The sequence below is a fragment of the Mesorhizobium sp. M0496 genome (assembly GCF_040321205.1).
Lineage (GTDB): Bacteria > Pseudomonadota > Alphaproteobacteria > Rhizobiales > Rhizobiaceae > Mesorhizobium.
Genome location: NZ_JAMYRC010000019.1, coordinates 1 through 47,500 on the forward strand (window position 1 = coordinate 1; position 47,500 = coordinate 47,500).

General features: G+C 62.9%; 43 protein-coding genes, 1 tRNA gene and 2 pseudogenes (1 of these 46 cut by a window edge). 26 read left to right on the forward strand and 20 right to left on the reverse strand.

The annotated features are described in order from the left end of the window. Nucleotides 1-280: 280 nt before the first annotated feature. The gene (locus NKI73_RS17250) at nt 281-799 is read right to left on the reverse strand and encodes a disulfide bond formation protein B (protein WP_352631695.1); all 519 of its coding nucleotides are present in this window, start codon (nt 797-799) and stop codon (nt 281-283) included. A gap of 35 nt (nt 800-834) precedes the next feature. Next, nucleotides 835-1,422, reverse strand: coding sequence for a YqaA family protein (locus tag NKI73_RS17255; protein WP_352631697.1), 588 nt, complete (start codon nt 1,420-1,422; stop codon nt 835-837). A 223-nt stretch (nt 1,423-1,645) separates the two neighbouring features. On the opposite strand from NKI73_RS17255, the gene NKI73_RS17260 reads away from it, so the two are divergent. Continuing rightward, nucleotides 1,646-1,730 (forward strand) — tRNA-Leu (locus NKI73_RS17260). Nucleotides 1,731-1,780: 50 nt separating this feature from the next. On the opposite strand, the gene NKI73_RS17265 is transcribed toward NKI73_RS17260, so the two are convergent. The 3 genes from NKI73_RS17265 to NKI73_RS17275 all read right to left on the reverse strand — a co-directional run bounded on the left by NKI73_RS17265 (nt 1,781) and on the right by NKI73_RS17275 (nt 6,036). Next, nucleotides 1,781-3,130, reverse strand: coding sequence for a coiled-coil domain-containing protein (locus NKI73_RS17265; protein ID WP_352631699.1), 1,350 nt, complete (start codon nt 3,128-3,130; stop codon nt 1,781-1,783). A gap of 225 nt (nt 3,131-3,355) precedes the next feature. After that, on the reverse strand, nt 3,356-4,636 hold the full coding sequence (locus tag NKI73_RS17270; protein ID WP_352631701.1) for a GNAT family N-acetyltransferase: 1,281 nt from the start codon (nt 4,634-4,636) through the stop codon (nt 3,356-3,358). Beyond that, the gene (locus tag NKI73_RS17275; protein ID WP_352631703.1) at nt 4,636-6,036 is read right to left on the reverse strand and encodes a lipopolysaccharide biosynthesis protein; all 1,401 of its coding nucleotides are present in this window, start codon (nt 6,034-6,036) and stop codon (nt 4,636-4,638) included. The genes NKI73_RS17270 and NKI73_RS17275 overlap by 1 nt, the downstream gene beginning before the upstream one ends. A gap of 264 nt (nt 6,037-6,300) precedes the next feature. On the opposite strand from NKI73_RS17275, the pseudogene NKI73_RS17280 reads away from it, so the two are divergent. Beyond that, a pseudogene (locus tag NKI73_RS17280) lies at nt 6,301-6,763 on the forward strand (IS1595 family transposase); the annotation flags it as partial. A 38-nt stretch (nt 6,764-6,801) separates the two neighbouring features. Here NKI73_RS17280 and NKI73_RS17285 read toward each other — a convergent pair. The 6 genes and pseudogenes from NKI73_RS17285 to secA form a co-directional block, all read right to left on the reverse strand. Further along, nucleotides 6,802-7,263 (reverse strand): hypothetical protein, encoded by a 462-nt coding sequence (locus NKI73_RS17285; protein WP_352631705.1) that lies wholly within the window; start codon nt 7,261-7,263, stop codon nt 6,802-6,804. A gap of 31 nt (nt 7,264-7,294) precedes the next feature. Further along, on the reverse strand, nt 7,295-8,230 hold the full coding sequence (locus NKI73_RS17290; protein ID WP_352631706.1) for a hypothetical protein: 936 nt from the start codon (nt 8,228-8,230) through the stop codon (nt 7,295-7,297). Nucleotides 8,231-8,418: 188 nt separating this feature from the next. Next, the gene (locus NKI73_RS17295; RefSeq protein WP_352631708.1) at nt 8,419-9,192 is read right to left on the reverse strand and encodes a DUF1828 domain-containing protein; all 774 of its coding nucleotides are present in this window, start codon (nt 9,190-9,192) and stop codon (nt 8,419-8,421) included. After that, nucleotides 9,189-9,683: a hypothetical protein gene (locus NKI73_RS17300; protein ID WP_352631710.1), complete on the reverse strand. Its 495-nt coding sequence runs from the start codon at nt 9,681-9,683 to the stop codon at nt 9,189-9,191. The genes NKI73_RS17295 and NKI73_RS17300 overlap by 4 nt, the downstream gene beginning before the upstream one ends. Before the next feature lie 185 nt (nt 9,684-9,868). Further along, nucleotides 9,869-10,013: pseudogene (locus tag NKI73_RS33670) on the reverse strand (IS1595 family transposase); the annotation flags it as partial. Between the two features lie 149 nt (nt 10,014-10,162). Then, a complete protein-coding gene (gene secA / locus NKI73_RS17305) occupies nt 10,163-12,895 on the reverse strand; it encodes a preprotein translocase subunit SecA (RefSeq protein WP_352631712.1) in 2,733 nt (910 codons plus the stop codon). 247 nt (nt 12,896-13,142) lie between these two features. Between secA and NKI73_RS17310 the strand changes: the two genes are divergently transcribed. Continuing rightward, nucleotides 13,143-14,060 (forward strand): peptidylprolyl isomerase, encoded by a 918-nt coding sequence (locus tag NKI73_RS17310; RefSeq protein ID WP_352631714.1) that lies wholly within the window; start codon nt 13,143-13,145, stop codon nt 14,058-14,060. A gap of 54 nt (nt 14,061-14,114) precedes the next feature. Here NKI73_RS17310 and NKI73_RS17315 read toward each other — a convergent pair whose 3' ends face one another. Next, on the reverse strand, nt 14,115-14,714 hold the full coding sequence (locus tag NKI73_RS17315; protein ID WP_352631715.1) for a TetR/AcrR family transcriptional regulator: 600 nt from the start codon (nt 14,712-14,714) through the stop codon (nt 14,115-14,117). Nucleotides 14,715-15,030: 316 nt separating this feature from the next. Next, nucleotides 15,031-16,314, reverse strand: coding sequence for a caspase family protein (locus NKI73_RS17320; protein WP_352631716.1), 1,284 nt, complete (start codon nt 16,312-16,314; stop codon nt 15,031-15,033). A gap of 115 nt (nt 16,315-16,429) precedes the next feature. Between NKI73_RS17320 and argJ the strand changes: the two genes are divergently transcribed. From argJ to NKI73_RS17345, 5 genes are all read left to right on the forward strand, one after another. Beyond that, on the forward strand, nt 16,430-17,671 hold the full coding sequence (argJ, locus tag NKI73_RS17325; RefSeq protein WP_352631718.1) for a bifunctional glutamate N-acetyltransferase/amino-acid acetyltransferase ArgJ: 1,242 nt from the start codon (nt 16,430-16,432) through the stop codon (nt 17,669-17,671). A gap of 29 nt (nt 17,672-17,700) precedes the next feature. Further along, complete coding sequence (locus NKI73_RS17330; protein WP_352631720.1) at nt 17,701-18,453, forward strand: GNAT family N-acetyltransferase; 753 nt, start codon at nt 17,701-17,703, stop codon at nt 18,451-18,453. Nucleotides 18,454-18,461: 8 nt separating this feature from the next. Next, entirely contained in the window at nt 18,462-18,884 is a 423-nt protein-coding gene (locus NKI73_RS17335) for a (deoxy)nucleoside triphosphate pyrophosphohydrolase (RefSeq protein ID WP_352631722.1), read from the forward strand. A 128-nt stretch (nt 18,885-19,012) separates the two neighbouring features. Beyond that, the gene (locus NKI73_RS17340) at nt 19,013-19,330 is read left to right on the forward strand and encodes a hypothetical protein (RefSeq protein ID WP_352631726.1); all 318 of its coding nucleotides are present in this window, start codon (nt 19,013-19,015) and stop codon (nt 19,328-19,330) included. Nucleotides 19,331-19,439: 109 nt separating this feature from the next. Continuing rightward, complete coding sequence (locus NKI73_RS17345) at nt 19,440-19,625, forward strand: Flp family type IVb pilin (RefSeq protein ID WP_352631728.1); 186 nt, start codon at nt 19,440-19,442, stop codon at nt 19,623-19,625. Between the two features lie 28 nt (nt 19,626-19,653). On the opposite strand, the gene NKI73_RS17350 is transcribed toward NKI73_RS17345, so the two are convergent. Beyond that, nucleotides 19,654-20,529, reverse strand: a complete 876-nt coding sequence (locus tag NKI73_RS17350; RefSeq protein ID WP_352631729.1) for a methyltransferase domain-containing protein — start codon at nt 20,527-20,529, stop codon at nt 19,654-19,656. 65 nt (nt 20,530-20,594) lie between these two features. Here NKI73_RS17350 and NKI73_RS17355 point away from each other — a divergent pair, with 65 nt between their 5' ends. Genes NKI73_RS17355 through NKI73_RS17370 form a run of 4 tightly spaced genes read left to right on the forward strand, consistent with a single transcriptional unit; the run spans nt 20,595 to nt 22,988 of the window. Then, nucleotides 20,595-21,395 carry a ComF family protein gene (locus NKI73_RS17355; RefSeq protein ID WP_352631731.1) on the forward strand — a complete coding sequence of 267 codons (801 nt, stop codon included), beginning with the start codon at nt 20,595-20,597 and terminating at the stop codon, nt 21,393-21,395. A gap of 27 nt (nt 21,396-21,422) precedes the next feature. Next, nucleotides 21,423-21,692: a glutaredoxin 3 gene (gene grxC / locus NKI73_RS17360; RefSeq protein ID WP_352631733.1), complete on the forward strand. Its 270-nt coding sequence runs from the start codon at nt 21,423-21,425 to the stop codon at nt 21,690-21,692. 10 nt (nt 21,693-21,702) lie between these two features. Then, nucleotides 21,703-22,566: a carbon-nitrogen hydrolase family protein gene (locus tag NKI73_RS17365; RefSeq protein ID WP_352631735.1), complete on the forward strand. Its 864-nt coding sequence runs from the start codon at nt 21,703-21,705 to the stop codon at nt 22,564-22,566. After that, nucleotides 22,563-22,988: a DUF1178 family protein gene (locus NKI73_RS17370; protein WP_352631737.1), complete on the forward strand. Its 426-nt coding sequence runs from the start codon at nt 22,563-22,565 to the stop codon at nt 22,986-22,988. Before NKI73_RS17365 ends, NKI73_RS17370 begins: the two co-directional genes overlap by 4 nt. Before the next feature lie 4 nt (nt 22,989-22,992). Here NKI73_RS17370 and NKI73_RS17375 read toward each other — a convergent pair whose 3' ends face one another. Further along, nucleotides 22,993-23,478: a MarR family winged helix-turn-helix transcriptional regulator gene (locus tag NKI73_RS17375; protein ID WP_352631739.1), complete on the reverse strand. Its 486-nt coding sequence runs from the start codon at nt 23,476-23,478 to the stop codon at nt 22,993-22,995. A 97-nt stretch (nt 23,479-23,575) separates the two neighbouring features. Between NKI73_RS17375 and NKI73_RS17380 the strand changes: the two genes are divergently transcribed. Continuing rightward, nucleotides 23,576-24,490, forward strand: a complete 915-nt coding sequence (locus NKI73_RS17380) for a DMT family transporter (RefSeq protein WP_352631854.1) — start codon at nt 23,576-23,578, stop codon at nt 24,488-24,490. Nucleotides 24,491-24,502: 12 nt separating this feature from the next. On the opposite strand, the gene NKI73_RS17385 is transcribed toward NKI73_RS17380, so the two are convergent. Next, nucleotides 24,503-25,099 carry a winged helix DNA-binding protein gene (locus tag NKI73_RS17385; RefSeq protein WP_352631741.1) on the reverse strand — a complete coding sequence of 199 codons (597 nt, stop codon included), beginning with the start codon at nt 25,097-25,099 and terminating at the stop codon, nt 24,503-24,505. 110 nt (nt 25,100-25,209) lie between these two features. Between NKI73_RS17385 and NKI73_RS17390 the strand changes: the two genes are divergently transcribed. Together NKI73_RS17390 and NKI73_RS17395 are read left to right on the forward strand one after the other, a co-directional pair. Continuing rightward, on the forward strand, nt 25,210-26,334 hold the full coding sequence (locus NKI73_RS17390) for an LLM class flavin-dependent oxidoreductase (RefSeq protein ID WP_352631743.1): 1,125 nt from the start codon (nt 25,210-25,212) through the stop codon (nt 26,332-26,334). A gap of 72 nt (nt 26,335-26,406) precedes the next feature. Next, the gene (locus NKI73_RS17395) at nt 26,407-26,922 is read left to right on the forward strand and encodes a flavin reductase family protein (protein WP_352631745.1); all 516 of its coding nucleotides are present in this window, start codon (nt 26,407-26,409) and stop codon (nt 26,920-26,922) included. 34 nt (nt 26,923-26,956) lie between these two features. On the opposite strand, the gene ubiG is transcribed toward NKI73_RS17395, so the two are convergent. Further along, the gene (gene ubiG, locus NKI73_RS17400; RefSeq protein WP_352631747.1) at nt 26,957-27,706 is read right to left on the reverse strand and encodes a bifunctional 2-polyprenyl-6-hydroxyphenol methylase/3-demethylubiquinol 3-O-methyltransferase UbiG; all 750 of its coding nucleotides are present in this window, start codon (nt 27,704-27,706) and stop codon (nt 26,957-26,959) included. Between the two features lie 281 nt (nt 27,707-27,987). On the opposite strand from ubiG, the gene NKI73_RS17405 reads away from it, so the two are divergent. Further along, nucleotides 27,988-28,551, forward strand: coding sequence for a putative glycolipid-binding domain-containing protein (locus NKI73_RS17405; RefSeq protein WP_352631749.1), 564 nt, complete (start codon nt 27,988-27,990; stop codon nt 28,549-28,551). A gap of 140 nt (nt 28,552-28,691) precedes the next feature. After that, nucleotides 28,692-30,923 (forward strand): diguanylate cyclase, encoded by a 2,232-nt coding sequence (locus tag NKI73_RS17410; RefSeq protein ID WP_352631751.1) that lies wholly within the window; start codon nt 28,692-28,694, stop codon nt 30,921-30,923. 32 nt (nt 30,924-30,955) lie between these two features. Here NKI73_RS17410 and NKI73_RS17415 read toward each other — a convergent pair whose 3' ends face one another. After that, complete coding sequence (locus NKI73_RS17415; protein ID WP_352631753.1) at nt 30,956-32,812, reverse strand: CHASE3 domain-containing protein; 1,857 nt, start codon at nt 32,810-32,812, stop codon at nt 30,956-30,958. Nucleotides 32,813-33,070: 258 nt separating this feature from the next. Between NKI73_RS17415 and NKI73_RS17420 the strand changes: the two genes are divergently transcribed. The 8 genes from NKI73_RS17420 (at nt 33,071) to NKI73_RS17455 (ending at nt 44,818) form a co-directional block, all read left to right on the forward strand. Next, the gene (locus NKI73_RS17420) at nt 33,071-34,324 is read left to right on the forward strand and encodes an aspartate kinase (RefSeq protein ID WP_352631755.1); all 1,254 of its coding nucleotides are present in this window, start codon (nt 33,071-33,073) and stop codon (nt 34,322-34,324) included. Between the two features lie 83 nt (nt 34,325-34,407). After that, nucleotides 34,408-36,678, forward strand: coding sequence for a phosphoenolpyruvate--protein phosphotransferase (gene ptsP / locus NKI73_RS17425; RefSeq protein WP_352631757.1), 2,271 nt, complete (start codon nt 34,408-34,410; stop codon nt 36,676-36,678). A 10-nt stretch (nt 36,679-36,688) separates the two neighbouring features. Beyond that, nucleotides 36,689-37,768, forward strand: a complete 1,080-nt coding sequence (gene prfA / locus NKI73_RS17430; RefSeq protein WP_352631759.1) for a peptide chain release factor 1 — start codon at nt 36,689-36,691, stop codon at nt 37,766-37,768. Beyond that, a complete protein-coding gene (gene prmC, locus NKI73_RS17435; protein WP_352631761.1) occupies nt 37,761-38,639 on the forward strand; it encodes a peptide chain release factor N(5)-glutamine methyltransferase in 879 nt (292 codons plus the stop codon). The genes prfA and prmC overlap by 8 nt, the downstream gene beginning before the upstream one ends. Nucleotides 38,640-38,941: 302 nt before the next feature. Continuing rightward, entirely contained in the window at nt 38,942-39,895 is a 954-nt protein-coding gene (locus tag NKI73_RS17440) for a DUF4167 domain-containing protein (RefSeq protein WP_352631763.1), read from the forward strand. Between the two features lie 220 nt (nt 39,896-40,115). Further along, nucleotides 40,116-42,722 (forward strand): ATP-dependent chaperone ClpB, encoded by a 2,607-nt coding sequence (gene clpB / locus NKI73_RS17445; protein WP_352631765.1) that lies wholly within the window; start codon nt 40,116-40,118, stop codon nt 42,720-42,722. Between the two features lie 58 nt (nt 42,723-42,780). Beyond that, complete coding sequence (locus tag NKI73_RS17450) at nt 42,781-43,146, forward strand: MmcQ/YjbR family DNA-binding protein (protein ID WP_352631767.1); 366 nt, start codon at nt 42,781-42,783, stop codon at nt 43,144-43,146. Between the two features lie 151 nt (nt 43,147-43,297). After that, on the forward strand, nt 43,298-44,818 hold the full coding sequence (locus NKI73_RS17455; RefSeq protein ID WP_352631856.1) for a L,D-transpeptidase family protein: 1,521 nt from the start codon (nt 43,298-43,300) through the stop codon (nt 44,816-44,818). On the opposite strand, the gene NKI73_RS17460 is transcribed toward NKI73_RS17455, so the two are convergent. Beyond that, entirely contained in the window at nt 44,792-45,424 is a 633-nt protein-coding gene (locus tag NKI73_RS17460; protein ID WP_352631769.1) for a TMEM175 family protein, read from the reverse strand. The genes NKI73_RS17455 and NKI73_RS17460 overlap by 27 nt on opposite strands. A gap of 155 nt (nt 45,425-45,579) precedes the next feature. Here NKI73_RS17460 and NKI73_RS17465 point away from each other — a divergent pair, with 155 nt between their 5' ends. Continuing rightward, nucleotides 45,580-47,139 carry an MFS transporter gene (locus NKI73_RS17465; RefSeq protein ID WP_352631771.1) on the forward strand — a complete coding sequence of 520 codons (1,560 nt, stop codon included), beginning with the start codon at nt 45,580-45,582 and terminating at the stop codon, nt 47,137-47,139. Between the two features lie 29 nt (nt 47,140-47,168). Here the strand turns inward: NKI73_RS17465 and NKI73_RS17470 are convergent, their stop codons facing one another. Then, nucleotides 47,169-47,500, reverse strand: partial view of a M23 family metallopeptidase gene (locus tag NKI73_RS17470; protein WP_352631773.1) — the final stretch only. 1,636 nt of this gene lie beyond the right edge of the window; 332 of the gene's 1,968 nt are visible here — the last part of the coding sequence; its start codon lies beyond the right edge, outside the window; the stop codon is at nt 47,169-47,171.

The window sequence follows — 47,500 nt, forward strand, 5'->3', positions numbered from 1 at the left end:
CAAAAGCACGCGATGCGCGCAACGAGTTCGCAATTGCAACTTGACACCCCAGATAGTCGCTCTCCCCCCTCCGGAGGGAGAGGAAGGGAGCCTACTGGAAGAGCGCTGGCTACAATAGGCTCGCGCCCTTCCTCTACCCCGTCGATCGGGGGAGAGGTGGCTCGGCGAAGCCGAGACGGAGTGGGGGGTCGATCTGGCTCGGACGTCGAACGCCGCGCCATCCGACTCAGCCTGGCGAATTTTTGCTCGAACTCTGCGTTGCGCCAGTTATCGAATTGACTCAGTCGCGCGTGAAAGCACCGCGGAAGGCGACGGCGGCGAGGACAAGGCTGGCGATGGCGTTCCAGCCGGCCAGCGACAGGCCAAGGATGCGCAGTGCGGCCTTGTCGCAGGAGGGCGGCACGAATTTGTCGAGCGCGTCGAGCACGCCCTTGCCGCCGGTGTCCACCGGTCCCGCACCTGCGGTGCAATCGGTCGGGCCGGCCCACCACTGCCATTCGACGCCGGAGTGGTAGACGCCGAGATAAAGGCCGTAGAGCATCAGCAGGCCGCCGACGGCCAGCAAGCCGCGCGTCAGCCATGCCGGCGCGTGAAGCATCGATGCAATCGCCGCCAGCACCATCAGCGGCACGCCGATGTAGTAGGGCGTGCGCTGCTCGAGGCAGAGGTGGCAAGGGATGTAGCCGCCCAGATACTGGAAGCCGAGTGCCGAGCCGACGGTGGCGCCCATGGCGACGGCGAGGAACAAGGCCGTGCGTGTCCGCTGGCGTCCGGGATCGGCATTCATCGTCGCGGTCATTTCAATCGGCTCCGTCCGGCTCGCAATGGCTGTGTTCAGAGGGCGTATTTGACTGTTATATAGAGCAAAATCAGGGCAGCCGCGGCCGCGCCCGCGATCAGGCCAAGGCGCTTTTCGATGAACTCGCGGATCGGCTCGCCATAGCGGCGCAAAAGCCAGGCCAGCAGCAGGAAACGGCCGCCGCGTGCCACGATGGCCAGCACGATGAACAGCAGCAGATTGACGCCGATGACGCCCGACAGGATCGTCACCACCTTGATCGGCGGCAGATGGGCGGCGCCAGAGGTGACCAGCATCAGGACGATGAAGCCGACGCCCGCGCCTGCGCGCAGCGTCTCGAACTCGTCGTACTTGCCGTAGAATTCGAGGATCGGCCTCGCCACCGCGTCATAGGCGTAATGGCCGATAAACCAGCCGGCGATGCCGCCCAGCACCGAGGCGACGGTGGCGATCAGCGCGTAGCGGTAGGCGCGATCCGGCCGCGACAGCGCCATCGGCAGATAGAGCACGTCGGCCGGCACCAGGAACACCGAGCTTTCGACGAAGGCAATGAAGGCCAGCCACCATTCGGCGGATTTGCGGGCCGCCAGCGACAAGGTCCAGTCGTAAAGTCCGCGAAGCATCGGCACTCCTAACGCATGTCGCCCCAAAGGTGCGCGGCGATCTTCTCAGACATGCCGCTTTGACGCGCCGCCTGTCTAGAAAGATTTTCCGCACTGCACAATGGCAGCCCTGTCACGAAATCGAAAGGCGCAGTTTGGTCGCATCCGGCACCGGAGAAATTGGCCAGTTGACGAACGGGCCTCCAACCGTATAGTCCCGCGCCATCCAGGCCGCCCGGCCTGAGCCCCTATGGCGGAATTGGTAGACGCGCTCGACTCAAAATCGAGTTCCGCAAGGAGTGCTGGTTCGATCCCGGCTAGGGGCACCAATTCCTTTTGAAGAACCGGCGTTGCAATCCGAAAAATTGACCTTCCGCTATCAAGACGCTTTGCGCGCTCCGGCGGGATCGCCGTCATTGGCCGCGCTAAGCTCGCCGGTCGCCAGCAGGTCCAATCCGTCGAATGCCCGTTCGAGATCGGCACTCACATCCGCTGCCGGTCCGCTGTGCCGGTCCTGGCGCGTCAGCGTTTCCAGCCTGTGTTGAAGCTCACGGTTCTCATCGCGGCAACGGGCATGGGCGAGCTCGTCGGTCATGCCGCGCAAGCGCAGGTCCGCGAGTTGGACCTTCACCGCGGCACAATCTTTGCGTGCCGCATCGCGCTCCTCGCGTAACTTCGCGATCTCGGTTTGCGAAGCGCGGTGCCAATGCTCGGCCGCTTCCCCGGCACCGTCTCCGACATGGCTCGGCGGTGCGCGCACCACGGCCTGATCGACAAGCAGAGCCGTGGTCCGGCGCTGGAGCGAGCGCAATTCTCTCTCGAGTCCCGCGGCCCGCTCTTGCGCGGCGGCGGCGCAATCGTTGAGAACGCCGCGCTCATGCTCGGCCGTGGACAGCCGCGCTTGCAGGTCTTGCTGAACCGCCAACTGCCGCGACAGTTTGCCGGTCAGTTGCTCGTTGAGGAACTGGTAATCCGCGACCTTGGCATGAAGCAGCATGGCTGCCTGTTCCAGGCTGGCAAGCCGCGATGCAACGTCCTCACGCGCCCGCTCGGCGGCTTGCCTGGCCATGATCTCATCGGCAAGCTGCTCCGAGATCCGCGCCAGGTTGTGTCCCAGGCGCTCGACCTCGACATTCGCCTTGAGGAACCGCGCTTCGCGCTGGTCGGCGTGCCTGTCGGCCTCCACAATGGCCTGCCGGGTCCTGTCGAGTTCGACCTTCAGGTCGGCGATGGTCGCGCTCGCGATCGACAGCTCGCGCGATTTTCGCTCAAGTTCTTTCGACGCGCGATCATGCAGATGTTCGAGCCTGGCCGTCGCCTCTTGCAATTCCCATGTCTCGGTATCGAGCGCGTCGGCATGGCGCGTTTGCGCATCGAGCCTGACCAGATAGTCCTGCAAGGAGGACCATGCCTGACGCGACAATTCCAGCCCTTCCGCCACGCCTTTCAAATGGGCGGCCAAATCGTCACCGGAACACAGCATCGACTGATGGCTGGACAAGGGGGAGGAAAGGCGCCTGCCTTGGCCTGTCTGAATTGAAGCGGGAGAAGCAGCCAGCGGGTCCGACTGGGCCAATCTGTTGGGCTTCTCTTCGAAGGAAGGCGAAGCCGTGCCGGCTTGGATGCTTCGGATCAGCTCCTCCAGCGCGTCATCGTCGCCTCTTCGGACAACGGCATTGGCCTCTGCACTGATGTGCCGGGCGCCGTTGGCCTCATGATTCAGCGACATTTTTCTCTCATCGCTACCGAATCACTAAAGTATCGCGGATCAAGAACAAGATTGCGAGTAGATTTTATTGCTGAAAAGTGCTGTCGAAAAATCTCGTTTTTTTATGAACAGACGTCAATATTGGCATCGACTGGTGGGGAATCGAAGTAAGTTCTCGGCCACCTCTGTCAATTATCCAGGGCTTGCGGCGAAATATGCCGTTCTCTCGGACCGCGCCTGGCTGCCTTACCGCCGTCCCAGCAGGCTCTTCATGCGGTTGCGCAGCAGGCGGGCCATGTTGCGGGTTTCGCGGTAGAGGTGCAGCTGCGAGGCGGCCTGGCGGGTCAGGCGGTCGGCGTCCGGCGTCAGGCCGATCACCAGCGTGCCCATTGGCTTGCGCTCGGCCCACAGCCGGCTCATCACCGGGTGGTCGGGCACCGCGCAGGAATCGGTCATCATGATGTTGGGATCGTCGAGATGCTGCCTGGTCACCTCGATCATCAGCAGCGTGCCCGGCGAATAGCTGGCCAGCGTCTCGTCATAGGCCGTCTTCCAGGTGTAGGCGACGCCGATTTCGACGAAGACGATCAGGCAGGCGATGGTGCGGCCGTCGAGCGTCAGCGAATGGATGCGGCACATGTCCTGTTCGGCCAGCCGGTGCACCGCCTCGCGGGCGAAGGCGGCGCGGTAGCGGTCGATCGCCATGGCGGTGCGTTCGCGGCCCTTCCAGCCCGCCGCTTCCAGGGTCAGGAAGCTTTCGATGGCGTGGCGGATGTCCTCGGGCCCGCGCGCCACGACATGCTCGAGCTTGCCGAGGTCGCCAAGGCGCCGCTTCAGGCGGCGGAACTCGCGATAATGGTGCGAACGCAGCGAAGCCTTCAGATACTCGTCGCCATCGGTTTCGCTCTCCAGCGCCGGACGCTGGGTCTGGCCGGTGGTGACCAGCATCAGGCCGCGCGTCTCGGCCACGGTGGCAAACAGGCTCGCCACCGGGCCGTCGAGCCGGATATCGGGCAGGACGAACACTTTCGGCAGCTTGAGGTGTGGACGCGACAGCATCGAGAAGAAATCCTCGACGACGCCGACCGGATCGTCGCGATCGACCAGCGGGGTGCCGAGCGGACCGAACGGGCTCGACCATGTGCGCATGACCGGCACGCCGAGCGGCACCACCGGCCGTTCGACCGAGATCGGCACAAGAAGGCGCAGCCGGTTGCGGTATTCGTCGCCGTCGCGGATGACCGCCAGCCGCACTTCGCGATCCTCCAGCCGCGGCATGGCCGGCGCCAGGAAACGCGGGTTGAAGAAGACGTTGGGCTCGACCGCGCGGGCGCAGAGGTAATCCAGCTCCTCGACCAGGTCGAAGCCGGCCGATGCCGGGTAGATGGCGAGTTTGCGCTCGGGCCGGTTGTTGGCGAGGATTTCAATGTGGGCAGGGTCGGGGTCGCGGGCCAGTCCGGCAAGGCCGGACACCATAGCGCCGGCGCTGCCGCCGCTGGTTTCCTCAAGCAACGGGATGGCGGCCATCACGCGGCTCCTTTCGCAGGCACGAAGATGAGCATGACGATGCCGAGCTTGCGCCACACCGTGAACGACAGCGCGCTGGCTTCGAAGATCATGGCAAAGGCGGTGGCCATGGCCGCGCCCCACAGGCCGAACATCGGGATCAGCACCACGTTGAGGGCGATGTTGAAGGCCAGCGTCATGGCATAGACGGCGGCGCAGATGTTCTGGTTGCCGCTCATCGTCAGCAGGCTTTCGCAAGGACCGACGGCGGCGCGCGCCACGACGCCGAAGACGAGCAGGAACAGCAAGGGATAGCCGCTGCTGAATTCAGGGCCGAACAGCACCAGCATCGGTTCGCCCAGCGCCAGCACCAGCAGCGCCATCAACAGCGACGGCCAGAACGTCCATGACACTGTCTCGCGGGCAAAGGCGGCGAGCCTTTGCGGGTCGCCATGAGTGAACTGCGCATAGCGCTGGGCAACGCCGGCCTTGACGGCGAAATAAACGAAATGCACCAGCGCCAGCGTCTTCACCGTGGCGAAATAGACGGCGACGTCGTTGGGATCCATATAGGCGCCGACCATCAGCACATCGGCATTGGTGAGCAGGAAGAAGAAGCTTTCGACCAGGAAGATCGGCAGCGACACGATGAACCATTGTGCGAAATGCACCTTCATCGGCCCGGCCGGGATCTGCCGTTCCATGCGCTGGGTGACGCCGATCAGCTGGCCAAGCGTGGTGGCGTAGGTGGCGGCGATCGAGGCGAAGATGGCGGTCTTTGCGTCAGGGGCGTAGCCCGCCAGCAGCATCAGCGCCATGAACAGCAGGATCAGGATGGGCCGCACCAGATAGGTCGGCGACAGGGCAAACAGCGCCCAGCTGTTGGCGCGTGCCAGTCCCGACAGAAGGTCGGACATGGCGATCATCGGCAGGCAGATGACGCCGAGGATGAACGGGATCACATAGTAGTTTTCGATCCAGGGTGCCGCCAGCCAGACGCCGAGCGCGCCGAGCCCGGCGATGAGCGTGGAGGCGATCAGCACGAACAGGCGGCTGGCCAGCACGATGCCGCGCAGTTCGTCCATCAGGCCGCGCTCGCGGTATTCGGGAATGAAGCGGATAACCGAGGTGTGGAAGCCGAGGCAGGCGAGGTTGCCGACGATGACCATCGTCACCCAGACGAGGACGAAGATGCCGTATTCGAACGAGCCCATCCAGCGCGCCATCAGCACCTGGCTGATGAAGGCGATGACGGCGCTGACGATGCGGATGGAGAAGGCGATGACCGACATGCGGCCGGCCTCGCCGCGCTCGTCGGCGGTGAACAGCACGGCGTCGATGCGGCCAAGCAACGGCTCCATGCGCAGCGCCAAACGCTGCGGCAGGAACCGCCCGGCTGTCGTGGCCGCGGAAAAGCGCACCCCGATTTCTCTCCGTTTTCCGCTTCTTTTCAGGCTTTGGTGTAGCGGAGACACATTAAGAAACGGTTGGGTGAGGAGTGGTCCGCGCAGCGGACGAAAAGCCAACGATTTGGCTTTTCGAGCGACGAACGCCCGGAGCCATAGCGGAGGGCCGGCAGGGGCGGTGCGCGGCACGAGCATTCGTTATGGCGGTGGCATCGCCATCACGATCCGCAGTCGTGCGCGCTGAGTACAAAGCCGCGCTTGAAGCGCAAGATGAAGCCGAAGCGCACCGTTATCGGCCTTGTTAAGCGTGGAGGCAAAGCCAGCCTGGTTCACGTCCAGCACGCCATCAAGGCAGTTGTGCGCGATATCCTGGTGCGCAATGCCGACCGCAATTCGACGCTCTACACGGACCAATCCAAGCTCTACACGGTGATCGGCGAGGAATACGCCTCGCACAAGACGACCAATCATTCCGCTGGCGAATACGTCCGCTATGAGGACGGCGTGTCGATCCATTCGAACACGATTGAAAACGTGTTCTCAGTCTTCAAGCGCGGCATGGTCGGCGTCTATCAGCATTGCGGCGAAGCCCATCTTCACCGCTACTTGTCGGAATTCGATTTCCGCTAGTCGCCGCACCGCTCTTGGCGTCACCGACACCGAGCGCCACGACCAGTTGCTCGCGATGATCGAAGGCAAGCGCCTTACCTATCGGCGGATTGGTGAAACCGGTCTCGCCTAAGCAGAAGGCGCGAAAGCTGATGCGTATGCGACGAAAGCCTAACTATCGTCCTTGATGCCAGCTTCCGAGCGGCGACGGTCGATTTCGGCATCAACGCGCTTCCGCTGTACATCCATGAGCATTTTAGGCATCCCCAGCGTGAGTATGAACGCCGTCACTCCTAATGCTAAATGAATATGGGCAATGATGGACTTTGTGTCGCTAGATACTACGGCTTCAGGCGCCTTGCTGAGAAGCGTTCCGACAAAAATTACGCCTATTGTCAATAGATATAGCACGAACAACCAAGTATGGCGTATTAGTCTATCCTCTATCGCCTGCCTGTGACCTTCCGCTGACTTCCAAGAACCGGACGGCAATAGCGATGGGTCGCCCAAGACTGTTATCACCGCAACCAAAAATCCCGCGAGTACAGTATATACAGTTACAAAAATTCCTATCGCGGCCTCATTGTCTACGACATACTCTCCCCAATGGCGAGACACCAAAAATCCGGCCAAGAAAGCGAACCCAATAAATAGAGCTCGCATCTTATTGCGTCACTATGCCAGACGCTTGCAAGTCGCTTTCGAACTTGCGAAGCGCTTTCCAAGCGCTGTCCCGCAATACCGATTTTCCGTGACGCTCGATCGTCACCTTTTGACGGATGAAGACCTCTTTCTGGCTTATCCTCTGGTTGTCACCAGTGACGATTACATAATCGTCGTCCTCGTCCTCGATAACGTCGCGGGCGACGCTATCCATTAGTTTCCTACCGACCACGCGCCCTTCCTTCCTCCGGGTGTCAAAAGAGAGCGACAGGGATACGTTCACATTCTCTAGATCCATAGGAACGCCATTTCCGAATAGCGCTTTCAAATGCTTGAATGCTGCTCCCATAGCACCTGCCGTATCGCCCTTCCGGTCGACGTAATTTATACTGGCTTCATAAAGCGTAGTGCGCATTTCGACCGCCTTTACGCCTTGTGCTTTGATAAGTTTCACTTTGTCGATATTCCCGACATTTTGAAGCTCGAATTGATCGGCCTCGTCATCGATATCGGCTTTCTTGAGAAGCTGGTGGCAGTATGTCGAGAACGAACCGTCTTTGAGCACTGTAGAGCATAGGAATGCGTCATTCCCGCGCACTAGGGCAAAGACATCACCGTCCATGTAATCCCTTTTTGCGGGAGCCGGAGCAGTGCCAACTTCAAATTCTTCTAGATCGTCATCTGCGGCAGGCACCGTGCTCGCATGGTCGCCTGGAGTTCCTGCAACCAAATGAAGTAATAGGCCACCACCCGCATTGCGATTTGCTTTGTTGCCTTTGATTATTTGCCCGTCTGCGCGCGGAAATTTACGCTGGCCAATCTTAGGCAACTTCTTATGTGCCTCACGCAGATAATGTTCTAGCGTCTTCGCTGGGTCGTGGCCGTCGAGCCACATGGCCCGCCTGTATACAACAGTCTTCAGCCGTGTGTTGGCCATGCTAATCCCCCCATTTTAGGAAGAATTAACATGCTCAACGATTGTTTGACAGTGGCTTGCTATCGTCGGGCGATGCTTTTTTCTTAGTCTCTGTTTTGGCTGCCTTGGACGGCGGGGGCGGCGTCTTCAGCATCCGCTTAACGTCTCGTTGAAGCGCTTTTCGTCGGTTTTTGCGTCGGCCTTGTCATTCATGCCGCCTTACCCAGTGCCTCGCGAGCAATACGAGCTATCGCTGCGTCTTCGTCATCCTTGTAAACGGGTACGGTCGCAAGGCGGTTACTTGCCCTGCGGCGTAGTTCATTCGAGATGGCATGGTCATCCTCCAATAGAGCGATAACCGACAAATCTTGCTTCACCTCATGCAGCGCAGCAAAGTGAAGGAAGATCGCGTCGTTCACTCGCGCAGGACTATTCCCAAAAAATATGGCGACGGGCGGGCGACCGCTCACCTCCAAAACCATGTCAGGAGTCACCTCAGAAAGGCGAGAACTGACCGCCTCATTTTCTCTGATCTTGGCACGGTCGCCTACCACGGACCTTATTCGCTCCGCTGCGTCTTCCTTGAATGAGGAGGCGATCTTCTCTTGCGTAAGCAGGAGAAAATCGTTCATTCGGATCATAACGCCGACAAACTCTAGCGCCCTAGCCGGCAATTCCTTTTCAGGAAACGCCACGGTCTTGATCGTCCCGTCTGCCTGATCGAAATGAGCGTCCACTGAGGACAGTAGGCTTTCCAGCCCGCGACGGCGGGTATCGGTCTCAAAATCGACGCCGGCCGCCTCTAGCTGCTGAATCGTAGCGCCGTCGTCCTCAAGCCTGAAAGCACCACCCTCTGTTTGCGTAACGTAGAATGACACGCGGTCACCGTCATCGCGCCTGAATGCCGTAGACACAGCAAGGCCTGCGGGCACCTCGGTGACCGTTATGTCGTTGCAGAACGCGTGGCAGAGTTCGGTCTTCATACCATCCCTTCCGCCTTATCGATCTTGAAGATCGATATTGCGCAATTAAAGGCGGTTTGAGCAGAAAGAGGCTGCTTTAGATGCCTGAATTCTGTTCGGCGATGGAACGAACCCGCCTTAGGCAGGCGAACGCTGCCGAACCGGTTGTGAGCGACATTGACGTTGGCCAAATCGCTGCAACGGGCATGGCAGTGCCACCCAGGTTCGCTGGCATGATACTCATAGTCACAGATGACAAGAGTTTCGCCGCCTTTCGTTACGCCTAGGGTAGCACGGAAAATCCGCTTGGATTCGTTGAACAGCAGAAGAACGCGACAATCTTCGCCGACTGCTTCAAAGGTGAGGATTCGCCACTGATAAAGCGGGCCATACTTATATGCCTTGGCCTTGGCTCGACGTGACGGCCACTTGGAGCGCGGTATCTCACCTCGCTTCCAATCCCCCGTATCAACGGCGGATTTCTCCGCCGCGATGATCCCCCTCAGATTCATGATGATCCTCATAGTGCAAAATCGCTAAGGAATCACCTATACTTTGTCATTGAGGCCGCCCGAAATGCGCTGCTTCAATCTGCCTATGTCGATTGCGATCCAGGCGAGCCGCTAGATCAGATGATCACTGCCATTTTGCAGGCCGCCCTTGCGGCCTCATCTTATTGAGGAGCGTCTCAATCTCATCAGTCGCTTGGCTTGACGCCATCCATAATGGCGTCAACGCGCATCTGGTCCGTAAAGCCGAGCTTAGAGCGGCGATTGTAGCGGAAGTCGAACTGCCAAGTAGCGGTGCAAATGAGCCTCACCGCAATGCTGATAGACGCCAATGCCGGCGCCGCCCCTCATCCGCCTGCCGGCACCCAGCCCTTCGCTATCGCTCAGGGCGTTCGTCGTTCGAAAAGCCAAGCAATTGGCTTTTCGTCCGCTGCGCGGACCACGCCTCACCCCCGTGAACGGGGAGAAGGGAAGCATTCCCCTTAGGCGAACGCCCCATGGCAGTGCTTGTATTTCTTGCCGGAGCCGCAGGGGCAGGCTTCGTTGCGGCCGACCTTGCCCCAGGTAGCCTGGTTGTTGGGGTCGCGGTCTTCGGGAGCGACGACAGCGGTTGTCTCCGGGCGGACCAGGAGGGCGGTCTCGCCGCCTTCGAAATCATTCTCGCCGGTGGTGCCGTCGAGATGCGTGCCGAACATATCGGGTGCCTCGGGCGGCGGCGCGTCGGCGGCCTGGCGGACCAACTCGACGCGCATCAGCTGCGCGGTGACGGCCTGGCGCAGATTGCCCAGCATCGCCTGGAACAGCTCGAACGCCTCGCCCTTGTATTCCTGCAGCGGATCGCGCTGGGCGTAGCCGCGGAAGCCGACGACCGAACGCAGATGGTCGAGATTGACGATGTGCTCGCGCCACAGATGGTCGAGCGTCTGCAGCACCACCGAACGTTCGACATAGTTCATCACCTCGGGGCCGAAGCGCTCGGAGCGCTCCCTGGCGGCGGCGTCGGCGGCCTGCGTGATGCGCTCGCGGATGTCGTCCTCGGCGATGCCCTCTTCCTTGACCCACTCTTCGATCGGCAGGTCGAGGTTGAGGAATTCGGCGGCCTCGGCCTTGAGGCCGGCAACATCCCACTGCTCGGCATAGGCGTTTTCGGGAATGGCCTTGGCGACGATCTCGTCGATGACGCCCTCGCGCATCTCGCCAATGGTTTCGCTCAGGCCTTCGCCGTCCATCAGCTCGATGCGCTGCTCGAACACCACCTTGCGCTGGTCGTTGGAGACGTCGTCATATTTCAACAGGTTCTTGCGGATGTCGAAGTTGCGCGCCTCGACCTTCTTCTGCGCCTTTTCCAGCGCCTTGTTGATCCACGGATGGATGATCGCCTCGTCTTCCTTGAGGCCGAGCTTCTGCAGCATGCCGTCCATGCGCTCGGAGCCGAAGATGCGCATCAGGTCATCCTGCAGCGACAGGAAGAATTTCGAGCGGCCGGGGTCGCCCTGGCGACCGGAGCGGCCGCGCAGCTGGTTGTCGATGCGGCGCGATTCGTGGCGCTCGGTGGCGAGCACATAGAGGCCGCCGGCGGCCAGCGCCTTTTCCTTCAGGCGCTCGACGTCGGCATTGATTTCCTTTTCACGTGCTTCGCGTTCTGGACCGGCCGGCATGTCGCCGAGTTCCTCTTCGATGCGCATCTCGGCGTTACCGCCAAGCTTGATGTCGGTGCCGCGGCCGGCCATGTTGGTGGCGATGGTGATGGCGCCGGGCTTGCCGGCCTGGGCGACGATCGCGGCCTCGCGCTCGTGATGGCGGGCGTTCAGCACCTCGAAGTCCTTGAAGCCTTCCTTGCGCAGGCGCTCGGCCAGCTGCTCGGACTTTTCAATGGAGGTGGTGCCGACCAGCGTCGGCTGCCCCTTGGTGCTGGCTTCGCGGATCTCCCTGACGATCGCCTTGTATTTCTCCTCGACCGTCCGGTAGACCTCGTCGTCCTCGTCGATGCGGACGACCGGCAGATTGGTCGGGATCTCGGTGACGTCGAGGCCGTAGATGTTGCCGAATTCCTCGGCCTCGGTCAGCGCCGTGCCGGTCATGCCGGAAAGCTTCTTGTAGAGGCGGAAGTAGTTCTGGAAGGTGACGGAGGCGAGCGTCTGGTTCTCCGGCTGGATCGCCACATGCTCCTTGGCTTCGAGCGCCTGGTGCAGGCCTTCCGAATAGCGGCGGCCCGGCATCATGCGGCCGGTGAATTCGTCGATGATGACGATCTCGCCGTTGCGCACGATATAGTCCTTGTCCTTCTGGAACAGCCGGTGCGCCTTCAGCGCGTTGTTGACGTGGTGGACGATGGCGACGTTCTCGACGTCGTAGAGCGACTCGCCCTTGAGCAGGTCGGCGTCGCGCAAAAGGTTTTCGAGCTTCTCGGTGCCTTCCTCGGTGAAGATCGAGGTCTTCTGCTTCTCGTCGATTTCATAATCCTGCGGCTGCAGCTGGATGATGAAGGTGTCGATGGTGTTGTACATTTCCGAACGGTCCTCGAGCGGACCGGAAATGATCAGCGGCGTGCGCGCCTCGTCAACCAGGATGGAATCGACTTCGTCGACGATCGCGTAGTTGTGACCGCGCTGCACCATCTGGGCGCGCTCGTATTTCATGTTGTCGCGCAGGTAGTCGAAGCCGAGCTCGTTGTTGGTGGCGTAGGTGACGTCGGATGCGTAAGCGGCGCTGCGCTCCTCGTCGGACAGGCCATGGACGATAACGCCGACCGAGAGGCCGAGGAACTTGTAGACGCGGCCCATCCATTCGGAGTCGCGGGTGGCCAGATAATCGTTGACGGTGACGACGTGAACGCCCTTGCCGGCGAGCGCGTTGAGGTAGACCGGCAGCGTCGCGACCAGGGTCTTGCCTTCGCCGGTGCGCATCTCGGCAATGCCGCCATTGTGCAGCACCATGCCGCCGATCAGCTGGACATCGAAGGGCCGCATGCCGAGCACGCGGCGGGCCGCCTCGCGGACGGTGGCAAAGGCAGGCACCAGAAGGTCGTCGAGCGTGGCGCCGTTGGCGATGTCCTGGCGGAATTTCGCGGTGCGGCCGACCAGCTCCTCATCGGAGAGCGCCCGCATCTCGTTTTCCATGGCGTTGATCGCCTCGACACGGGGCCGGGTCGATTTGACCCGACGGTCGTTGGAGGAACCGAAAACCTTACGGGCGAGACCGCCGAGACTGACCATCCAATGGTCCTTTCGATAGAATTCTCAATCTTGAGATGGGCGCCGGCTGGCCCCATCAATTCCACGTGAACGTGGACAAACACAAAAAGCGCCCGGAAAACGGTTCTGGACGCAAAGTCGTTGGACAGATAAGAGGGGGCTCAACTGATGTCAACGCCGCGCTGGCCCTGCCGGGCGCGCCAAATTCCGCCACAATCTGGCTGATCTGGAAGCCACCCGTCCTTACAATCCCCACCGGAGTCGTCTTATGTCCTTGTTGTTCCGCCGTGCGTCGCTTGCCAGCCTTGGTCTGGCCTTCGGCCTGTCGGCCCTTTCGCTGTCGCCGCTGATGGCACAGCAGACCGCTCCCGCTCCGGCGGGTGCAGCAGCGCCGGCCGCAGCACCGGTCGATCCGAATACGGTGATCGCCACGGTCAACGGCCAGCCCCTGACCGAGGCCGATCTCGTGCTCGCCGAAGGAGAATTGTCGCAGCAGTTCGCACAGCTGCCGCCCGAGCAGCGCCGCGCCGCCGCGCTTTCGGCCGCCATCGAAATCCGCGTCATGGCCGCCCAGGCGGTCACGACAGGGCTCGACAAGAATCCCGACTTCCAGCGCCGCATGGCCTTCCTGCAGCAGCGTGCGCTGCATGGCGAGATGGTCGAGAAGGGCGTTGTCGACAAGGTCACCGACGCCGAGGTTCGCGCCCGCTACGACCAGGAAATCGCCAACACGCCGCCCGCCAACGAGGTGCATGCCCGTCACATCCTCGTGAAGACGAAGGAAGAGGCCGAGGCCATCATCAAGCAGCTCGACGGCGGCGCCGACTTCCAGAAGCTCGCCAACGAGCACACCAGCGATCCCTCAGGCAAGACCAGTGGTGGCGATCTCGGCTGGTTCGGACCTGGCCAGATGGTGCCGGAGTTCGACAAGGCGGCCTTCGCGCTCGAGGTCGGCAAATACACCAAGCAGCCGGTGCAGTCGCAGTTCGGCTGGCATGTCATCAAGCTCGAGGACAAGCGCACCAAGCAGCCGCCGGCCTTCGACGACGTCAAGGACCAGGCCAAGCAGGCGGTCATCCGCGATAAGTATTTCGCGCTGGTCAAGTCGCTGCGCGCCGGCGCCAAGGTCGAGATCCCCGACGCGAACCTGAAGCAGGCGGTCGATACGCTGGAAAGCGCCAAGTAAGCCTGAAAGAATTTTTTGCAAAGGGGCGCGGCAGCCAAGGGTTGCCGCGCCTTTTTACCTTCCGGGCGCCGCTATGCCTCGCATGACGTAACCGACCACCTTGCGGATCGTCGCTTCGTCCTCGTCGAGCCGGTTGGTCAACAGATGCTTCCAGGCGAAGGAGGCGATCAGGTCGGCGACAACAGCCGGATCGATTTCGGCCGGGATTTCGCCCCTTGCCTTGGCGCGTTCGATGATCTGACCGGTGTGGGACCGTCGGCCCAGCGCATAGTCGGCAAGGGCAGCCGCCGCCGTATCATCCGACTGCGCCTCGGCGATCAGCGACCTGAACACGCTGCCCGACGATGTCTCGCGCCAGTGAGCGAACAGGTTTTTCAGGAAGCCGACGAGATCCTCCTCCAGTCGCCCGGTATCGGGAACATCGACGCGTTTCTGGCGCTGGTAGACTTCGAGCAGCAATGCCGCCTTGCTCGGCCACCAGCGATAGATGGTGGGTTTGCCGGCGCGGGCCCGCCGCGCCACCGCCTCGATCGAGAACCCGGCATAGCCGGCCTCGACCAGCACGGCCTCGGCGGCGTCGAGAATGGCATCGGCGCTGTCGGGGTTGCGCCGCGCACCGATCGATCTGCGCGCCGGATCGGCATCCTCGGCCATGTCTGTCGTCCTCGCCACTAGGTTTGCCGGCAGCATAGGTGACCTGGCGTTCAAACGAAACGCCGCGTTTTCAAACTTCTGGACGGCGATGATGGTCGCGCCAGGCAACAAGTCAAGGATAACATATTCCTTTGGAGCCTCTACCAGCACTGGTTGACGAAGCCCCTAACGCAAAAACCCGCCTGTGCGGCGGGTCACTGGCGCAATCAGCACCATGGCCGAAAATCTAGCATAGCTGCCCTCATGGGTCAAGGAAAAAATTCCTATCGGCATAAACGCGACCGGCACAGAACTATTCGACAACGCCGGATGATGCCTACTGCATCGCTTGCGATGTCTCGGACTCGATGCGCCAGCCGCCGTCGGCCTTGACCAGTCCAAGCGTGACGCGTGCCTTGCCGGTCAGGCGAGCCGCCGACTTGTCCTTCGGCACATAGTCGTAGCGCATGGCAAAGATGGCCTCGGAGCGATCCTCGCCATGCGGGGTGACCTCCAGGCTGCCTGATACCAGGCCAAGCGACCAGGAGGACCATTGCGCGAACCAGTCGGTCTTCACCTTGACGATGGCATCGGCGTCGTAGCGCGCGCCGAAAATGGTCGCGGACGGGCCGTAGAGCCGCTTGACGGTCTCGCTCATCGCCTTGGTGTCCGGCGTCAGATAATCCTGGCGGAGGAATTTCTCGATCGATCCCTTGTCGTCGCCCACCGAGCGCTCGAGTACGGCAACTTCCGTCGAGGGCGCCGGCGCGGCGGCCGACTTCCGCGGCTGGGCGGGCTGTCCGTCCGAGACGAATTCGAAGCGTTCGAGCAGCGAGCCCTGCTCCCAGGGGCGCTGGGCTTCGCGGGTTTGCGAAACCACGTCGCGGCGCACCGCGATCATCATGTCGTTGATGCTCTGGCCGGGTTCGGCGATATGCCGCAGCAGGGCCTCGGCGAAGGGCGAGTTGCGCCCGCTTCCGTCCATGGCGACAGCACCGGGTGCCGTCGAGAAGGCAATAAACGAACCGCGTGTCGAATCGAATTGCGCCAGTCCCGCCAGCGCCGTCGCCGAGCGCGTGGTGGCCGTGCGGCTGAGACTGCGGGCAAACGGGTTGTTGCGGCAGGCGTCGAGAAACACCAGGCTGACTTTGGTCTGCTGTTCCATGATGTCGAGCACTTCGTCGATCGGCACCGCCTCGAGCTGCAGCTTTACCGGAACGTCCAACCTGGCGTCGACCGGCACGATGTAGTTGCGCCCGTCGACCTGCAGTCCGTGACCGGCATAGTAGAAAAGCCCGACGCCGGCGCCTTCGAGCGCATCGGAGAACTCGCCGATGCTGCGTTCAAGCTCGCGCTTGCCGAGATCATTGCCCTCGATGACCTCGAAGCCGATGGAGTGCAGCTTGTCGGCGATGTCGAGCGCGTCGTTCACCGGATTGGCCAACGTGCCGGCTTCGGCATAAGTGCCGTTGCCGATGACCAGCGCCACGCGCCGCTGCGGCTGTGCATCCGCGCTCAGCAGCAAAAGTCCCAGAAATGCCCATGCGAGGATCGCAAGCCTGCCCATGGGCAGGATCATAACGCCATCGGCCCCGGCGACGCCAACGGATTTGAAATGCAAGCTTGATCCCAAATGGGGTTCCCGCCCCTGGCAAGAGCGGCGAAAACGCCCTTGCGCCCGCGCGGCGTATCGGGCAAACCGGCCTTCCCTTGCGATTTTCCCGCCCGAGGCCGCCATGTCCACTACGATTTCGCCGCTTGCGCCGAAGAAATACCCCAAGATGCCGGCCATTGAGGGGGTGCGCATCGCCACTGCCGAGGCGGGGATAAAGTACAAGAACCGCACCGACCTTTTGACCATGGTCTTCGATGAAGGCACCGCGGTCGCCGGCGTGTTCACGAAATCGAAGTGCCCCTCGGCGCCGGTCGATTTCTGCCGGCAGAATCTCGGCTCAGGCAAGGCGCGGGTGCTGGTCGTCAATTCCGGCAACGCCAACGCCTTCACCGGCAAGAAGGGCCGCGAATCGACCGCATTGACGGGCGAGGCGGCGGCGAAGGCGGCCGGCTGCCGGGCAGCAGAGGTTTTCCTGGCATCGACCGGCGTCATCGGCGAGCCGCTCGACACCAGCAAATTCAGCCACCTGCTCGCGGGACTGGTCAGCAACGGCAAGCCTGAGCTGTGGACCGAGGCGGCAAAGGCGATCATGACCACGGATACCTATCCGAAAGTGGCGACCGCGACCGTCAAGCTCGGCGATACCGACGTCACCATCAACGGCATCTCCAAGGGCGCCGGCATGATCGCGCCCGACATGGCAACGATGCTCTCCTTCATCGCCACCGACGCGTCGATCGCCGCCCCTGTTTTGCAGGACCTGTTGTCGCGCGGCACGGCCAAGACCTTCAACGCGGTCACCGTCGACAGCGACACCTCGACCAGCGATACGCTGCTGATCTTCGCCACCGGCAAGGCCGCCAAGCGCGGCGCGCCAGCGATCTCTGATGCAAAGGATGCCCGCCTTGGCCCATTCCGGCGGGCGCTCGGCAAGGTGCTGAAATCGCTGGCGCTGCAAGTGGTGCGCGACGGCGAGGGCGCCCGCAAGCAGGTCGAAGTCACCGTCACCGGCGCCAAATCGGCGCGCTCGGCCAAGCGCATCGCGCTGTCGATCGCCAATTCGCCGCTGGTCAAGACCGCGGTCGCCGGCGAGGACGCCAATTGGGGCCGCGTCGTCATGGCCGTCGGCAAGGCCGGCGAGCCCGCCGATCGCGACCGGCTGTCGATCTGGTTCGGCGACAACAGGCTGGCGCATGAAGGCGAGCGCGATCCCTCCTATTCCGAGGCAGCGACGTCGGCCTATATGAAGCGCGACGACATCCGCATCCGTGCCGATATCGGCATCGGCCGCGGCAAGGCGACGGTGTGGACTTGCGATCTCACCAAGGAATATGTCGCCATCAATGGCGATTACCGGAGCTGATGGTTTTGGGCTCCAGGCACCCGGCAAGCATGCTCGCGATCGTGCGTCGCTACGAGGCGGCCGGCTTTCGCGCGTGGCCGGCAGCCGCCGTCCACTATGACGGCACCTGGGTGGTGCGGCTGACCGCCGGCCATCCGGCCAAGCGGCTGAACTCGGTCAATCCGCTCGATCCCGGCGATATCATGCACATTGCCGACCGTATCGGCCGGGCCAGCCGCCGTTTCGATGCCTATGGCAGGCCGCTGACGTTCCGCATGTCGCCGCTGTCGGGTCCCGATCTCGCCAACCATCTCGACCGCGAGGGCTGGAGCCGGTTCGACGAGTCGCTGGTCATGCGGCTGCCGCTGGCCGACGCGCAACTCGATGCCGCCATGGACCAGATTCCGCTGAAGGACATCAGCCGCTTCATCGGCGCGTCGCTCAAGGTCAGCGGTTCGGATGTTTCGCTGCGGCCTGGCCTGTCGGAGATCATCGGTGCCATCCAGCCCGAGGCCGGCCTGTTCGCGCTCGAAGATGGAGCCGAGCCGCTGGCAACGCTTATCTGCGTGCACGACGGCGATCTCGCCGGCCTCTTCGAGGTCGCCACCGACAAGTCGGCGCGCAACAAGGGCCACGGCCGCAACCTGATCCTGTCGGCGCTGAAATGGGCGCGGTTGCGAGGTGCGCGGGAAGCCTGGCTGCAGGTCGAGGCCGGCAACATCCCGGCGCTGGCGCTCTACCATTCGCTGGGCTTCGACGAAGTCTATCGCTACCACTACCGCCGGCCGCCCGGGCATGAGTGAAGTTGGGCATGAGTGATATGACGATCGCCGGCAAGCGCCTGCTCCTGGTCGCCGCCTGTGCGCTGGTCGATGCCGACGGCCGGGTGCTGCTGGCGCAACGGCCCGAGGGCAAGCAACTTGCCGGGCTGTGGGAATTTCCCGGTGGCAAGGTCGAGCCCGGCGAGACGCCCGAACAATGCATCATTCGCGAACTGCACGAGGAAATCGGCATCGAAACCGACATTCCGTGCCTGGCGCCGCTCACCTTCGCCAGCCATTCCTATGACGACTTCCATCTGCTGATGCCGCTGTTCATCTGCCGCCGCTTTCGCGGCATCGCCCACCCAAGGGAAGGGCAGGCGCTGAAATGGGTGCGGCCGAAGCAGATGCGCGACTACCCGATGCCGCCGGCCGACGCGCCGCTGATCCCGTTCCTCATCGATCTTCTTTGAGGGCGCTCCCGTCCGATTGCCGGTCGAGGCGTCGTATCAGCCAGCGTTAATGGAAGATTTATCTCGTCATGAAAAATTGAAGCAAGGCCGTTCGCGGCCGCGCCGCCGATTCGCTGGGGAGCGATAGCATGAGCCTAGACAGGGATTGGGACTCGATCCGGCCCGAGCGCGGCTTTCGCGCCGCCGACGCGGGCATGGGCATATTGCGCATCACGCTGCTGTTCGGTTCGGCCGCGGTGGCGCTGGCGCTGATCGCAACCCCTTTCCTAGACAGCCAGACACGCTCGCTGTCGGCCCGCGATGGTCTTGCCGGCGGGCTCGACATGACGGCCACCGGCTCGGTCAGCCATCGCGAAACCTACACGCTGCGCCGCAGCGTGCTGCAGCCGCAGCCCAGTTCGGTCTGCATCATCAGGTCCAATGGCAGAAGCAGCGGCGATTGCTGACATGGTTAAGAGTTTTCGCAAAGGCGGCCGTTTCACCGCCTGTTAAGGCTTTGCCGTTAACCTTTCTTAACAGATCGGCAGTAAGGTCCCGGCGAGAGGGGTTCAGGCCATGAAAGCAGTGCTGCTGCGTTTTCTGAAAGACGAGACCGGCGCCACGGCCGTCGAATATGGCGTGATCATCGCCGTGCTGTCACTGGCCATCGTCGGCGGTATCGGTGAGGTCCGTGACGGGATCGTCTGGCTGTTCAGCGACAACAACAGCAAGCTTGCGAACGCTTTCACACCCACACCCTGATCCAACTTTTCCGCGATTGCGGGCAGGATCATTGCCCGTCGGGCGCCTCCAGGATTGCCTTCAGCGAGATCTTGGCCGAACCCGGCTTCAGCGGTTTTTGCTGCGATGCATCGGGCGCCCAGCCGGACATCCAGACAATCGAGAAACTTGCCCTCACGCGGCCGTCGGGATCGGAAAACCGCTCGGCGTAGATTTCCGCCGCGCGGGCAAACAGCGTGCGCGAGCCCGGCCGCCGGCTGCGATCGGTGAGTGCATTGGTCTCGCCCATGGCCCGCAGATCCGCCATCAGGTCAAACAGACTGTCATAGCGCACCGTCACCGTCTCGACGTCGGCGACCGGCAGAGCGAGACCGGCGCGCTGCAGAAGCGCACCGGCATCGCGCACGTCGGTGAACGGGATGACACGTGGGCTGGCGCCGCCATAAAGCTCGGTCTCGGCCGCAAGCAGGCTTTCTCGCAACTCGAAAAGCGTGCCGGCGCCGGCAAAGGCGCCGAGGAAAAGCCCGTCCGGCCGCAGCGCGCGGCGGATCTGGACCAGCATGCCGGGAATGTCGTTCATCGCCTGCAGCGACAGAAGCGAGACCGCCAGATCGAGGCTCTCTGGCTCGAACGGCACGGTTTCGAGCGGTGCGGTCAAGCCGGCGCCGCCACCGTTCAGGAAAGCCATGTCCGTCTCGACGCGGACAATGTCGGCGACCTTGCCGCTTTCGGCGAGCATTTCGGCTGCCGCCGGTGTCTGGCAAAACAGCACGGCCGCCTTGCCGAACCGGCGCTCGACGGCACCAAGCCGGTCGGCAAGGTCCTCGGCCGCGCGGCGCATGAGGAAGTCCGCGCCGTCAACCGGATGGGCAAGCGCGCGCCGCTTGTGCGCCAGCCACAGAGAGGTATCCATTATCGGCTGCAACAGGCAGATCCTTGTTTGTCCACGCCCTGATATAGTTGGTATACCTGGCACGGAGAACCAACCACGTGGCCGATCCGATGTCCAAGATCAAGCCCAGCGAGATCAAGCGTTTCGCCCGGTCAGCCCTCGGCTTGCCGGCGCGCATCCTGTTTCCGCCTGTCTGCGCCGGTTGCCGCCGGCATGTCTCGCAGCCCGGCGTGCTGTGTGGCGCCTGCTGGCCGAAGCTCAGGCTGCTGGAACGGCCATGGTGCCCGGTGATGGGCACGCCGTTCACCCACCATATGGGCGAAGGCTTTCTGTCCGCCGAGGCCATTGCCGATCCACCACCGTTCGAGCGGGCGCGGGCGGCGGTGGCCTATTCCGGTGTCGCTCGCCAGATGGTGCAGGGGCTGAAATACCAGGATCGCACGGATCTCGCGCCGTGGATGGCGCGCTGGATGGTGCGCGCGGGCGCCGATCTCATCGCCGAAGCGGATGTGGTGGTGCCGGTGCCGCTGCACTGGCGGCGCTTTTTCAGGCGGCGGTTCAACCAGTCGGCGGAACTGGCAAGGGCGGTCTCGGCGCTCAGTGAATTGCCCTTCGCTCCTTCGGCGGTGCGGCGCGTGAAACTCACCCGCCAGCAGGTCGGGCTGGAGCGTAGCGAGCGCGAAGAGAATGTGCGGGCCGCCTTTCGCGTGCCCGCCGAGGCGGAAATCGAGATCGCCGGCCGCAGGGTGCTTTTGATCGACGATGTCTACACCACCGGCGCCACTGTCCGTTCCGCCACCAAAGCGCTGAAGAGGGGAGGTGCGGCCGCCGTCGATGTGCTGACCTTTGCCCGTGTGTTGCCGGGGGACTTCCGGGCGGACGAGTCCGCGACTATATAAGTCGGCAACGAACAGTGGAAATTCGTCATGGTCGATGTCACCATCTACACCCGCATGATGTGCGGCTATTGCACGGCGGCCAAGCGGCTGCTGGAGCGCAAGGGCGTTGCCTTTACCGAGCACGATGCCTCCTTCTCGCCGGAACTGCGCCAGGAGATGATCTCCCGCGCCCACGGCCGCTCGACCTTTCCGCAGATTTTCATCGGCGATACGCATGTCGGCGGTTGCGACGACCTGCACGACCTGGAGGCCGAAGGCCGGCTGGACAGGTTGCTCGCCAACAGCGCGACGATTTGAGGATATGACGATGGGTGTTTTCAAGGCCGCTGCGATCCAGATGCGTTCAGGCGAGAGCCCGGAGCGCAACGCGGTTGATCTCGAACGGCTGGTGCGTGAGGCTGCTGGCCAAGGTGCGACCTACATCCAGACGCCGGAGATGACCGGCGCGCTGATCCGCGACAGGCAAGCCCGCGCCGCATCCTTCACGTCGGAGGACAAGGATGTCGTCGTCGCGACCGCGCGCAGACTTGCCAAGGAGCTCGGCGTCTTCCTGCATATCGGCTCGACCGCCATCGCGCGCACTGATGGCAAGCTCGCCAACCGGGCGCTGCTGTTCGGGCCGGATGGCGCGACGCTCGCTACCTACGACAAGATCCACATGTTCGATGTCGATCTCGACAATGGCGAGAGCTGGCGCGAATCCGCCGCCTATGAACCAGGAACTGAGGCCGTCGTGGCCGAGATCGAGGACGCGAAACTGGGCTTCGCGGTTTGCTACGATTTGCGCTTCCCGCAATTGTTCCGCGCCGAGGCGCTGGCCGGCGCGGACCTGCTTTCCGTACCTGCCGCCTTCACCCGCCAGACGGGCGAGGCGCACTGGCATGTGCTGCTCAGGGCGCGCGCCATCGAGAACGGCGCCTATGTCGTCGCCGCCGCGCAAGGTGGCCTGCATGAAGACGGCCGCGAGACCTATGGCCATTCGCTGATCGTCGATCCGTGGGGCCGTATCATCGCGGAAGCCGCACATGACGAGCCGGCAGTGATCGTCGCCGAGATCGACCCGGCGCAGTCGCTTGCCGCGCGCAAGAAGATCCCCAATTTGAAAAATGCGCGGGATTTTGCCGTCAACGGCTCGGGCGAGGCGCCGCGTCTCAGGGGTGCAGCCTCTTGATCCGTTTTGCCCTGATCTGCGAGCATGAACACGAATTCGAAGGCTGGTTTCGCAGCAACGAAGATTTCGATACCCAGAAGAAGCGCGGCTTTGTCGATTGCCCGACCTGCGGCTCGCACAAGGTGCAGAAAGCGCTGATGGCGCCGGCCGTCTCCACGGCGCGCAAGCAGGAAACGATCGCGCTCGCCATGGGCGAGGCGCAAAAGCAGGCTTTGGCGCAGCTCAAGGCGATGGCCGAGAAGGTGCGCGAGAATGCCGACTATGTCGGTGACAAGTTCGCCGAAGAGGCGCGAAAAATCCATTTTGGCGAAAGCGACCCGCGCGGCATCTATGGCGAGGCGACGCTGGACGAGGCCAGGAGCCTGGCCGAGGACGGCGTCGAGTTCATGCCGATTCCGGTGTTTCCGGACGACCGCAACTGAGCGGCTAGCTGACGCTGCCGATCAGCTTTTCAAGCAGCCGAGAGAGCGCTTCCTTCTCTGCCTGCGTCAGGCTCGCCAGAATCTTGTGCTCGTTGGCAACGTGGGCGGTAACTGCCTCGTCGATCAAAGCGAGTCCCTTTTCGGTCAACCGTACCACAATGCCGCGCCGATCGTTGGGGTGCGGACCGCGCAGGATCAATCCGGACGTTTCTAGCCGGTCGAGCCGGTTGGTCATGGCGCCGGACGTCACCATCGTCGCTTCGTAGAGAGCGGTCGGCGTCAGCGCGTAAGGTGAGCCCGAGCGGCGCAGCGTTGCCAGCACATCGAACTCTCCCGACTGCAATCCATAACGGGCAAACAGCGGCGCGAGCCGCTCGCGGGCGATCAGCGAGGCGGCCTCGTTCAGCCGCCCGAGCACGGCCATCGGCGAGACATCCAGGTCGGGCCGCTCCCGCTTCCATTGTTCGATCGCTCTTGCTGCCCTGTCCAACTGTCTCACCATCATATATCTTGACGTTAAGAATCTTTCCATTATCTTACTGCAAGATGCAATGCTGGCCAAGGGCCGCTCGCGACAGGGTTCGATGATGAAATTTCTCTGGGATTCGGCACTCGGACTGCTGGTCGTCACCGGCGGCCTGCTCGGCCTGACACTGCCCTTCGGCAAGCTCGCTACGGCTGCCGGCGTGCCGGCCATGGTCTGGGCTTTCGTCATCTCGCTCGGCGCCGGCGGCGTCTTGCTGTGCGTGCTCTTGGCTCGCGGCCAGCGTGTCCGGCTCACGGCGCACAAATTGCGCTATTTCTTCGTCACCGCGGCGGTGTCCTATGCCGTGCCCAATCTCCTGATGTTCTCGGCCATTCCGCATCTTGGCGCCGGCTACACCGGCATCATGTTCACGCTGTCGCCGGTGATCACGCTGGTGTTCTCGATCCTGCTGCGTGTCCGGCGCCCGAACATGCTGGGCATTGTCGGCATCGCCATCGGCTTTGTCGGCGCCGTCATGGTGGCGGTGACGCGCGGCGAGGCCGGTCAGCCGGCCGACTTGTTCTGGGTGGTGATGGGGCTGCTGATCCCGGTCAGCCTTGCCGCCGGCAACATCTACCGCACGGTCGATTGGCCCCAGGGCACCGGCCCGATCGAGCTTGCCGTCGGCAGCCATTTGGCATCGGCAGCGATGCTGTTTGTCGGCATTCTCGCTCTGTTCGGCGTCAAGGCCTTCGCTCCCCTCGGCGGCGTGCCGTTGGTCGTCGTCGCGCAGGCTGCGTCGGCGTCGGCGATGTTCGCCTTCTTCTTCCGGCTGCAGGCGGTCGGCGGTCCGGTCTATCTCAGCCAGATCGGTTATGTGGCGGCGGCTGTCGGCTTGTTTGCCGGCACGATCTTCCTCGGCGAGCACTATCAGCTGCTGACCTGGGCGGGTGCGGTCATCATCACCGCCGGCGTGTTCATCACCACCAGGGCGCAAGGCCAGACCAGCATGAAGGCGCAAAGCCAGGCGGCGTGAGGCCTTGGCGCCTCAACTGGCGCCGGTTTCGTTCTCTTCACCGCCGGGTTCCGGCCTTGGATGCCGGCGTCGGTGAGTGGCCGCGGCACGGGCCGCCTGCTCATAGATGCCGGTCATCAGTTCGAGCGTGCGCGTCGCTTCCTCGAGCTTCGCCGCCATCTCCGGAACGCGCGTCACCGCTTCGATGAGCAGGACGGAACGGATGTCGGCATAGCGTTCGGTCACGCGAAACCCAAGCGGCGTGACCTCGTAGGTGACGCCGGCCCTGCCGCTGCCGGTTCGCTTGACAAGGCCGCCCTTGAGCAATTTGCGCAGGCTGTACTGGATGTTGGGAATGTCGTCGCGGTTGGTCATCTGCGCCAGGTCGCGGATGCTCTTTGGCCGGTCGTTCATCCTGATGATGTGCAGCAGCGCATTTTCCGGCCCACTGGCGGAAAACTCGATCACCGTCGCCAGGCATTCGGCCTGCCAGCGGCCGAACGCCTCATAGGAGCGCATCAGCGCATATTCGATTTCGGCAACGTCGATTTCGAGCGGTGTCCGCGCCAGATGCCAGCCGCGATCCAGCAGCTTGGCTTGCGTTTCCAAAGGTTTGCGCCGGTCGGTCATCATGTCTCCCCGCACGGCAGCATGCGCCGATCCGGCCGATTGCGTCCATATGATTTTATGACAGACTTTCTATTATAAAATATAATCATAAAATGAGGAGAACACGACCAATGAGCATGCTCGACAAGACCGCGGCCAATGCGCAGCCCTTCTTTCTCGGAACCTTCGCGTCCAATTGTTCCGGCGGCATGACCGTCACCAAGGTCCCCGAACGATGGGTCAGTTCCTGGGACAACAATCTGCGGCTGGCGCAGCTGCTCGACGAGGCCGGCATCGATTTCATGCTGCCGATCGCCCGCTGGATCGGCTATGGCGGCGAGACCAATTTCCACGGCAATGTGCTGGAGACGATCACCTGGGCCGCCGGGCTCTTGGCGCTGACCCGCAACATCACGGTTTTCGCCACCACCCACACCGCGGCCAATCACCCAGTCGTGGTCGCCAAGCAATTGGCGACGATCGACCAGATCAGCCGCGGCCGGATCGGCCTCAACATCGTCGCCGGCTGGAACAAGCCGGAATATGAAGCGCTCGGGCTGACGCTGCCCGACGATCACATCACGCGATACGGCTATGCGCAGGAATGGTTCGATATCGTCAGGGCGCTGTGGGATCGCACCGAGGCGTTCGACTGGGACGGCACCTATTTCAAGCTGAAGAACGTGCTTGGCGATCCGCGCCCGTCGGCGCGCCTGCCGATCCTCAACGCCGCCGGCTCGGAAGAAGGGCGCAAATTCGCGGTCCGCAATGCCGATTTCCTGTTCACGCCGGCAATCGACCTGTCACGCTCCAAGGACGAGATCGCGGCACTCAAACAACAGGCGATCGCCGCCGGCAGCACCGTCGACGTGCTGACCTTCGCCCATGTCGTCTGCCGGCCGACCGAGAAGGAAGCGACGGACTATCTCGAGTATTTCGGCCGCACCAATGCCGACTGGGCGGCGGTCGACAATCTGGTGCGGCTGCAATTTGCCCATGCGCAGTCGTTTCCGCATGACCTCCTGGCGCTCATTCGCGACCGTATGGCGGCGGGCCATGGCGGCTTCCCGCTCACCGGCACGCCCGAACAGGTCGCCGATGGGATCACCGCCTTGCACGAGGCCGGATTTCGCGGCTCGACGCTGTCCTTCGTCGACTATGTCGAGGAATTCCCATATTTTCGCGATACCGTCCTGCCCATCCTCGAGCAGCGGGGCACCCGCATCGCAGCGGCCGCCATGCAGTCGGCGGCGTAGAGCGGTTCATCGTTCACGAAAACGCCAAACCGCTCTACTTCTTTTTGTTTTGTCGCAAATTTGGAGCAAGCCATGACCGAAGCAAAGGTTCTTACGGGAACTCCTGTCGATGTCGCGGATTTTCGCGCCGCGATGCGGCTGATTGTCGGCAATGTCAGCGTCATCACGGCCGGCACCGGCGAGGACCGCTCCGGCCTGGTGGTCATTTCGGTCGTCTCGCTGTCGGCCGAGCCGCCCAAGGTGATTGCCTGTGTCAACCGGTCGTCGTCGACGTGGCCGGTGATCGAACGTTATCGGCATTTCGGCGTGAACTCGCTTGGCCCACAGCATCAGCGCGTTGCCGAGCGGTTCTCCGGCTTTGGCGGCATCAAGGGCAAGGACCGCTATGAGGGCGCCGAATGGACGACGCTCAAGACCGGAGCTTTATTGCTTTCGGATGCGGTGGCAGCCTTCGACTGCAGCCTCGACGAGATGATCGATCGCGGCACGCATTCCATCGTCATTGGTTCGGTCGAGGCCGTGCGCACCAGCGATGCCGGCCAGGCGCTCATCTACTGGCGCGGCGGCTATCGGCCTCTCGACGCCTAGGACCCTGGAGCAATTCCAGCAAAGGCGTGCAGGATCAGACCGAGACTTTTTCCGCCAGGACCATGTAGTTGACGTCCATGTCCTTCGAGCGCGACCAGCGGTCGGCAAGCGGATTGTAAGTGACGCCAGTGCGGTCGATCACGGTCAGGCCGGCGCCGCCCAGCGCCTTCTCAAGCTCTTCCGGGCGCACCAGCTTGCCGAATTGATGGGTGCCGCGCGGCAGCCAGCGCAGCACATATTCAGCGCCGATGATGGCCAGCCCGAGCGCCTTCAGCGTGCGGTTGATGGTGGCCACGAACATGATGCCGCCAGGCCGGACCATTTCGCCGCATTTGGCGACGAACAGGTCGATGTCGGCGACATGCTCGACCACTTCCATGTTGAGAATGACGTCGAATTTCTCGCCGGCGTCGGCAAGGTCCTCGGCCGTCGTGGCGCGATAATCGATGCTGACATTACCCTCGGCCGCGTGCAGCTTCGCCACTTCGATGTTTGTTTCGGAGGCGTCCGCGCCCACCACCTCGGCGCCAAGCCGCGCCATCGGCTCGCACAACAGGCCGCCGCCGCAGCCGATGTCGAGGATGCGCAGGCCCTCGAAAGGTCTTGCCGCGCGCGGATCACGGCCAAAGCGCGCTGCCACCTGGTCGCGTATATAGGCGAGCCGAACCGGATTGAATTTGTGCAGCGGACGGAACTTGCCGTTCGGGTTCCACCATTCGGCGGCGAGGGCGGAGAAGCGCTCTACTTCTGCGGCATCGATCGTCGATCGTCGGGGCTCTGGCATCGGTTGGTCTCCTCGACACTACAGCGCCGCGCGTCCTTTGGACGTGCGAAGGACGCCGTAGCACTTTAGATTCTGCGCATGATCCTTTCCGAAATCGACTCCGATTTCGGCGCCATGCGCTAGGAAGTCGGGCGTGAGACCGCGAATGTCAAGGCAACAATTTTCGATGCTGCCAAAGCAACAGGTCTGTCAGGACATGTCACCTGTCGGGCACCTCATCGAAACACAATTGGCCCGCTGGGCGAAAAGAGGACAGGCTTTAAGTTCGAAGGAAACGACGAATGAAACAGGAAACGGCTTCGATCCTCTGGCGCCGGCTGGACCTGGAGGGCCACGACGCCTGCCTGCTTTCGCAGACGGATGGCGGGTACAGCATCACGGGGCAAGCCGTCTTCATCCAGGACGGCGAGCCGTGTTGCCTTGTCTATGAGGTGGATTGCGACGCCGGCTGGCGCACACGAACGGCGCGGGTCGACGGCTTTCTCGGCACGCGCAAGCTGCATTACGCGATCGAACGCGGTTCCGACGGCCAGTGGACGCTGAACGGCGAAGTTCAACGGGATGTCGCCGGCCTCGTCGACGTCGACCTCGGGTTCACGCCGGCGTCGAACCTGCTGGCGATCCGCCGGTTCGACCTCGGCATCGGCGAGGCGACGCCCGCCCCGGCCGCCTACCTGACCTTCCCCGAGCTCAAGCTGGTGCGCCTCGAACAGAGTTACCGCCGTCTCGACGAGGTTCGCTATGCCTACGCGGCGCCCATGTTCGGCTATGACGAAGTCCTCGAGGTTTCGCCGCACGGGTTTGTAGTCGACTATCCCGGCCTGTGGAGAGCCACCACAGGCTGACCCAGCATCCCTCGGTGCCGGGTATCTTGCTGGAGACGCGGTCGACCAGGATTCTTAACATCAAATTTACGAGGTTGGCGGTTTCCTGACGCACGACCGAAATTCGGCATATACATTGCTTCCTGGAATAGGATGGCTTGGTGCGGATCAAGACCCAGATTATCACAGCTTTGTCGAGCGCTGTGGCCTTGATCGGCCTTGTGGGCGGCATTGCTATAGTCTCCCAGATATCGCTGACCAGATCCGGTGCACTGGCTGAGGCGACAAGCGTTGCACGGCAACTGGCGGCGGCGATCGCCTTCAAGGCCGCCGATACGCCACGTCCGTTGTTCGAGAGACCCGAAGCGTTGCGTGAATTCGTGACCTCGCAGCACAGTGGCTCGAAACGCGACCTCGTCGTGGTCGATCGCGGCAAGATCATCCTGGCGGATATCCCGGGTGAGGAACAGAACGTCGGAACCGCCTTCGATCATGATCGCGGCAATGAAGTCGGCCGCACGCTCGATGACGGCGAGCCGCGCGACTTCGTCGAAAGCAGCGCCGACGTATCAGAAGCGATCAATCTGGTTGCAGTGCCGATCAAGGATGCCGCCGACCAGACCGTCGGCGCGGTCCTGTTCGAGTACACGCCGCTGCTGCGCGCTGCCCAGGAGCGCACCAACAACGTGCTCTGGCTTGTCGGCCTGTGCACCGCGGCCGCCGTGCTGCTTTCCGCGCTCTCGGCTTTCCTTTTGCTGCGCGGCTTTGGCGCCGGTCTTTCCGGTCTCAACCGCGGCATCGAATCGCTGGCGCGGGGCGACGCCGGGGCGCGCATCGGCCGTATCGCCAATGACGAGTTCGGCCAATTGGCGCAAGGGTTCGACCGCATGGCATCCGAACTCGAATCCTCGCGTGCGCAGCTCGTCGAGCAAAAGGCCTATATCGAGGATATTGTCCGCACCGTTGCCGAGGGCATCGCCGTCATCAACGGCAGTGGCCAGATCGTCTCGGTCAATCCGGCTGCCGCCGAGATCGTCGGGCGGCGCAACGACAAGGTCGAGGGGCAGAATTGGTCGTCGATCCTCGATATCAGAGGGCTGTCGGGAGACAGGCTGGCGCAGGGAACATCGCCGGTCGAACTGGCGCTGAGCACGGGCCGTCGACATCAGGCGGAGGTGCGGCTGGCAAAACCGGACGGATCGTACCTGCCGGTGATTGCCAGCTGCAATCCGCTCAATCGCTCCGATGGCGGCATCGTGCTGACGTTGAGCGACATCAGCGAGTTGCGCAGCGCCGAAAGGGCGGTCAGCGATCGCGCCGAGGAAATGGCGACGCTGAACCGCGAACTGAAGGAAACGTCCCAGGCAACGACCCGCCTGGTCAAACTCGGCGAGCTGCTGCAGGCTTGCGTCACCTTCAAGGAGGCGTTTTCCGTCGTCGGTTCGGCCATGCCCGACTTCTTTGGTGGATTGAGCGGGACCGTTCATCTGACCAGTGCCTCGCGCAATCTGGTCGAGGAGATGGCGCATTGGGGGGCCGTCCGTTCTAGCGTTGGCCAATTTGCGCCGGAAGATTGCTGGGCGCTGCGGCGCGGCCAGGAGCATGTTGCCGGCCCCGGCATGCTGACGCCGCGCTGCAACCACATCACCGAGAATGGCGGCCGCGGCTATGTCTGTATGCCTCTGGCGGCGCAGGGGGAGACGCTTGGCATTGTGCATCTGTGCGAACCAGATGCCGTTGACAGGCCGGGCTGGCTGGCCGAGCGGCAGCAGATCCTGCGTGGTGTCGTCGATACGCTGGCATTGGCGCTCGCCAATTTGCGCCTGCGCGAAACGCTGCGGCAACAATCGATCCGTGACCCGAATACCGGGCTCTACAATCGCCGCTATCTCGAAGAGACAAGCAGTCGCGAACTGAGGCGCATGGAGCGTTCCGAACAGCCCCTGGCGATGATCATGCTCGATGTCGATCATTTCAAGCAGTTCAACGACACGTTCGGCCATGAAGCCGGGGATCTTGTCCTCAAGCAGGTCGCCGGCACGCTGCTCGACCATGCCAGGGAAAGTGACGTGGTGTCACGCTATGGCGGCGAGGAATTCGCCCTGATGATGCCGGCGACTTCGCTGGCGGATGGCGCCGAGCGTGCCGAGGCGCTGCGAAAAGCGATCAAGCAGCTTCATCTCGCTCATCGCGGCCGCACGCTTGGCACCATTACCGCGTCATTCGGGGTGGCTGCCTTTCCGGAGCTTGGCGCCTCATGGGCGGAGATCGTCAACGCCGCGGATCGCGCGCTCTATCAGGCAAAGGCTGACGGGCGTGACCGCGTCGTCGTCGGGTTGGGCAACGCGCATGCGGACCGGCAACAGGCCAAGGCCAGCAAAAGCGTGGCTTGAGGTCCGGCGTCCCGCTGTCGCGGCCGGCGAGATTATTCCGGTGTGCCTTGTTTCGTGTCCAGCACGTCGCGCAGTTTCGCCGCCAACTGCTCGATGGTGAAGGGCTTGGCCAGGAAATGCACGTCATGGTCGAGCACGCCGTTGTGAACCACGGCGTTTCGGGTGAAGCCGGTGGTGAAGATCACTTTCAGCCAAGGCATGCGCGCGACCGCTTCTTCCGCCAGCTTGCGGCCGTTCATGACCGGCATGACGATATCGGTGAACAGAAGTGCGATGCCGGGGTTTTCCGCCAGCTTCTGCAACGCTTCCTGGCCGCTTGCGGCATCGATGACGGCGTAGCCGAGTTCGCGCATGGCATCCGTGGTGGAGGCACGCACCTGGGCATCGTCCTCGACGACAAGGATCGTTTCGGTGGCAGGTGCCGCGGGGTTCCCGCCGCGCCCGCTCGGCACGACAGGCTCCTGCGGGTCGAAGAATCGCGGCAAGTAGATCTTGACCGTCGTGCCTTCGCCGGGTTCCGAATAAATCTTGACGTGGCCACCCGACTGTTTGACGAAACCGAACACCTGGCTCAGTCCCAGGCCGGTACCCTTGTTGACCGGCTTGGTGGTGAAAAAGGGCTCGAAGGCCTTGGCTATGATTTCGGGGGCCATGCCCGAACCGGTGTCGCTGACGGCTATCATCACGTACTGGCCGGCCTCGACATCGGCATGGGTAACGGCGTAGCTGTCGTCGAGATGGCTGTTGGCGGTCTCGATGGTCAGCCTGCCGCCATCGCCCATGGCGTCACGCGCGTTGACGGCGAGGTTGAGAATGGCGTTCTCGATCTGGCTCGGGTCGGCATGGATCTTCCACAAGCCGCCCGCCAGCACGGTTTCGATGCGAATGACTTCGCCGAGCGCCCGCCGGATGAGGTCCGACATTCCGGTCAGCAGGCGGTTGGCGTCGACGATCTGCGGCGCCAGCGGCTGCTGGCGTGAGAAGGCGAGCAGCCGGGCCGTCAGGTTGGCAGCACGGTTTGCCGCGTCGACCGCCGCCTCGATGAATTTTGCGATGTCGTGCTCGCCGCGCGCCAACTTGCGCTGGGCGAGGTTCATGGCACTGATGATCACCGCCAGCATGTTGTTGAAATCGTGGGCGATACCGCCTGTGAGTTGACCGACCGCTTCCATCTTCTGCATCTGGCGGATCTGGGATTCGGCCTTTTCGCGCGTCTGGATCTCATGGCCGAGCGCGATGTTCTTGCGCATCAGTTCTTCCTGGGCGGCCACCACCTCGCGGAAGCGGCGGCGCGATTGCCTGATCGTGTAGGCGGCAAGCAGGAAGATCGCCAGCAGCGCCGCCAGCGAACCGACGCGCAGCCAGATTTCGACCTGGTCGGTATGGTCGTCGCGCGCGGCGACGGCGGCGGCGCCGATGCGTCGGATCGTATCCATGCTGGTCCGGATTTCGTCCATGACAGCCTTGCCCTGGCCGCTGCGGACCAGATCCAGCGCCTTCGTCGCATTGCCCTGGTCGTACAGCACAATCGTCTCGGCCAGTTCAGCCTGCATTTGCGAAAGCGCGTCCTTGATGTGGTTGATCTGCTGGACGATTTGGTCGTCCGGGGCCGTCATGCTGTCGATGCGTGCAAATTGCCCCGGAATTGCGCTCACAGCCCGTCGATAGGGTTCGAGATAGGATTTCTCGCCGGTCAGCAGATAGCCGCGCTGGCCGCTCTCCGCGTCTTGCGCCAGCGAAAGCAGGCCGGAAAGCAATTCCTGGTACTCGATTGCCTCGCGCGCGGCGGCGCGATTGGCCCTCTGGCCCTCGACCAGCATGGCACGGCTGCCGACGATCAGCGCCAACACCGCGAAGCCAATGATGAGCGGGAGCGATTGCCATCGCATGGCGCGTCGAAGACGAGCAATCATCTGTAATGCTGAGCCAAAAGGAATTCCCCCGGGGCAACATTTCGTAAGCGGCGCGGCGTCGGAACGCAATATGCCGTCTTCTTGAAGCCGGCAATCCGCCGCCAGCCTTGCGAAACCTTCATCATTTGGCTAAGGAGGCCGCGCATTCAGCGGCCGGCGTCAGCCGGCCTCCCGCTTTTCGGGATTCCCGCTTTTGGGCTGGGGTCCGGCTTCAGTCAAAGGCATTTCGCTTCCATGGCGCGCATCGTGATGAAATTCGGCGGAACCTCCGTCGCCGACATCGCCCGCATCCGCAATGTGGCGCGTCACGTCAAACGCGAGGTCGATGCCGGCCATGAGGTGGCGGTGGTCGTTTCGGCGATGTCCGGCAAGACCAACGAACTGGTCGGCTGGACGCGCGAAGCCTCGCCGATGCACGATGCACGCGAATATGACGCGGTGGTCGCTTCCGGCGAACAGGTCACGGCCGGCCTTCTGGCAATCACCCTGCAGAACATGGGCGTGCATGCACGCTCCTGGCAGGGCTGGCAGATCCCAATCAAGACCGACAATGCGCATGGCGCGGCGCGCATCCTCGACATCGACGGCGCGTTCCTGATCAAGCGCTTCGGCGAGGGCCAGGTGGCGGTGATCGCCGGTTTCCAGGGCATCGGCCCGGACAATCGTATCGCCACGCTTGGCCGCGGTGGCTCCGATACCAGTGCGGTCGCCATCGCGGCGGCGGTCAAGGCCGATCGTTGCGACATCTACACCGACGTCGACGGGGTCTACACCACCGATCCGCGCATCGAGCCCAAGGCGCGGCGGCTGGCCAAGATCTCGTTCGAGGAAATGCTTGAAATGGCCTCGCTCGGCGCCAAGGTTCTGCAGGTGCGTTCGGTCGAGCTTGCCATGGTGCACAGGGTGCGTACCTTCGTGCGGTCGTCCTTCGACGATCCCGATGCGCCCGGAATGGGGGATTTGCTCAATCCGCCCGGAACGCTCATTTGCGACGAGGAAGAGATCGTGGAACAGCAGGTCGTCACCGGAATTGCCTACGCCAAGGACGAAGCGCAGATTTCGCTGCGCCGGGTCGGCGACCGGCCGGGCGTTGCCGCCGGCATCTTCGGGCCGCTGGCCGAAGCCAACATCAATGTCGACATGATCGTCCAGAACATTTCCGAGGACGGCAAGTTCACCGACATGACCTTTACCGTGCCATCGGGCGATGTCGACAAGGCGCTAGCCGTGCTTGAACGGCTGAAAGCCGAGATCGGCTACGATGTCGTGCAGTCGGAAGCCGGCATGTCGAAGGTTTCGGTCATCGGCATCGGCATGAGGAGCCATGCCGGCGTCGCAGCCACCGCTTTCAAGGCGCTGGCCGACAAGTCGATCAACATCCGCGCCATCACGACCTCCGAGATCAAGATTTCGATCCTGATCGACGGTCCGTACACCGAACTTGCGGTTCGTACTTTGCATTCCGTCTACGGTCTGGATAAGCAGTAGCGAGAACGATTTGAGTTGTTGCGTGTGCGCCGGTCGCAGTGGAAACTGCGACGGGCAGAATGTCCATTGGAGAAGAAGCCGCGATGCGTGATCAGGCCAGTGGCCCGCGCGTTTTGCTCAAACGGCTCCGCGAGCTCATGCAAGAGCCGCTGGAGCCGCAGGAGCGGCTTGACCGGATCGTGCGCGATATCGCCTCCAACATGGTCGCCGAAGTATGCTCGCTCTATGTGCTGCGCGCCGATTCGGTGCTCGAACTCTACGCCACCGAGGGTTTGAACCCGAACGCCGTCCACCTGGCGCAGCTCAGGCTGGGGCAGGGCCTGGTCGGCACGATCGCGGCGAGCGCACGGCCGCTCAACCTTTCCAATGCGCAGGAACACCCGGCCTTCGCCTACCTGCCGGAGACCGGAGAAGAGATCTACAACTCCTTCCTCGGCGTGCCGGTGCTGCGGGCAGGGCGCACGCTGGGCGTGCTGGTGGTGCAGAACAAGACCATGCGCCATTACCGCGACGACGAGGTCGAGGCGCTGGAAACCACCGCGATGGTCATCGCCGAGATGATCGCCACCGGCGATCTGGCGCGGCTGACCAGGCCTGGCCTTGAACTCGATCTGCGCCGCCCGGTCAGCTTTACCGGCCTGTCCTTCAATGAAGGCGTCGGACTTGGCCATGTGGTGCTGCACGAGCCGCGCATCGTCGTCACCAATCTGTTCAACGAGGACAGCGAGGAAGAGGTTCGCCGGCTCGAAACCTCGCTAGGTTCGCTCAGGCTCTCCATCGACGACATGCTGGAGCGCCGCGACGTCGCCTTCGAGGGCGAGCATCGTCAGGTTCTGGAAGCCTATCGCATGTTCGCCAACGACCGCGGCTGGGTGCGCCGGCTGGAAGAGGCGATCCGCAACGGCCTGACCGCCGAGGCTGCCGTGGAAAAGGTGCAGAGCGACATGCGCGCCCGCATGCTGCACATGACCGATCCCTATTTGCGCGAGCGGATGAGCGATTTCGACGACCTTGCCAACCGGCTGCTGCGCCAGCTGATGGGACGCGGGCCGGAGGATGTCGCCGCATCGCTGCCGAAGGACGCCATTATCGTTGCCCGTTCGATGGGGGCCGCCGAACTGCTCGACTATCCCCGGGACAAGATGCGCGGGCTGGTGCTCGAGGACGGCGCTGCGACCAGCCACGTCGTCATCGTCGCGCGCGCCATGGGCATCCCTGTCGCCGGCCAGATGAAGGGCGCCGTTTCCATGGCGGAAAACGGCGACGCCATTATCGTCGATGGCGAAGAGGGCGTGATCCATTTGCGGCCGCAGGCCGATCTTGAAGCCGCCTATGCCGAAAAGGTGCGTTTCCGGGCGCGCCGGCAAGAGGTCTATCGCGAGCTGCGCAAGAAGCCGTCGACGACGAGGGATGGCGTCCAGGTCGACCTGTTGATGAACGCTGGTCTTGCCGTCGACCTGCCGCAGCTGGCCGAGGCGGGTGCGGCCGGCATCGGCCTGTTCCGCACCGAACTGCAATTCATGGTCGCCTCGACCTTTCCCCGTGCCGAGGCCCAGGAAAAGCTTTACCGCGACGTGCTCGAGGCAGCGCGCGGCAAGCCGGTCACCTTCCGCACCATCGATATTGGCGGCGACAAGGTGCTGCCCTACTTCAAGGGCTCTATCCAGGAAGAGAATCCGGCGCTCGGCTGGCGGGCGATCCGCCTGACGCTTGACCGGCCGGGTTTGCTGCGCACCCAGATCCGTGCCCTGCTCAAAGCCAGCGGCGGACGTGAGCTCAAGCTGATGCTGCCGATGGTGACCGAGCTCGGCGAGATCGCCCAGGCGCGCGAGATCATCGATCGCGAGGTGCGGCACCTGTCGCGTTTTGCCCATCATTTGCCGACCAGCCTGAAGCTGGGCGCCATGCTGGAAGTGCCGTCGCTCTTGTTCCAGCTCGACGAATTGATGAAAGCGGTCGATTTCGTCTCGGTCGGTTCGAACGACCTGTTCCAGTTCGTCATGGCTGTCGACCGCGGCAACACGCAACTGGCCAACCGCTTCGACACGCTGTCGGCGCCGTTCCTGCGCGTCCTGAAGCAGATCGCCGATGCCGGTGTCCGCAACCACACGCCGGTGACCCTGTGCGGCGAACTCGCCGGAAAACCTATCTCGGCGATGGCGCTGATCGGCCTCGGCTTCCGCTCGATCTCGATGTCGCCGGCCTCGATCGGCCCGGTCAAGGCGATGCTGACGGAACTGCCGCTGGATGAGTTGGAGGCATTCTTCGACGACAACCTGATGGCGCCGGCGCAGGGGCTGCCGATGCGGGCGCTGCTGCAGGCCTTTGCCGACGACCGCTCGATCCCATTATAACAGCCTCATCATGGTCAACCTGCCCCGCGATCGTATGGATCAAGTCGTCAAGCGTTTCGAGATGCTCGAAGCGCAGATGTCGGCCGGCCCGGCGCCGGACGCCTATGTGCGGATGGCGTCCGAATATGCCGAAATCCAGGACATGGTGGCCAAGGTCAGGGCACTGCGCCTGGCCGAGCATGAGCAGGCCGACCTCGAAGCCATGCTTGCCGACAAGGGCACCGATGCCGAGATGCGGGCGCTCGCCGAGGCCGAGCTGCCGGAGGTCGAGGAACGCATCGAGGCGCTGCAGAGGGACATCCAGATCCTGCTGTTGCCCAGGGATGCCGCCGACGACAAGAACGCCATTCTCGAAATTCGCGCTGGTACCGGCGGCGATGAAGCCGCCCTTTTCGCCGGCGACCTGTTTCGCATGTATGAGCGATACGCCGCCGAACGCGGCTGGCGTTTCGAGACGGTGTCGGCCAGCGACGGCGATGCAGGCGGCTACAAGGAAATCATCGCCACGGTGTCGGGCAAGGGCGTCTTTGCGCACCTGAAATTCGAATCCGGCGTGCACCGCGTGCAGCGGGTGCCGGCGACCGAGGCGAGCGGGCGTATCCACACCTCGGCCGCCACCGTCGCGGTGCTGCCGGAAGCCGAAGAGGTCGACATCGACATCAGGGCCGAAGACATCCGCATCGACACGATGCGCGCTTCGGGCTCGGGCGGCCAGCACGTCAACACCACCGATTCGGCTGTCCGGATCACCCATTTGCCGACCGGCATCATGGTGGTGCAGGCGGAAAAGTCGCAACACCAGAACCGGGCGAAGGCCATGCAGATCCTGCGCGCCCGCCTCTATGACCTGGAACGCGGCAAGGCCGACGAGGAGCGTTCCGAATCGCGCAAGTCGCAGGTCGGTTCCGGCGACCGCTCGGAACGCATCCGCACCTATAATTTCCCGCAAGGCCGCGTCACCGACCACCGCATCAACCTGACGCTCTACAAGCTCGACCGGGTGATGATGGGCGAACTCGACGAGATCATCAACGCACTGATCGCCGATCACCAGTCGAAGCTGCTCGCCGACATCGGCATCGATGGCTGATCAACTGCCCGAGACGCTGGGGCAGTTGCTGCGGGAAGCGCAGGCTCGGCTTGCCGCTGCCGCCATCGACGATCCGGCGCTCGATGCGAGGCTGATCGTCGAGCATTTTTCCGGCACCACGCGCACGCAAGCCATCGCGGCCCCCGAACGCAAGGTCGACGCTGGCGTCGTCGCCGAAATCGATGCCGCCTTGCGACGCCGCGCCGGCGGCGAGCCGGTGCATCGCATCCTCGGCTATCGTGAATTTTACGGCTTGCGGCTGTCGCTATCGCCGGAAACGTTGGAGCCGCGGCCGGATACCGAAACGCTGGTCGAGGCGATGTTGCCCTTCGTCAAGGCAGTTGCGGCGCGGGAGGGCACATGCCGCATCCTCGATCTTGGCACCGGCACCGGCGCCATTGCGCTGGCGCTGCTCAGCGCCGTGCCAGGCGCGATCGCCACCGGCGTCGATCTGTCCGCGGGCGCGCTGGCGACGGCGACCCGCAATGCCGGGCAACTGGGCCTTGCAGGGCGGTTCACTGGGCTCCAGTCGGACTGGTTCGAAAAAGTTTCTGGCCGGTACCATGTAATTGCCGCAAACCCTCCCTATATACCCTCCGAAGACATTGGAAATCTGCAGGACGAAGTCCGCAATTTCGACCCGCGCTTGGCCTTGGATGGCGGCGCGGACGGTCTGAACCCCTATAGGATCATCGCCGCCGAGGCGGCGAGGTTTTTGGAAACTGAAGGCAGGATTGCGGTCGAGATCGGCCACACGCAGCACAACCAAGTTTCGGAGATATTCACTGCTGCCGGCTACGTGTCGGGCGGTGCTTTTCGGGATTTTGGCGGAAACGACAGGGTTCTTGTCTTTGAAAGGGTAAAGCCTTGACGCAGTGCAAAAAAGCGCTTGGCAATGCCGGGGAATGCGGCTAGGGTCGCCTTAACCGGATGAGACGAAGCAGGCAGTGCTCTTAGCGATTCGGTTTTCCTTGGAAATAGCTGCCTTCTTGCGCAAACGATGCCCAAGCTTCGTGCGGGAATCGTCCGGCAAGTGATGTAACCGGAACAGGATGGCACGTGGCGCCAACGCAATTGATGCGGGCGAACGCCGGTGAAGAGACGAAACGGCTGGCTGCATGAGCGCCTCCGTTCGTGAAGAGTTTTCGAAAATTTCAAAATGAAGAGAGTTTGATGAGGCCACAACAGCAGAACAGGCGCATGCGCGGTCGTAACAACAGCGGCGGCGGTGGTAACAATAACAATAATAATAATAACAACAACAACCGCAAGGGGCCGAATCCCCTGACGCGCAACTACGAGAGCAACGGCCCGGACGTGAAGATCCGCGGTTCGGCTCAGCAGATCGCCGAAAAATACGCCACCCTTGCCCGTGATGCGCAAAGCTCCGGCGATCGGGTCATGGCGGAGAATTATCTCCAGCATGCCGAACACTACAATCGCATCATCGCGGCCGCACAGGCACAGATGCCGATCCAGAACACGCAGCAGAATCGCGATGACTTCGACGATGACGGCGACGAGGATCGCGACGATTTCGACAATGCCGGCAACACCGGCAACAACAGCAACACTGTTTCCGATGCCCAGGTGCCGGTGATCAACCATGGCGCCGGCCCGCAGCCGGTCATCGAAGGCATGCCGGCCGAGGTTGCGCTCAACCGGGAAGGTGGCCGCGACAATCGCGACAATAGTGGGCGTGACAATAGCGGGCGCGACAATAGCGGTCGCAACAATGGTGGCCGCCATCGTGATCGTCGCCCCAATGGCGGTTACGGCCAGAGCGGTCAGCGCGACTATTCATCGTCCGCCGAGCAAGGTGGTCAGCCCCAGAGCAACGAGCCCGCAATTCAGGGCGAAGCCGCTTCGCCGACCGAGTCCGTTGCGGCGGCCGAACCTGCTCCGTTGTTCGAGAACCTGTCGCCGGCAGGTCTTGCCGCACGGGCCGAACTCAACGAGGCGGCCGCCGAAAGCGGTGCTGCCCGTCGCCCGAGGCGTCCGCGCCGGCCGCGCGTCAACGCAGATCAGGTTGAGGGCGGTGGCGGCAATGCCGAAGCCGGCGAGGTGGCTGCGGCCCCGGTCGACAGCGGCAACGCCGAACCGGCCAGTGTCGATATCGACAACTGATCGAACGACACGTCAAGACGTTGAGCGGCGGGGAGAAATCTCCGCCGTTTTTGTTTTGGGCGGCTGTGCAATATTATGCGGTTGCCGATATCGAGACGTCTTGAGGGTTCGGGACCTGTGCACCATATCAGCCTCAACTGGATCCGGCTCGAATGGGCGGGTCCGTCACCGCAATCTGATCCGGTGCCGCAAAGCGGGCCGGTGATGGAAGGAGACAAATATGAACCTTGAGAAATACTCAGAGCGCGTGCGCGGCTTCATCCAGTCCGCGCAGACAATGGCGCTCTCCCGCAACCACCAGCAATTCACGCCTGAACACATCCTGAAAGTGCTCGTCGACGATGACGAGGGCTTGGCCGCGTCGCTGATCGAGCGCGCCGGTGGCAACGTCCGCGACGTCAAGCTTGGCGTCGAGACGGCGCTCGAGGCGATGCCCAAGGTCGAGGGCGGCAATGGCCAGCTCTATCTGGCGCAGCCGCTGGCAAAAGTGTTCTCGACCGCCGAGGAGCTGGCGAAGAAGGCTGGTGACAGCTTTGTCACGGTCGAGCGGCTGCTGCAGGCGCTTGCCATGGAGAAATCGGCCAAGACGGCTGACATCCTGGCCAAAGCCGGCGTTACCGCGCAGGCGCTCAACCAGGTCATCAACGACGTCCGCAAGGGCCGCACCGCCGATTCGGCGAGTGCCGAACAGGGCTATGACGCGTTGAAGAAATATGCGCGTGACCTGACCGCGGATGCGCGTGCCGGCAAGCTAGATCCGGTCATTGGTCGTGACGACGAGATCCGCCGCACCATCCAGGTGCTGTCGCGCCGCACCAAGAACAATCCGGTGCTGATCGGCGAACCGGGTGTCGGCAAGACGGCGATCGCCGAGGGCCTGGCGCTGCGCATCGTCAATGGTGACGTGCCGGAATCGCTGAAGGACAAGCAGTTGATGGCGCTCGACATGGGCGCGCTGATCGCCGGCGCCAAATATCGCGGCGAGTTCGAGGAGCGGCTGAAGGCCGTGCTCTCCGAAGTTACTTCGACCAATGGCAACATCATCCTGTTCATCGACGAGATGCACACGCTGGTGGGCGCCGGCAAGGCGGACGGCGCCATGGATGCGTCGAACCTGTTGAAGCCGGCGCTTGCGCGCGGTGAATTGCACTGCGTCGGCGCCACCACGCTCGATGAGTATCGCAAGCATGTCGAGAAGGATGCAGCCCTTGCCCGCCGTTTCCAGCCGGTTTTCGTCGATGAGCCGACGGTGGAAGACACCGTTTCGATCCTGCGCGGCCTGAAGGAAAAATACGAGCAGCACCACAAGGTGCGCATTTCGGATTCGGCGCTGGTGGCGGCGGCGACGCTGTCCAACCGCTACATCGCCGACCGCTTCCTGCCCGACAAGGCGATCGACCTCGTCGACGAAGCCGCATCGCGGCTGCGCATGCAGGTCGATTCCAAGCCCGAAGCACTGGATGAGATCGATCGCCGTATCATGCAGCTCAAGATCGAGCGCGAGGCGCTGAAGGTCGAGACCGACGATGCCTCGAAGGACCGGCTCGCCCGTTTGGAAAAGGAACTCGTCGGCCTTGAAGAGGAATCGACCGAGATCACCGCCAAGTGGCAGGCCGAGAAGCAGAAGCTCGGGCTCGCCGCCGATCTCAAGAAGCAGCTCGACGAGGCGCGCAACGACCTCGCCATTGCCCAGCGCAAGGGTGAATTCCAACGCGCCGGCGAGCTTGCCTATGGCAAGATCCCGGAACTGGAAAAGAAGCTGAAGGTGGCCGAAACCCAGGACGGCAAGGTCGGCATGGTCGAAGAAGTGGTCCAGCCCGACCATGTCGCCCATATCGTCTCGCGCTGGACCGGCATTCCGGTCGACAAGATGCTGCAGGGCGAGCGCGACAAGCTGCTGCGCATGGAAGACGAGATCGGCAAGCGTGTGGTCGGCCAGGGTGAGGCGGTGCAGGCTGTCTCGAAGGCTGTGCGTCGGGCTCGTGCCGGCTTGCAGGATCCGAACCGGCCGATCGGCTCGTTCATGTTCCTCGGGCCGACAGGCGTCGGCAAGACCGAACTGACCAAGGCGCTGGCGAGCTTCCTGTTCGACGACGAGAGCGCGATGGTGCGCATCGATATGTCGGAGTTCATGGAGAAGCACTCGGTTGCCCGGCTGATCGGCGCGCCTCCCGGCTATGTCGGCTATGAGGAAGGCGGCGCGCTGACCGAAGCGGTGCGGCGGCGACCCTATCAGGTCGTGCTGTTCGACGAGATCGAGAAGGCGCATCCGGATGTCTTCAACGTGCTGTTGCAGGTGCTCGATGACGGCCGCCTAACCGACGGGCAGGGCCGCACGGTCGACTTCCGCAACACGCTGATCATCATGACGTCGAACCTGGGTGCTGAATATCTCGTCAATCTCGGCGAGGGCCAGGATGTCGATGAGGTTCGCGACGAGGTGATGAATGTCGTCAGGGCGTCGTTCCGGCCGGAGTTCCTCAACCGCGTCGACGAGGTGATCCTGTTCCACCGGCTGCGCCGGCAGGATATGGGCCGCATCGTCGAGATCCAGCTCAAGCGGCTGGAAAGCCTGCTCGTCGATCGCAAGATCACGCTGTCGCTGGACCAGGAGTCGATCGACTGGCTGGCGGCCAAGGGTTACGACCCGGCCTATGGCGCGCGGCCGCTGAAGCGGGTGATGCAGAAGGAACTGCAGGACCCGCTGGCGGAGAAGATCCTGCTCGGCGACATCCTCGACGGCTCTACCGTCAAGGTGACAGCCGGTTCCGACCGGCTGAATTTCCGCTCCAAGCCGACGATCGTCGCGGCGGAAGCGGCAGCCTGATCCAACGCCGCGCGTCCATCCTGGACGCGCGGCTTTTTTCATATAAACGGGGGCGGGGATGACGCTGGACGACTATAACGGCTTCTGCGCATCGCTGCCTGCGACGAGCCATGTCGTCCAGTGGGGCGGAGCCCATGTCTGGAAGGTCGGAGCCAAGGTCTTCGCGATCGGCGGCTGGGACCAAGGCCAGCAGCTCTTCGTTACCTTCAAATGCTCCGAAATCGCCTATGATGTGCTCAAGGAGCAGCCGGGCCTGCGACCCGCGCCCTATCTTGCCTCGCGCGGCATGACATGGATCCAGCGTCGGACAAGCCAGAGCATGGATGATGCTGCGCTGAAAGACTATCTGCGCGAGAGCCATCGCCTTGTCGCCCTGAAGCTGACGAAGCAGGCGCGCAAGGAATTGGGGCTTGCCGCAGGCTAGCCAATATTCGTCGAGGTGCCGGGAAACCGCCATCTTCATGCCCGGTTCATATTGGAACCATAGGCTGGGCAAATGGTTTGCTGGCGAAGGGGTTCGCCTTACAGGGACAACGCCGGGCGGCGGCAATTACGGACCGGAGAGCTTCGCCACCATGCTGCGCACGATCTTCACCCTTTCGGTACTTGCCGGCGGGTTTTTGTCTTCGAATTCCCTCGCTGCGCCGACGCAGGACAGCGCACCACCGATCGTCCGCGCCGCCAATGACGGTGGCATCCTGCTCGCGCAGGACGGCAATGTGGACATTTACTACGACGCCAGGGGCAACCGCGTCATTGTCGATGCCGATACCGGCAAGGTCATCGCCATCCAGCCGCCGCAGACGCGGCTCGACCGCCGCGTGCTGCGTCGCGAGACACGGCTGCGCGAACTGGGCCGCGCCCCCGATGACAATGACCGCTACTATCTCGACGATCCGGAAGACATGGCGCGGTTCCGCCGCAAGCAGCTGGAAGAGGAAGGCCGGGTCATCCCGCCGCCGGCGGACGAATACGATCCCAACAGTGACAATTCCGTGGAAGCCTATCCGCCGCCACTGCAGGACGATGGCAGCTACGACAACAATTATCCCGATGCACCCCAGCCGGCAGAGCCGCAGATCATAACGCGTCAGCCGCTGGACGAGGCCTCGATAGACCCTGGTCAGCCTGCGGCACCGACCGAACAGACCATGCCCGGGGATCAGGCGGCACTGCCGCCGAAGATCGGCGGCAAGACCATTGAGCCGTCGCTTTCGCTGGGAGCGCGCGAGGACGTCGCAGCGCTGCAGGTGCTACTCGACCGGGGTGGCGCTTCGCCTGGCGTCATCGACGGGCGTTTCGGTTCGAACGTCGACAAGGCGCTCGCCGCCTACAACCAGATCACCGGCAGCAATCTGCGATCGACCGATGCGGTCGGCATCCAGGCGGCACTGGCGCAATCCGGCGGCGACGCTTTCGCCAACTACACGATCACGCCGGAGGATGCGGCCGGCCCGTATGTCGCCTCGATCCCGGAAGACTACAGCCAGAAGGCGCAGCTCGACCGCATGGGCTATACGTCTGTGACTGAAGCTCTGGCGGAGCGCTTCCACATGGACGAGAATTATCTCAAGGCGCTCAACCCGGACATCAACTTCAATCGCCCCGGCACGATCATCAAAGTCGCCAATTTCGGCAGGCTGGTCTCGACGCCGGTGGCCCGCATCGTCGCCGACAAGGACAAGAAAGAGGTTTTCGCCTATGATGCCGGCGGCAGGCTGGTGGCAGCCTATCCCGCCACCATCGGCTCGTCGGATACGCCGTCACCGTCCGGCACGCATGCGGTATCGCGCGTCGCGCTCGATCCGAACTACACCTACAACCCCAGCATCAATTTCAAGCAGGGTCAAAACAACAAGATCCTGACCATTCCGCCGGGCCCGAACGGTCCTGTCGGCTCGGTCTGGATCGCCCTGGACAAGCCGACCTACGGCATTCACGGCACGCCGGACCCATCGAAGATCGGCAAGACCGAAAGCCATGGCTGCGTGCGCCTGACCAACTGGGATGCTCGTGAACTGGCCAAGCTGGTGTCGCCGGGTGTGACGGTGGAGTTTGTCGGCGGACCTTCAGCCGATGATTTTGCGCAGCAGTGAACTCCGAAGTGCGGCGGCATAGATCAACTGCACGACCAGGATGAAGCCGATGCCGAGCAAGGGATTGACGAATGACAGTGCGGCGCCGATCGCCCACAGGATTTGCGCCTTGACGATGCGCAGATAGACCGTGCGTTTGGTTTCCGCATCGACGTCCTCTGCCAAAAAGCCGTTTTTCTCCGCATAGCGCCAGCTGGCGAACAGCGTGACGCCGAGCATCAGCAGATTGAGCCAATAGACGAGCACCGCGATTCTGAACTCGAGGAAGTCGGCCAAAAGGTCGGTCGAGAACAGCAGCAGGGCGATGAAGCCGAGAAAGCAGAGGTTCAGCGTGGCAAGCCGTCGGTCGGATCTGGCGATCAGGCCATGCTGAGCCTGCTGGCCGAACCAGAAGATGGTCAGCGTCAGGAAGCTCAAGGCGTAGGTCAGGAAACGTGGCGCCAGTGCCGCGATCGCGGCAAGCAGGTCGCGTTCGGAATGGATTGCTTCGTGCGCCGGCACCCTGATTTCGAGAACGATCAGGGTGAGCGCGATGGCAAACACCCCGTCGGTGATGCCGACGATACGGCCGCGTCCCTCCGCCGATGCTTCAAGTGGCCGCCTCATCGATGTCTTCCCCGTTTGCAAGTTTCCAGGAAACCTAACATGGCTGCCGCCGTTTGCATCAGAACAGGCGCAATCCCGGCAATGTGGGCTGGTTTCAAGGATAGCAGACCGCTGGCCGGTTGTTGCCGTTGCACCGGAGGTCTAAGCAAGGTTCCATGCATTCACCAAGCGCAGCTGCCGCCGTCCCGCTGACCAGTCCGGCCACGAACGGCACGTTCTGTCCGCAAGCGCAGCGGCGATTTGTGCTGATCGCGGCCATCCTGGCTTCGGCGCTCGGCTTCATCGACGGTTCGATCCTGGCCATCGCCACGCCGGCGATCCGCGTCAATCTTGGCGCCAGCCTTGCCGAGGCACAGTGGATTTCCAACGCCTATGCGTTGACGCTATCGGCGCTGATCCTTGCCGGCGGTGCCGCTGGCGATCGATTCGGGCTGCGCCGCGCCTTCGTGGCCGGCATTGCACTGTTCATTACCGCTTCGCTTGCCTGCGCGCTGGCGCCGAATGCAATTGTGCTGATCGCATTTCGCGCCGTGCAGGGCATTGGTGCGGCCATCATGGTGCCGGGCAGCCTCGCCATCATCGCCAAGGCCTACCCGAAAAAGGAACGCGGCCGCGCTATCGGCATCTGGGCGGCGGCTTCGGCGCTGACCACGGCACTTGGCCCGGTGTTCGGCGGCTTCGTGCTGTCGGCTTTCGGCGACGGCATCTGGCGGGCGATCTTCGCCATCAACCTGCCGCTCGGCCTTATCTCGATCTATCTCCTGCTGGCCAAGGTTCCAGCCGATACGCCGACCGAGAAACGCAGCCTGGACCTCGGCGGTGCCGCACTCGCGACATTGGCCTTCGGTGCGCTCGCCTACGGGCTGACCTCGATGAGCGCCAGCGGTGAGGGCCACATGGCCGGGCCGAGCATTGCCGCCGGCGTCGTATTGCTGGCTGTCTTCATCGTCTTCGAGCTTCGGCAGCGCGAGCCGATGATCGACCTCAGCCTGTTTCGCGTCGGCGCTTTCGCCGGCGCCAATGTCGCGACGTTTTTCCTCTATTTCGCGCTGTCGGCCAATCTTTTCTATCTGCCGATGCTGCTGATCGCCGGCTGGGGACTGAGCACGGCCGAGGTTGGCTTCATCTTCGTGCCGCTGTCGGCATCGATCGCACTTCTATCAGGACCGGTCGGCCAGCTGTCGGACCGGATCGGCCCGCGTTTTCCGATCGCCAGCGGCAGCCTTGTGGTGGCTTTCGCCTTTGCCGGACTTGCCTTGCTTGCCCATGCCGGCATCCACAATTTCTGGACGGGAACATTCCCGCTGATGGCGCTGATGGGGCTCGGCATGGCGCTGGTCGTGTCGCCACTGTCGACCGCGATCATGACGGCGGTGGAAGACAAGGATACGGGTGCGGCATCCGGCATCAACAATGCCGTCTCGCGCATCGGCGGCCTGATCGCGGTGGCGGCGATGGGCTCGCTTGCCGCCTGGGTCTATGCACATACACTGGATGGCAATGAAACGCCCGGCGTGCCGGGCTATGGCGAACCGGCAACGGTTGCGCTTGCGCCGGCCGTCGACGCGGCAAGGCTTGCCGCCAGCGACGCAGCGTTTGCCGCGGTCTCTTCGGTGACCGCGCTGCTTTGCCTGCTTGCGGCTGTCATCGCCTGGACGACCATTTCCGGCCAACGGCTGCCATGGCCGCAGCATGCCGAAAATCCGCAAGGCTGAGAAATCGGCAAAGCCAGAAAGCCGACGGATCAACCGTCGATCTTGGCACTCGCAACCTTCAGCGAATCGCTGTCTTCCTGCTTCAACAGTTCGTCGATGCGCTCGCGTTCACGTTTGAAAGCGACGAGATCGTCACCTTTCAGCACCTTGCCGACCGGCAGCCGGACGCGCATCGAATCGACTTTGGTGCCGTTGACGATCAACTCGTAGTGGAGGTGCGGACCGGTGGAGAGACCGGTCTGGCCGAGATAACCAATGATCTGCCCCTGGCGCACGCGGGCGCCGGGTTCGATGCCTTTAGCAAAGGCGCTCTGGTGATTGTATGATGTCTCGTAGCCGTTGGCATGGCGCAGGATGATCT

Coding starts and splice junctions, on each gene's coding strand:
- ubiG (WP_352631747.1), bottom strand. CDS start 27,706: ATGCCAGAGCCCCGACGATCGACGATCGATGCCGCAGAAGTAGAGCGC.
- ptsP (WP_352631757.1), top strand. CDS start 34,408: ATGCGTGATCAGGCCAGTGGCCCGCGCGTTTTGCTCAAACGGCTCCGC.
- NKI73_RS17300 (WP_352631710.1), bottom strand. CDS start 9,683: ATGAATCTGAGGGGGATCATCGCGGCGGAGAAATCCGCCGTTGATACG.
- NKI73_RS17440 (WP_352631763.1), top strand. CDS start 38,942: ATGAGGCCACAACAGCAGAACAGGCGCATGCGCGGTCGTAACAACAGC.
- prmC (WP_352631761.1), top strand. CDS start 37,761: ATGGCTGATCAACTGCCCGAGACGCTGGGGCAGTTGCTGCGGGAAGCG.
- clpB (WP_352631765.1), top strand. CDS start 40,116: ATGAACCTTGAGAAATACTCAGAGCGCGTGCGCGGCTTCATCCAGTCC.
- NKI73_RS17460 (WP_352631769.1), bottom strand. CDS start 45,424: ATGAGGCGGCCACTTGAAGCATCGGCGGAGGGACGCGGCCGTATCGTC.
- grxC (WP_352631733.1), top strand. CDS start 21,423: ATGGTCGATGTCACCATCTACACCCGCATGATGTGCGGCTATTGCACG.
- NKI73_RS17295 (WP_352631708.1), bottom strand. CDS start 9,192: ATGAAGACCGAACTCTGCCACGCGTTCTGCAACGACATAACGGTCACC.
- NKI73_RS17265 (WP_352631699.1), bottom strand. CDS start 3,130: ATGTCGCTGAATCATGAGGCCAACGGCGCCCGGCACATCAGTGCAGAG.
- NKI73_RS17415 (WP_352631753.1), bottom strand. CDS start 32,812: ATGCGATGGCAATCGCTCCCGCTCATCATTGGCTTCGCGGTGTTGGCG.
- NKI73_RS17395 (WP_352631745.1), top strand. CDS start 26,407: ATGACCGAAGCAAAGGTTCTTACGGGAACTCCTGTCGATGTCGCGGAT.
- NKI73_RS17385 (WP_352631741.1), bottom strand. CDS start 25,099: ATGACCGACCGGCGCAAACCTTTGGAAACGCAAGCCAAGCTGCTGGAT.
- NKI73_RS17380 (WP_352631854.1), top strand. CDS start 23,576: ATGAAATTTCTCTGGGATTCGGCACTCGGACTGCTGGTCGTCACCGGC.
- NKI73_RS17255 (WP_352631697.1), bottom strand. CDS start 1,422: ATGCTTCGCGGACTTTACGACTGGACCTTGTCGCTGGCGGCCCGCAAA.
- NKI73_RS17365 (WP_352631735.1), top strand. CDS start 21,703: ATGGGTGTTTTCAAGGCCGCTGCGATCCAGATGCGTTCAGGCGAGAGC.
- NKI73_RS17455 (WP_352631856.1), top strand. CDS start 43,298: ATGCTGCGCACGATCTTCACCCTTTCGGTACTTGCCGGCGGGTTTTTG.
- NKI73_RS17345 (WP_352631728.1), top strand. CDS start 19,440: ATGAAAGCAGTGCTGCTGCGTTTTCTGAAAGACGAGACCGGCGCCACG.
- NKI73_RS17250 (WP_352631695.1), bottom strand. CDS start 799: ATGACCGCGACGATGAATGCCGATCCCGGACGCCAGCGGACACGCACG.
- NKI73_RS17310 (WP_352631714.1), top strand. CDS start 13,143: ATGTCCTTGTTGTTCCGCCGTGCGTCGCTTGCCAGCCTTGGTCTGGCC.
- NKI73_RS17335 (WP_352631722.1), top strand. CDS start 18,462: ATGAGTGATATGACGATCGCCGGCAAGCGCCTGCTCCTGGTCGCCGCC.
- NKI73_RS17420 (WP_352631755.1), top strand. CDS start 33,071: ATGGCGCGCATCGTGATGAAATTCGGCGGAACCTCCGTCGCCGACATC.
- NKI73_RS17330 (WP_352631720.1), top strand. CDS start 17,701: ATGCTCGCGATCGTGCGTCGCTACGAGGCGGCCGGCTTTCGCGCGTGG.
- prfA (WP_352631759.1), top strand. CDS start 36,689: ATGGTCAACCTGCCCCGCGATCGTATGGATCAAGTCGTCAAGCGTTTC.
- NKI73_RS17465 (WP_352631771.1), top strand. CDS start 45,580: ATGCATTCACCAAGCGCAGCTGCCGCCGTCCCGCTGACCAGTCCGGCC.
- NKI73_RS17390 (WP_352631743.1), top strand. CDS start 25,210: ATGAGCATGCTCGACAAGACCGCGGCCAATGCGCAGCCCTTCTTTCTC.
- secA (WP_352631712.1), bottom strand. CDS start 12,895: ATGGTCAGTCTCGGCGGTCTCGCCCGTAAGGTTTTCGGTTCCTCCAAC.
- NKI73_RS17315 (WP_352631715.1), bottom strand. CDS start 14,714: ATGGCCGAGGATGCCGATCCGGCGCGCAGATCGATCGGTGCGCGGCGC.
- NKI73_RS17340 (WP_352631726.1), top strand. CDS start 19,013: ATGAGCCTAGACAGGGATTGGGACTCGATCCGGCCCGAGCGCGGCTTT.
- NKI73_RS17270 (WP_352631701.1), bottom strand. CDS start 4,636: ATGGCCGCCATCCCGTTGCTTGAGGAAACCAGCGGCGGCAGCGCCGGC.
- NKI73_RS17290 (WP_352631706.1), bottom strand. CDS start 8,230: ATGGCCAACACACGGCTGAAGACTGTTGTATACAGGCGGGCCATGTGG.
- NKI73_RS17450 (WP_352631767.1), top strand. CDS start 42,781: ATGACGCTGGACGACTATAACGGCTTCTGCGCATCGCTGCCTGCGACG.
- argJ (WP_352631718.1), top strand. CDS start 16,430: ATGTCCACTACGATTTCGCCGCTTGCGCCGAAGAAATACCCCAAGATG.
- NKI73_RS17405 (WP_352631749.1), top strand. CDS start 27,988: ATGAAACAGGAAACGGCTTCGATCCTCTGGCGCCGGCTGGACCTGGAG.